Source organism: Mycobacterium sp. shizuoka-1, from assembly GCF_002723835.1.
GTDB lineage: Bacteria > Actinomycetota > Actinomycetes > Mycobacteriales > Mycobacteriaceae > Mycobacterium.
The window spans coordinates 57219-112015 of record NZ_BEWG01000082.1 but is presented as its reverse complement, the minus strand read 5'-3'; the positions used below and the strand labels follow the sequence as shown (position 1 = coordinate 112015).

Here is a 54797-nt window from a genome sequence, read left to right as displayed (position 1 = left end):
GGGCCGGCGACTAGTTGCATACCGCCACCTCTTTCGTCCTGACGCTGTTGGTTCTGGGCTATGCCGTGGTGTCGGGTCTGGTCAACCGGTGGTATGTCGCGCCGGCGCTGATCTTCGTCGGGCTGGGAATGGCTCTGGGGCCGTTCGGGTTCAACCTGCTCGACGCCGGGCCCGGCACGCAGGGCTACACGGTGCTCGCACAGTTGGCGTTGACGGTCATCCTGTTCAATCAGGCGGCCAAGCTGGATCCCGGCAGGGTGTTGCGGCGCGGACATGTCACGTTCCGGCTTCTGGTGGTCGGTATCCCGCTGACCCTGATCCTGGGGAGTCTGACCGCTGCGCTGCTGCTGCCGGTGCTGCCCTGGTGGGAGGCAGTGTGCCTGGCCGCGATCGTGGCACCCACCGAGGCAGCACTGATCGATGCGCTACTGGAGGATCACCGGATCCCCGAGCGGGTGCGCAACGCCCTGTCGGTGGAGAGCGGCTTCTACGACGGGTTCGCGCTGGCCGTGCTGCTGGCGGCGATGGCGCTGGCGTCGGCGCACACGGATTCGCGGCCCCGGAACTGGATGTGGTTCGTCGTGCGCACCGAGTTGCTGTCGCTGGCGATCGGCGCGGCGATCGGCCTGCTCGGCGCCGGAGTCATCGCGTGGTCGCGACGTCGCGACTGGATGAGCGACACCTGGGCGCAGCTGGCCACCGTCGCCGTCGCGCTGATCTGCTTCGAATTGGGTGAACGCGTGCATGCCAGCGGATTCGTCGCAGCGTTCACCGGCGGACTGGCGTTCGCGGTGGTGGCACGCCGGACGAACACCCAAGTGTCGGGACAGGTTTCGGATGCCACCGGGCAGCTGCTGGAGTTGACGGTGTTCGCGATGTTCGGTGCGTTCGCGGTGATCGACGCCTGGCAGCATGTCACGTGGCAGATCGTGGTGTTCTGTGTCGCGGCCCTGTTCGGGGTGCGTCTGGTCGCGGTGCTGATCGCTTTGATCCGTACCGATTTGCCGGGCTACAGCCGGGTGTTCATCGGCTGGTTCGGGCCGCGCGGTATCGGCACGGTGGTACTGGGTCTGTTGGTGATCGACCGCGGCGATATGCAGCATGCCGGCCTGTTGGCACAGGCCGGCATCATCGCGGTGACGTTGAGCCTGGTGCTGCACAGCCTCACCGCGCCGCTGGGCATCCGCCGCTACGAAGCGGACGCCCAGCGCGCGTGAGAACTAGTCGCCGTCTTTGACCTTCGCCATCGCCAGCACGTCGAGGCGCTTGTCGAGCTCGGCTTCAGAGAGCTTGTCGCCGATCAGCCCGCGGTCGATGACCGTCTGCCGGATCGTCTTCTTCTCCGCCAACGCCTGCTTGGCCACCTTGGCGGCCTCCTCGTAGCCGATCGCCGAGTTCAGCGGTGTCACGATCGACGGGGACGACTCGGCCAGCTCGCGCAGGTGGGCCTCGTGGGCCACAAGGCCGTCAATGCACTTGGTGGCAAACAACTTCGACACGTTGGCCAGCAGGGTGAAGGACTCCAGCAGGTTGCGCGCCATCATCGGGATGTACACGTTCAGCTCGAACGCGCCCGACAGCCCGCCGACGGTGATGGCGGCGTCGTTGCCGATGACCTGGGCGGCCACCTGGGTGACGGCCTCGGGCAGCACGGGGTTGACCTTGCCGGGCATGATCGAGCTACCCGGCTGCAGGTCGGGCAGCGCGATCTCGCCAAGACCGGTCAGCGGGCCCGAGCCCATCCACCGGATGTCGTTGGCGATCTTGGTCAACGACGCCGCGATGGTCTTCAATGCGCCGGAGGCCTCGACCAGCCCGTCGCGGGCGGCCTGCGCTTCGAAAGAGTCCTTGGCCGTGCTCAATTCGGCCAGGCCGGTCTGCGCGACGAGCACCTCGACAACCTTGGCGCCGAAGCCCTCGGGGGCGTTGAGTCCGGTGCCGACGGCGGTGCCGCCGATGGCCAGCTCGCCGAGGCGGGGCAGCGTGGCCTTCACTCGTTCGATACCGGCCTCGATTTGGCGGGCATAGCCGCCGAACTCCTGGCCGAGGGTCACCGGCACGGCGTCCATCAGGTGGGTGCGGCCGGACTTGACGACCGTGCGCCACTGGCGGGCCTTGCCGGCCAGCGACTCGTGCAACACCTCGAGGGCCGGGATCAGCTGGCGCACAGCGGCTTCGGTGGCCGCGATGTGGGTGGAGGTGGGGAACGTGTCGTTGGAGCTCTGCGACATGTTCACGTCGTCGTTGGGGTGCACCGTCACGCCATTGCGCGCGCAGATCGAGGCGATCACCTCGTTGGCGTTCATGTTGGAGCTGGTGCCCGAACCGGTCTGGAACACGTCGATCGGGAAGTGCTCGTCGTGCAGGCCGTCGGCGATTTCGCCGGCGGCGGCGATGATGGCGTCGGCCTTCTCGGCCGCCAGCAGCCCGAGGTCCTTGTTGACCTGTGCGCAGGCGCCCTTCAGCAGTGCCATGGCGCGGATCTGGTTGCGGTCCAGACCGCGGAACGAGATCGGGAAGTTCTCCACGGCCCGCTGGGTCTGGGCCCGCCACAGGGCCTTGGCCGGCACCCGGACCTCGCCCATGGTGTCGTGCTCGATGCGGTATTCGCCTTCGCCGGCTTTCTTTTCGACGGCACTGTCGGTCATCAATTGCCTTTCTTAGGGAAGCGGGTAGGCCGCGGACTTGTCCCCGGTGAAGTCCACCGCGGAGTATTCGTTGAGCTTGGACAGCCGGTGGTAGGCGTCGATCATCCGGACGGTGCCGGACTTGGATCGCATGACGATCGACTGGGTGGTGCAGCCGCCGCCGAAGTAGCGCACTCCCTTGAGCAGGTCGCCGTCGGTGACGCCGGTGGCGCAGAAGAACACGTTCTCGCCGGCGACGAGATCCTTGGTGGTCAGCACCCGGTCCAGGTCGTGGCCGCGGTCGATGGCCTTCTGGCGCTCGGCGTCGTCGGTGGGCGCCAGTTGCGCCTGGATCTCGCCGCCCATACAGCGGATGGCTGCCGCGGTGATGATGCCCTCGGGGGTGCCGCCGATTCCGGCCAGCAGATCGGTCCCGGATTCGGGCCGGCAGGCCGAGATGGCGCCGGCGACGTCGCCGTCGGAGATCAGCCGGATGCGAGCGCCGGCGTCGCGCACCTCGGCCATCAGCTTCGCGTGCCGCGGCCGGTCCAGGATGCAGACGGTGATGTCCGAGACCGAGGCCTTACGTACCTTGGCGATGCGCTGGATGTTGGCCGCGATCGGCGAGGTGATGTCGATGAAGTCGGCGACGTCGGGGCCGCCGGCGATCTTGTTCATGTAGAACACCGCCGACGGGTCGAACATCGCGCCGCGCTCGGCCACGGCCAGCACCGAGATGGCGTTGGGCATGCCCTTGCTCATCAGCGTGGTGCCGTCCACCGGGTCGACGGCGAAGTCGCAGTCCGGGCCGTCGCCGTTGCCGACCTCTTCGCCGTTGTAGAGCATCGGGGCGTTGTCCTTCTCGCCCTCGCCGATCACCACGACTCCACGCATGGACACCGAGTTGACCAGCTCGCGCATGGCGTCGACGGCCGCGCCGTCGCCGCCCTCCTTGTCGCCGCGGCCGACCCAGCGGCCGGCGGCCATGGCCCCCGCTTCGGTGACTCGAACCAGTTCGAGGGCGAGGTTGCGATCGGGCGCTTCACGGCGGCGGGCGTCTGGCATGGCTGAGATTGTCCCAGAAGCAGGTGAGCCGTCTAGACCTGGGATACTGGCCGACGTGACACTCCCCGCGCCCAAGGAGCCCAAGCCCCGGTTGCTCCAGGACGGTCGCGACATGTTCTGGTCGCTGGCCCCGCTGGTGGTGGCCTGCATCGTGCTGGCCGGGCTGGTCGGGATGTGCTCGGTTCGGCCCAGTTCGCCGCGTGACGGCACGCCGCCGCCGTATGACGCGCCCGCCGCGTTGAAGGCCGACGCCGAGACGCTGGGCATCCCGATTCGGCTGCCGCAGCTGCCGGCCGGCTGGCGGGCCAACTCCGGTGCTCGCGGCGGGATCGATGGCGGCCGGGTCGGGCCGGACGGACAGCGTCAGCGCGCCGTCACCTCGACCGTCGGCTATCTCGCCGCCTCCAAGATGTATGTCAGCCTCACCCAGAGCAATGCCGACGAGCAGGCCCTGGTCGGCTCCATCCATTCCTCGATGTATCCCACCGGTACGCAGGACGTCGACGGTGTCAGGTGGATCGTCTACGAGGGTGGCGAGGGCACCGAGCCGGTGTGGACCACCCGGCTGGACAGTGCCGCCGGACCGGCCCAGGTAGCCATCACCGGCGCGGGCAGCAATTCGGACTTCCGTACCCTTGCCGTTGGCACTCAGACCCAGAAACCCCTGCCGCCAGGCTGAACAGGAGACGTCGATGCCCGGACCCGAATCCCGTGCCGCCGGCCAGGCGGCTCCGGCCGCCGACCTCACCGGGTGGACCTGCGAGCCGTTTTCCGCGGCCGGTTTCACCCACGACGTGTATCGCAAGGGCGAGGGGCCCGGCGTGGTGCTGATCCCGGAGATGCCGGGCGTGCATCCCGGTGTGCTGGCGCTGGGAAACTACTTGGTGGACAACGGGTTCAGTGTGGTGATCCCGTCGCTGTACGGTACGCCCGGTGCCGCGGCGCAGCGGCCGGGGATGGTGCTGGATCTCGCGCGCGGGTGTGTGGCCAAGGAGTTCGCGGCGTTTGCGACCAACAAGGAGCGCCCGGTGTCGCATTACCTGCGGGCGCTGGCCCGTGACCTGAAGGCGAAGACCGGCGGCAAGGGCGTCGGGGTGATCGGGCAGTGCTTCTCCGGTGGGTTCGCGCTGGCGGCCGCCGTCGACGACAGCGTCTTGGCTCCGGTGCTCAGTCAGCCGTCGGTACCGATCGGGTTGACCGCCAAGCACAAGCGCGACCCCGGTTTGTCCGAGGGGGAGCTGAAGGTCATCGAGAAGCGGGCCGCCGAAGACGGATTGTGCGCGCTGGCATTGCGATTCAGCGGCGACCCGTTGGCGCCGGCCGAGCGGTTCAAGACGCTCAAGGACCGGCTGGGCGACGCGTTCGAAGTGATCGAGCTGGATTCGTCGAAGGGCAACAAGGACGGCTTCGGCCGGATGGCGCATTCGGTGCTCACCCTGGAGGTGCGCGAGGTCGAGAACCAGCCGGCCTATGAGGCCCGCAAGCGGGTGGTGCAGTTCCTCAAGGAACGCCTCACCTAGTCATTCGCGGCCACTCCCGGTCATTCGCGCTCCGCCGTCCGCAGCCCGTGCGCGGGTGTCCACCACTCGATGACGAGCAGTGTGGCCGCATCGTTGAGATGAGTGAGCACGACTTCGGTGATGTCGGCGCGGAACAGATCGCCGTCGGGTCCTTCGGTGATCTGCCCGGCCCGGATCGCCCGCCCGGCGATCTTGGCCTCACCCGGCCACTGCGCCTCGGCGCCCTCGACCGGGTCGACCGTCGCGCTGTGCAGCGCGAAGCGGGGATCGCGCAGCAGGTCGGCGCCCTTGCGGGCGTGCGGCATCGAGCCGAAGGTGAGCTCGCCGTCGGCGAAGGTGGCCTCGATGCCGGAGATCCGTGGTGCACCGTCGGCGCGCAGCGTGGCGATGGTCTTGTGTGTGTGGGCGTCGAACAGCGTCTGCACCCGCTGCGCGAATTCGGGCGCAGCCGACTGCACATCTCGCCAGCTTGTCACCCCCCGAGCGTAGTATCGAACGTATGTTCGGAACAAGTCGGCTGCACGACTATTTCGAGCCGTCCGACACGGCGGAGTCGCGGGCCCTGCTGACCAGCATCGGTGTGTCCGCCAGGGCGGAGAATCAGGCCGCCGCGCGGCGGCTGGCGGCGATCGCCGAGCTATTCGAACTGCGGCGTCGTGAACGTGGTGAACGCGCCGACTGGGCGGTCGACACGTGGGCCGCAGTAGGTGCGGAAGTATCTGCCGCGCTGCGGATCAGCCTCGCGAAGGCGGGCAGCTACCTGAACTATGGGTTGGCCATGACGTCGCTTCCCGCGGTGGCCGCGATCTTCGTCGCAGGCGAGATCGATGCGGAGATGTTCCAGACGGTCGTCTACCGCACCGGTCTCATCACCGACGACGTCGTGATGGCCGAGGTCGACCACCGACTGGCCGAGTTGGCGTCCCGGTGGCCGTCGATGACGCGCGGTCGACTGGCGGCCGAGATCGACCGCGTCGTGGCCAAGCATGACCCGGATGCGGTGCGCCGGGTCCGGGAGCGCGCCGCGGATCGCGAGATCGTCTTCGGGGACGACGATCGCGGCTGCACCGATGTGCTCGGCCGGCTGTTCTCCACCGACGCCGAGGCGTTGGACCGGCGACTCGATGCGATGGCCAAGACGGTGTGCGATGCCGATCCGCGCACCGTGGCGCAGCGGCGGGCCGACGCTCTCGGCGCACTCGCCGTCAACGCCGACCGGTTGGTCTGCCGCTGCGGTCAATCGGGTTGCGCCGCAACTCAGGCGCCGGCTCCCGGCGCGGTCGTCATCCACGTCGTCGCCGACGAAGCCACGGTTGCCGGGCGCGGTGACACCCCGGCATACCTGTTGGGCGCCAACACACTGATCCCCGCCGAGTTGCTCACCGAACTGGCCGCGCGCGCTCGCCTCAGCCCGCTGATTCATCCGGCCGATCTCCCGCCGGAAGTCGGCTACCGACCCTCGCGCGCGCTGTCCGATTTCGTCCGTTCACGGGATTTGACCTGCCGGGCGCCCGGCTGTGACCGGCCGGCCACCGAGTGCGATCTGGACCATACGATTCCGTACCCGACGGGTCTCACTCATGCCGGCAACCTCAAGTGCCTGTGCCGTCGCTGTCATTTGCTCAAGACGTTCTGGGGTTGGCGCGACAGGCAATTGGCCGACGGCACCGTGATCTGGTCCCTGCCTGGCGGTCAGATCTACGTCACCACGCCGGGCAGCGCCCGTTTGTTCCCGAGCTTGATGGTTCCGACCCCGGCGCCGAGCGGACGGCCGGCAGTCGAGCGGTCCGGCGATCGCACCGTCCTGATGCCTCGGCGCAAGACGACGCGGGCGCAGAACCGGGCGCGATCCGTCGCCACCGAGCGAGGGCGTAATCGCGCGACCCGAAGAGCCCGCCATGGCGCCCTGTTCGGCCCCGCGCCGCCGGCGGAGGGCGACGACGATCCGCCGCCGTTTTAGGTTAGGAAAACCTGTCCATATCGCACGCGTCAATATACGATGCCGCGTGTGACCTCCACCACACCCGTAGAGCCGGAGAGTCCTCCGCCCCCGGTCGATGCGGGAAAGGGCAGCATGCCGGCGTCGCGGCGCAGGCTCGCCATCCTCGCCGGCGGCGCGATTATGGCGCTCGTCTACGTCGTGACTTTGTTCGGCTACTGGTGGCTGTCCGGTTCCGCCAAGGAGCTCGAAGCGTCCAACGAGGGCAATGGATCCGAGACGGTCGTGCTGATCACGCTGCAGTCGCTGCGCACGGTCGACTACAAGGTGGACGCGAAAGTGCTTGTCGTCCCGGCTGATTCGCTGGTCGATGACAATCTGGACGTGCTCAAGGAGGATATCGCGGTGCGCCTGCACCCGTGGAACTCCCTGGGCGATCTGAAGTTTCCCGCCGGGGCGGCACCGGCTGAGGTGACCACCACCATCGACGTCAACGGCGACGTGAACACCTGGCCGTTCGACACCTACCAGACCGAGGGGATCAGCGCCGACCTGCTGATCGGTGAGGGTGACGACCGCAAGATCGTTCCGGCCAAGGTCGAGATCGCCGGCGCGCTGCAGGGCTGGGACCTGTCCAGCGAGCAGGTTGCCCCGGCACCGGCCGCCAAGGGCGACGGTGACGCCACCCAGGTGACGTTCAGCCGTGCACTCGGCCCGCTGGCTTTCGACCTCGGCATCGTCGTCGTTCTGATCACGCTCCCGACCATCGCGATCTTCACCTCCGTGCTGGTGATCACCCGGCGCAAGCAGTTCCAGATGCCGTTCGCGACCTGGTATGCCGCGATGCTGTTCGCGATCGTGCCGCTGCGCAACATCTTGCCCGGGGCGCCGCCGCCGGGTGCGTGGATCGACGTGGCACTGGTGTTGTGGGTGATCGTCGCGCTGGTGACCGCGATGGTGATGGTGGTCATCTCCTGGTATCGCCAGGTCGACTAGTCCGGATCAATCCTGGGCCGGTTCGCCGTCCTTGCCGCGGCGCGCAAACATCCGGCGGCGTTTCTCGGGCGGTTCGTGCGAGGTCATCTCCACGCCCTTGTAGACGGCCAGGTACACCGAGATCGTGGTGACGATGATGATCATCAGCACCGGCCCGAGCACGATGCCCCAGAAGCCGAACATCGCGATGCCGGAGAACACCGCCAGCAGCATCAGCGCCGGGTCCAGTCGCGCCTCGCGCGGTACCAGGATGGGCCGCAAGAAGTTGTCGACATTGGTGACGCCGATGATGTGGAACAGCACCACGAACAGGCCGCCGCCGATGTTGCCGAAGAACATCATCCCGATGCCGAACGGAATGGTGACGATGCCGCTGCCCAGCGGGATGACCGACAGCGCGGTCAGGAAGATCGCGAAGATGAAGAACCCTTGGTGGAAGCCGCCGATGTAGATCGACGCTGCACCCAGCAGACCCTGAACCAGCGCGATGATGAACTGGCCCTTGACGGTTCCCTTCACCATGGCGCCCATTTTCGCCAGGTAGAGGTCGGTGACGTCCTCACCCAGCGGATTGAGCCTGCGGATCAGCAGCAGCAACTTTTCGGAGTTGGTCAGCAGCGAAACCAGCACGTACAGAAAGATGATCGCCGACGTGACCACCCCGATCACGCCGCCGGCGGCGCCCTGCAGCGTGTGCAGCAGCCAGCGCCCGAGGTTTTGCGACACGCTGATCATCGTCTCCCGCAGCGATTCCGCGCTGACGGAGAAGTGACCGAACGGCAGCTTGTCCAGCGCCCGGTTGGTATACGACAGCGCCTGGTCGCCGACGGTGGACATGTCGGCGGTCTGCACCCAGTCCGCCACATGCACCACCATGTGCGAAATCTGAAGCACCGCAAGCGTCACCAGCGCACCGACCGGGATGATGACGGTGGCCAGCGCGGCCAGCACGGTCAGTGTCGCCGACAGCCCCGAGCCGAACCGGCGCCGGCATCTTTCGTACAGCGGGGTGAACAGGTAGGCGACGATCGCGGCGATCACCACCAGGATGAAGTAGTGCCGCAGGAAGTACGCCCCCAACACCAGCGCGAGCACGGTGACGACAGCCAGTGCCCGCTTCTGGGTGAGGGTGAATTCGGTGTTCACCGACGCTACTGATTCATCAGCCGGGTCAGGTGCTCGTGGATGTTGGGGTAGCGCTTCAGGTGTGCGCCGCCGTTGAGATCGAGGATCTCGCCGGTGAGCCACGACGACTGCGGTGAACACAGGAAGGCCACCGCGTCCGCGATGTCCTGCGGGGTTCCCGGCCGGCCCAGCGCGGTGTTCTCGACGTATTCATCGACGACACCGGGAACCGCCGCAGCGCCCTCGGTCAACGGCGTGTGCACGAAGCCCGGCGCGACCGCGTTGACCCGGATACCGCGGGGGCCCAACTCCAGTGCGGCCACCTGCGTCAGCATCGACAGGCCCGCCTTGGCCGCGCAGTAGGCGCTCATCCCGACCGCGGGCTGGCGGGCGTTCAGCGAGGTCAGCGACACCAGGGCGCCGCCGTCGCCGAGATGACGGCCGGCATGTTTCATCACCAGGAATGCGCCGTTGAGGCACACGTCGACCACCGAGCGGAACTGTTCGGCGTCCAGGTCGGTGATCAGGCCGAAACCACTGAACCCGGCGCAGTTCACCACCACGTGCAGGCCGCCCTCGCGGGCGACCACACCGTCGAAAAGTGCCGCCACCGTGTCCTCGTCGGTGACCTCCACCGCGGCCCAGGTGTGCGGTGCGCCCAACTCGGCGGCCCGCTGTCGGGCCAGATCGGTGTTGCGGTCGGCGATCGTCACCCGGGCGCCTTGGGCCGCCAGGGTTTGGGCGCTCGCCCAACCGATTCCGGAGGCACCCCCGATGATGACTGCGATCCGTTGGCTCATGACACCTTCCCGTCGTCTTCCGGAGCACCCCACTTGCGTCGCACCGCCTCCCACGGGTTGCCGTACCCGGGCGGCTGCCCGTAGTACGGCGACTGCCGTTTGAGGAACTCCCGGGCCACCGGTGCGATCAAGCGGAAGGCGTAGCGCTTCCAGCCCACCTTGTCGGCGGTCTCGGCCAGCATCTCCGGCCAGGAGTGGTGCTGGTGTTTGAGCAGCTGCTGGGCGGTGGCCGAATCCATCCAGTCGGTGGCGAACCAGCCCCCGTCATCGTTCGGGTCGCCCTTGCGTCCGGTGGGCAGCGCCCCGACCAGTCCCATCGCCGCCGCCGTCGACTGGCCGATGTCGCCTTGGCGGAGCCGGTGGCTGTCGTCGCCGCCGATGAGCAGGGTCTGGCCCAGCACGTCGGCGGTGGTGGCGGCGGCGAACGCGAACCCCACATCGCGGACGTCGACGGTCTGCAGGCGCCCGTCGGTGGGCAGCACGCCTTCGAAGAAGATCAGGTTGGGATCCATGCCCAGGTTCGGTTCGGTGCTCAGCACGCCGCCCAGGCGCAGGATCACCCAGTCCAGCGACGACCCTCGGACGATCGCCTCGGCCTCGACTTTGTGCTTGCCGTAGTTGTCGTAGGGATTGACCGGGGTCTGTGCGGTCAGGACCTCGCTGATGCGGTGCGGGTTGCGCGGCCCGTACACCGCGATGCTGGACGCCAGCACCAGCCGCGGTGGTTTGTCCTGGGCCTCAGCGGCTTTCACCAGGTTGGCGGTCGCGCCCACATTGACCTGGTAGGCCAGCCGGGGCTTGGCGTAGCACAGCGGCGGGATCACCGCGGCGAGGTGGATGACGGCGGCGGGGGAGACCTCGGCCAGTAGCGTGGCCACCTCGGCCGCGTCGGTGAGATCCGCCCAGTGGACAGCCACTCCGGCGGGCAGGTTGGCGGCGGCCTTGCGGGTCGCCTCGGTGCCGAGGTCGGTGGCGACCACGTGGCGGCCGGCAGCCGCCAACTGCTTGACCGTCGCGCTTCCCACCAACCCGAACGCGCCGGTCACCAGCACAGCATCGGACATCGAGCTCCCTTCCCCAGACGCGTTCTAGTGAAGCATGGGAGCGCGCGCCATTGGCCGCTGACGCCGTCGTTACCCTCGAACCATGCGAAGCCGAAGCGGGCCGGTCGTCGTGTTCCTGGCCGCGGCGCTCGCGGGCTGCGCAGGCCACCACGCCGCTGCGCCCGCCCCGAGTGCCCCGCAGGGCGCGGTGATGCTCAACAACGTGTCCGTCGACGCCGTCATGGACGGCATCGCCAAGGCGAACCTGCCCGCGCTCAACGCCCACGACGTCACGGCGGCGACCTGTCCGGAGGCGGGCTGTCTGCAGGCGACCGCCACCGATACGGTGACGATCCTGAAATTCCCGAGTACCGGACGGGCCGAGCTCTACGCGGCCGCGGTGCCGGACATGTTGCAGGTCGAGGACTTCGTGATGGTGTTCGCCCCGACGCTGACCATTGAGCAGAAGGCCGCCTACGGTCAGGTGGTCACGAACGCGATGCGCTAGCTAGCCCTTCATCTCGGCGTAGAGCTCGGTGTAGTAGCCCAGGCAGTGCTCCAGCGCCTCGTCGGTGGTGTACAGCGGCTGATAGCCCAGATCGCGGCGAGCCTTGTCGATCGAGAAGTAGTTGTCGATCGACACCCGTTCCACCGCAAGGGGTTCCAGCGGCGGCTGGGGCAGTCCGAACTTGAAGTGCAGCCACTGCCAGCCGGTCAGCACGGCGTGGACCAAGCCGCCCGGTATCCAGAACGTCGGCCATTTCTCTCCGCAGGCCTCGACCACCGGTCGGGAGAAGTCGAACATGTTGATCGGCTCGCCGTCGTTGATGAAGTACGCCTGGCCCGGTGCGGTGCCGCCGGGCACCAAATGCTCTGCGGCCAGGATGAATCCGTGCACCAGGTTGTGCACGTAGGAGTTGTCGAGCTTGGCGTCCTTGTTGCCGACGAGCACCTTGACGTGGCCGGCGATCACCCGCTCGAACAGCTTGCGGAACATGGTCTGGTCGCCGCGGCCCCAGATGCCGCTGGGCCGGATCGAGCAGGTCAGCAATCCGTCGGTGCCGTTCTGGCTGAGCACGAACTTCTCGGCGACCACTTTGGTCTCGGTGTAAAGATCGTTGAAACGCGCTGTGTAGGGCATGGTTTCGTCGCCGTTGACGATCCGCTGGCCGCCCATCACCACGCTGTTGGACGCGGTGTAGACGAAGCGTTTGACCCCGGCGGCCTGCGCGGCGCGCACCAGGTTCTGGGTGCCGCCGACGTTGACGTCGAAGCTGCGTTTGCGGTACTCGTCGGTGACCGAGGCCCCGCCCATCAGGTCGATGATGGCCGCGGTGTGGAAGACGGTGTCGATGCCCTCGACCGCCGCGGCGACGGTGGCGGTGTCGCAGATGTCGCCCTGGAGCACCTCGAGTCGCTCGTGCGGGGGCAGCGACGACGCCGCCCGGTCGAAGGCGCGGACGAAGTGTCCGCGGGTCAGCAGTTCGCTCACCAGGTTGGCGCCGACGAACCCGGCGCCGCCGGTCACCAGGACGCGGCCCAGTTCGGTCGTCAGTGTGGCATCACCCATGGCCGGGAGGATAACTGAAACACGTTCCAGTTTTCTAATATCGCTGGTGAGCGGGCCGGTTCGGATCAGTCCTCGTCGTCCGCGCGCGCGGCCAGTGCATCCTCGATGCGCTTACGGGCCCCGGCTAAGTGCTCCTCGCACCGTCGTGCCAGTTCCTCGCCTCGTTCCCACAGCTTCAGCGACGAATCAAGATCGAGCCCGCCCTGCTCGAGGACCCGAACGACGTCGATCAGCTCGTCGCGGCACTCCTCGTAGCCGAGCTGACTAATGGGCTTCATCTCGTTTGGGTTTCTATCGCTTCCGCTCATGCGGCTCCATCCGTCGGCCCGGTACTGGTGGCACCGATCGCCCCGTCGCCCACCCGGATCCGCAGCCGGGTGCCCGACGGTGCGTCGGCGGTGGTGCGCAGAATGTCTCCGCTCGCCGTCTGCACCACGGCGTAGCCGCGGGCCAGCGTGGCCGCCGGGCCCAGGGTGGCCAGCCGGGCCGCCAGATGCCCGATCCGGTCGGTTTCGGCGGCGACCAGCCGGGTGACGTCGCGACGGACCGCGGCGCGGGCCCGTTCGATCTCTTCGGTGCGCTGGGTCAGCCCGCGCATCGGGTCGGCCAGCACCGGGCGGCTGCGCAGATGGGTCAGGGTGCGCTGCTCGCGGCCCACCCAGTTGCGCAGGGCCTGGGCGCTGCGGTGTCGCAGCTCGGCGACCAGGGCTCCTTCGGCGACGGCGTCGGGGACGACCTTCTTCGCCGCGTCGGTGGGGGTGGCCGCGCGCAGGTCGGCGACCAGATCGCACAGCGGGTTGTCCGGTTCGTGGCCGACCGCGCTGACCACCGGCGTGGTGCAGGCGGCGATCGCGCGGCACAGTGTCTCGTCGGAGAACGGCAGCAGATCCTCGACGCTGCCGCCGCCGCGCGCGATCACGATCACGTCGACCTCAGGGTCGGCGTCCAGCGCCGCCAGGGCTTCCACGATCTGGGCCACCGCGTTCACGCCCTGCACAGCGGTGTTGCGGATCGCGAAGCGCACTGCCGGCCAGCGGGCCGCGGCCACCGTCGTCACGTCGTGCTCGGCGGCGCTGGCCCGCCCGGTGATCAACCCGATCGTCGACGGCAGGAACGGCAGCGGGCGTTTGAGTCGCGGGTCGAACAGGCCCTCGGCCTCCAGCAGTTTGCGCAGGCGTTCGATGCGGGCCAGCAGCTCGCCGACCCCGACGGCGCGAATGTCGCTGACACGCAACGAAAACGAGCCTCGCACCGTGTAGAAGGTGGGCTTGCCGCACACCACCACCTGGGTGCCCTCGGTGAGTTTCACCGGTGCGGCGAGCACCAGATCACGCGGGCAGCTGATGTCCAGCGACATGTTGGCGGCGGGATCGCGCAGCACCATGAAGGCCGTCGAGCTGCGTACGGTGATCTGGGTCAGCTGACCCTCGACCCACACCGTGCCCAGCTTCTCGATCCAGCCGGCCACCCGGATGGCCACCGCGCGGACCGGATACGGGTTCTCCGCGGAGCTGCCCTGGGCGCTGGTCACTTGGCGGACGCGCGGGTGATCCTGTTGGCCAGCAGAGTCTGGAACGGGGCACGGGCCTTGGAGGCTTCCTCGTAGGCCAGCAGCGCCTCGAGATCGGCGACGCTCAGCGACTGCAGCCGGGCGCGCAGCTGGGCCAGCGTCAGCGACTCGTAGTCGAGCTCCTCGACGATCTCCGGCGCGCTCGACGGGGCCGGCGGCGCGGTCTTGGTCTCCGACTTCGTCTCGACCCCGTCGGTCACCGTGTAGAGCGCGAAGCGGCCCTCGGTGCGGCGCTCGCCGTCCGGTGCCGGGGCGTCGGCGTCCTCCCCGGGGAAGTCCTCGTCGAAGGTCGCCCACTCAGGCTGCTCGTCCTTGGGCGGGAAGATGTTCTCCAGCGCGGTGTCGCCCTTGATCACCAGGTCAGCCAGGTCCTGCTGCACCTTCATCACGATGTGCGCGACGGTGCTGGCCATCGTCATCGGGTACATCAGGATGGTCTGGGGCAGCTTCCGGGTTTCCTCGATGGCCGTCACGGCAGCGCCGACCAGCAGACGAACCCCATATGGTGCAGTTGCCATGGCCCACAGCCTACGGCTGGCCCGGTCAGGTTGCGGGAACGTACCCTGGAAAGCATGCCGCCTTCCGTCAACATGGGGATCCCCGGTGCGTCGAGCTCGGCGGCCGATCGGGTGACCGGCAAGCGGGTGTTGCTGGCCGAGCCGCGCGGCTACTGCGCCGGCGTGGACCGCGCGGTCGAGACCGTCGAACGGGCGCTGGAGAAGCACGGTGCGCCGGTGTACGTGCGCCACGAGATCGTGCACAACCGCTACGTGGTGGAAACCCTGGCCAAGGCCGGGGCGGTGTTCGTCGAGCAGACCGACGAGGTGCCCGAGGGCGCCATCGTGGTGTTCTCCGCGCACGGGGTCGCGCCGACCGTCCACGAGGAGGCGGCCGCGCGCAATCTGAAGACCATCGACGCCACCTGCCCGCTGGTCACCAAGGTGCACAACGAGGCCAAACGATTCGCCCGCGACGACTACGACATCCTGCTGGTCGGCCACGAAGGCCACGAGGAGGTCGTCGGCACCGCCGGGGAAGCGCCCGATCACGTCCAGGTCGTCGACAACCCCGACGCCGTCGACAAGGTCACCGTGCGCGACCCCGACAAGGTGATCTGGCTGTCGCAGACCACGCTGAGCGTCGACGAAACCATGGAGACGGTGCGGCGGCTGCGGGAGAAGTTCCCGACGCTGCAGGACCCGCCCAGCGATGACATCTGCTACGCCACCCAGAACCGCCAGGTCGCGGTCAAGGCGATGGCGCCCGAATGCGAGCTGGTGATCGTCGTCGGCTCACGGAACTCGTCGAACTCGGTACGGCTGGTCGAGGTGGCGCTGGGTGCCGGCGCGAACGCGGCCAAGCTGGTGGATTACGCCGAGGACATCGATCCGGCCTGGCTCGACGGCGTCACCACCGTCGGCGTGACGTCGGGGGCGTCGGTTCCCGAGGTGCTGGTGCGCGGCGTGCTGGATCGGCTGGCCGAACACGGCTACGGCACCGTGCAGACGGTGACCACCGCCAACGAGACGTTGGTGTTCGCGCTTCCGCGCGAGATCCGGCCGGCCCGCGCCTAGCGCGGCTCAGCGCTCGGGGCGCCAGGATTCGGCGTCGAGATCACGGGACCGGCGCGGCCGGGGCGCCGAGCCCTGACCTTCCTCGCCCTCACCGCGGTACCGCACCCGCGACACCGGGTGGTGGGTGCTGCTATCCCCGTTGGCACGCCCGGGCGGCCGCTGCCGGGGTGGCGGCTCGTAGGGCGGATACGGCTCGTAGGACGGGTAGGGCTCGTAGGGCTCGAAGCGGCTGCTGCGTTGCGGCGGCGGCGCGTAGGGGTCGCGCCGGTCACGTGGCACCCGAGGTTCGCGGGGGTCCCGCGGTTCGCGGGGTTCGCGCCGGGACGACGACGGCGTGCGGGCGCTGGGGTCGCGCGGTTGGCGCCGGCGGCGCGGGATCTCGCCCGAGTCGGCGCCGGGGGCATCGGCGTCCGGTGCGGGACGCCGCCTGGACGACTGGCGGCGGGGACGGTCGGGCGCCTCGGTGATGTCCTCCAACGGTGGCCGGGCATGCCGGGAGCGCGTCGGCGCGGGCCGCTTGGCGGGCCGACCCGACCGGGGCCGGCGCTCCGCGCTGGCGGGGCGATCGATGCCGTGCCTGTTGCGGGGTGCGGCGTCGTCGTCCTCGACGTCGCCGCGCTGCAGGACCGAGGTGAGTTTGGCGGCCAGCCCGGCGAACAGGCTGGGGGCCGCGGTCCCGTCGTCGTCGGTGGGGGCGGCGACGACGGTGGATCGACTCGACATCGCGAAGTACCAGCGCACCAATCCGATGAGCAGCACACCGGCCGAGGTGAACAGCATCAGCGGGAAGCGCTCGATCAGCGGGTAGCCGAAGTTGATCAGGGTGTCCTTGATGCCGGTGAACGCGGCGCCGTGGAACAGGAAGTAGGCGCTGGGCACCGCGACGAACAGGATCAGCGGGGGCTGGATGACGGCAGTGAAGATGCTGGATTGCCGAACCGCGAGGACTGCGGCGACACATCCGACGGCATACAGCGCGGCGAAGACGTTGCCGAGCTCCTTGCTGCCCGAGCCGGCGTCGAATGCGAACCCAATTGTGGTGGCGATCACAGCAATCAGGACGGCAGCCCACCACGGCACGCCGGGGAGGTTCGGATGCGCCGAGCGATTCGGGGCCGCCACCGACGACCTGGCTCGCTGTGCTGACACACGTAGACCGTACCGGTTTCGGATGAATGTGGGCTGTCGGCCGCACCGGGGTGCGTCGCACCTCTCGTAGACTGTCTTCTCTGTGAGCCTGAGCCTGGGAATCGTCGGTCTGCCCAACGTGGGGAAATCGACTCTGTTCAACGCGCTGACCCGCAACAACGTGCTGGCAGCCAACTATCCGTTCGCCACGATCGAACCGAACGAGGGTGTCGTTCCGCTGCCCGATCCACGGCTGGCCAAGCTCGCCGAGATCTTCGGTTCCGAGCGGATCCTGCCTGCGCCGGTCACATTCGTCGACATCGCCGGCATCGTGAAGGGGGCCTCCGAGGGGGCGGGCCTGGGCAACAAGTTCCTGGCGAACATCCGCGAGTGCGACGCGATCTGTCAGGTGGTCCGGGTGTTCGCCGACGACGACGTGGTCCACGTCGACGGCAAGGTCGATCCGAAGTCTGACATCGAGGTCATCGACACCGAGCTGATCCTGGCCGATCTGCAGACGCTGGAGAAGGCGGTGCCGCGGCTGGAGAAGGAAGCCCGCAACAACAAGGACCGCAAGCCGGTGTACGAGGCGGCGGTCGCGGCGCAAGAGGTGCTCAACGGCGGCACGACGCTGTTCGCCGCGGGCAAGAAGGTGGACTCCGAGCTGCTGCGCGAGCTGAACCTGTTGACCACCAAGCCGTTTCTGTATGTGTTCAACTGCGACGAGACGATCCTCACCGATGCGGGGCGGATCGCGGAGTTGCGGGCGATGGTCTCGCCGGCCGATGCGGTGTTCCTCGACGCCAAGATCGAAGAGGAGCTCCAAGAGCTCGACGACGAGTCGGCGGCCGAGCTGCTGGAGTCGATCGGACAGAGCGAGCGCGGACTGGATGCGCTGGCGCGGGCGGGTTTTCACACCTTGAAGCTGCAGACGTACCTGACGGCCGGGCCGAAAGAGGCGCGGGCGTGGGTGATTCATCAGGGCGATACCGCGCCCAAGGCGGCCGGCGTGATCCACACCGACTTCGAGAAGGGCTTCATCAAGGCCGAGGTGGTGTCCTTCGACGACCTGGTCGAGGCCGGGACGATGGCCGCGGCCAAGGCCGCAGGCAAGGTGCGGATGGAAGGCAAGGACTACGTCATGGCTGATGGTGACGTGGTCGAGTTCCGGTTCAACGTGTAAGGCAACCGTATGGCTCAGGCCGACCTGTTGACCATCTACCGCGACTACCTCCGGTGCTTGAACGCCCGGCGATGGGACGAACTCTCACGATTCGTCTCAGATGAGGTCGTCCACAACGGAGTACGTCTGCGACTCAGCGGCTACCGGGCGATGCTGGAAAGCGACACCGACGCGACACCGGACCTTCAGTTCGTGCCAGAGATCCTGATCGCCGACGATCGAGTGGTGTCGTGCAGGCTTTTCTTCCGGTGCACTCCACAGCGGGCGTTCCTGGGCTTCGAACCGACGGGTGGGCAGGTGTCGTTCGCGGAGCACGCCTTCTACAGATTCGAAGATGGGCGGATAGCCGAAGTGTGGTCGGTGATCGACAAGGAAGCCGTTCGCGAGCAAATTTCTGATCAGCGGTAGCGCCGACGGCCAGGTGCCGAGTGTGGGGGATATGCACGCAATCGGCCCAGATTTCGTGCACAGGGCCCACAGTCGCGCGGCGGATCTGTCGGGGTGAGCCTCTAGCATCGCGGCGACCGCAGCCCTATGCCAGCCATCCGAGGAGACCGCTGATGAAGTTCGTGTCGACCCGCATCATCACCGCAGACGTGCACCGTCTGGTGGCCTTCTACGAGCTGGTCACGGGCACCGCCGCGGTGTGGGGTAACGAACTGTTCGCCGAGATCCCGACACCGGTGGGCACGCTGGCCATCGGTAGCGACAAGACGGTCGCGTTGTTCGGACCGGGATCCGCCGAGCCCGCCGCGAACCGAAGCGCCATCGTCGAGTTCATCGTCGACGATGTGGATGCCGACTACGCGCGGCTGTGTGAGCACCTCGGCGAGGTTGTCACCGCGCCGACGACGATGCCGTGGGGCAACCGCGCGCTGCTGTTCCGCGACCCGGACGGCAACCTGGTCAACTTGTTCACCCCGGTGACCGACGAGGCGCGGGCCAAATTCGGGTTGTGACCGCGATGAGTTCGGCCGAACCTGCGAGTCTGAACACCCATGGGAACCTTGAGCTACACCGCGACGATCTCGCTGGACGGCTACGCCGCCGACGCCGACGGCGACTTCCAGTGGTCGGCGCCGGACGGCGCGGTGTTCGACGAGCATGTCGAACGCATGGCGCAGATCTCCACCGAAGTGCTGGGGCGTAAGACCTTCGCGTTGATGCAGTACTGGGAGACCGACCCGGTCGACGAGGTGTGGTCCGCGGCGGAGCGGGAGTTCGCGCGGCGCTGGCGAGCGATCGAAAAGGTGGTCGTGTCGTCGACGTTGACCCAGGACGACGTCAAAGCCGGCCGGGACCGTCTGGTGGCCGACCTGAGCGTGGCCGAGCTGCAGCGGATCGTCGACGAGGCCCCGGGCGTCGTCGAGATCTTCGGGCCGACGGTCGCCGCTGAGGCGATCCGGGCCGGGATGGTCGCCGAATTCCAGTTCTTCGTGGTGCCCAGGGTGGTCGGCGGCGGCCTGCGGGCGTTGCCAGACGATGCGCACCTCGATCTGGTGCTCGCCGGGCACCGGGTCTTCGACAACGGGACGGTGCAGCTGCGCTACCTGCCGCGTCAGGCGTAGCCGACCCAGCCCCGAAACGCGAAGGCCGAGAAGAACTCGGTGACGTCGGTGAAGCCGGCGTCGCGAAGGATCGCGACGTCCTGCTCGGGCGACAGGATCGGAACATTCATCTCGATGGCGGCGCGGGCCTTGTCTGCATCGGCCGGGTCGATACCCGCTTCGACGAGGTTCGTCAGATGCCGGGTCAGCCACCGCTGCCGCTCGGCCTCGTCGTCTTGCGGAAAGCTCAGGTGCACAACGACGAACGGTGCGCCCGGGACGAGCCGCCGGTGCACCTGGGCCGCGGTGCGGCGGCGTTCGTCGGAGGGCAGGAAATGCAGGGTCAGCAGACTGGTCGCCGCGGCGAACGGACCCGGCGGCGCGTCGTCGATGTATCCGTGGTGCATGCGCACCCGGGACCCGTCGGCGCCGAGGTGGTGCGCGGCGAGATCCAGCATGGGCTGCGACGGGTCCACGGCGTCGAAGTGCCAGCCCGGCCGGGCCTGGGCGAAGGACTTGGTCTCCAGCCCGCCGCCGGCTCCGAGCACCAGAATCCGGGCGTCGTCGGGCGCGCGCTCGCCGATGAGCACCGTGGCCATCCGATGGAGGTCCCGGTACGCCGGCACCATCTGTGCGGCCCGTTCGGCGTAGAACGCGATGTGGTCGGCGTCGTCAAAGGGATTGCGGACAGTGGTCATCCCGCGATCGTGCCGACGGCGGCGAGCAGCTGGCAAGGCTGTTTGCCGAATAGGCAACGACTAGAGGATGTGCCGCCGGCGCGCCTCGGCGATCGAATCGCCGCGCTTGCCCACGCCGAGCTTGATGTAGATGCTCTTGAGGTACCACTTGATCGTGTTGATCGTCACGCCGAGGTTGCGGGCGATCTGCTTGTTGGACAGCCCCCGCTCCAGGAGTCGCAGGATGTCGACCTCCCGGGCGTTGAGCGGCTCCTCGGGCAACGGCGATCGCTCGGCGACACGGGTGATCACCGGGATCGCCGCGTTGCGGGCATCGGCGTGCGCGGTCGCCAGCACCCGCGACAGATAGTGGGCCGACACATCGGGAAATCCGTTGGGCCCGCGGCTGATCCGATTGGCCTCGCGAAGCTGAGCGACGATCTTGAGGATCTCCGGGCCGGTGTCGACGACAGTGCGGACCAGGCCCGCCCGCGCCCCCGCGACCAGCGCCGGCACCAGGATCTCGGTCGCGGCCGCGGGATCCCCGCCGAGATAGCGCACTTTGGCCAGCTTGATGGTGGTGGCCGTCTCTGCGTACCGCCAGCCGACCGCCCGGCATTCGTCTCTCATCGCCTCGAGTAGACGGAACGCGCCGTCGAAATCGTTGTCGGCGCGCATGATACGAGCGCGCATCCCGCTCTGATAGTGGCGCACCGCAAAGGCGATCCCGTCGTCTCGCGTGGTGACGTCCTCGGTGCTGCGGGCGAGCGCATCCTTGGCCAGGCCGATGTCGCCGACGGCGAGGTGAAGGCGCACGCAGTCGCTGAGCAACGCCGCCGACAGGCGCGGCATCGACAGAGCCCGGGCGGTGTGAATCCCTTCCTCGAGCAGCGCCATCGCATCGTCGATGTCGCCACGCAGGACCTTGATCCGGGCAAGGGTGCTGTAGGTCGCGATCATGAAATCCGCGACGCCGGATTCGGCCCCCAGTTCATGGCATTGCTCTAAAAGGGTTTCCGCCGAGTCGATGTCACCGTGCTCGTAGTGCACGCGGCCCAGCAGCGCGCCGGCCAGCCGGGCGGCGTGGGAGTGCTGCCCGGCCAAGCGCTCGGCCACTGCCAGGGCTTCGGAGTAGCGACTCTCGGCGCTGGCGAGGTCGAGCCGGGCGAACGCGGCCAGCCCCGCGAAGCAGCGGCCGTACACACCGGCGAACGGACCGACGGCGGTTTCGTGAAAGGGGTTGGCCCAGCGCTGGCGCGCCTCGGCCGAGTCGTAGGCGAAGCTGTGGATGTCGACGAAGGTGCTGATGTTGGCCGACACCGCGACCAGGAAGGGCCGGTAGCGGACATTGGCCGCCAGGTACGGCGCGACGAGATCGGCGGCCCGGTCGATCCGGTCGCCGTAGACGTCGATGCACGCCTGCACCACATTCGCTTCGGCCAGCACACTCGCGGTCGCGCTGGCCGGTGCCAGCCCCAGTCCCAGTGCGGCGCGGGCGAGGTCGAGCGACACCTGCGCCTGCTCGCCCCGTTGCAGTAGACAATTGGCCCAGGCGATCGCCAGATGCAGGTGCGGCCGGTCGCTGAGCAGCTCCTTGGGCAGCTTGCTCACCAGGGCGAGCAGGGTGGCCATCCGGCTGTGCTCGACCAGCGACATCGCGTGGCGCTCCACCAGGTCGACCGCCTGGGTGCCGTCCCCGGCGGCCAGTGCGTGCGTGACGGCCTCGCTGTACAGCCCGTTCTCGGCGAACCAGGCCGCGGCGGTCCGGTGCAAGCCGACGATCTTCTCGCCGTGGTCGCGCTCGAGCCGCTGGCGTAGGTAACCGGCGAAGAGGTGGTGATAGCGAAACCACTCCCGGTTGTCGTCGAGTGGCCGCAGGAACAGCTCGCGCCGTTCGAGGTCTTCGAGGATGGACTGCCCGCGCGGGCGGCCACTGACGGCGGCGGCGAGCCCGCCGCAGAGGCGTTCGCAGATCGAGGTCGTCAGCAGGAAATCGAGGAGATCGGGCGGCAGCGCGTCGAGCACGTTCTCGGCCAGGTAGTCGCCGATCGAATGGTGGCGCCCGGAGAAGCCGCGAATCAGGGCCGACGGGTCCGCGCTGTTGCGCAGCGACAGGGTGGCCAACTGGAGTGCCGCCACCCATCCCTCGGTGCTGGACCACAGCGAACGCACGTCTTCGCCGTCGAGGTTCAGCGCATTGAGCTCGAGCAGAAATGCCGCCGATTCCTTGTGGTCGAACCGAAGCTGGGTGGCATCGATCTCGTGCACCTGCCGGCCGACGCGGAGCCGGCCGATCGCCGGCGCGCGGGTCCGGCTCGTCACGATCAGGTGCAGATTGTCCGGGCCGAAGTCGAGAAGAAACTCCAATACCGCTGTGGCGCCGTCACCTTCGACGAGGTGCCAGTCATCCAGGACGATCGCCAGCGGTCGGCGGTAGTCGGCACAGTGATTGACCAACTCGGCCAGCACGTAGCGCTGGGCCTCGACGGACTCCTGCTCGAGCAGCCCGCCCAGATCCGCGCCGACGCCGGGTTCCACCCGGCGTACCGCCTCGACGAGATGACCGAGAAACGACGCGGTGTCGCGGTCGTCGTGGCCGAGCGTGATCCAGGCGACCGGCACCCCTTCGGCGCTCAACACCCGCTGCCATTGCGCGGCCAGCGTGGTCTTGCCGAAGCCGGCCGGGCCATGAATCACCGCCAGACGTTTGGTACGTCCGGCCCGCAGCGCGTCGATGAGCCGGTCGCGGGCGATCAGTCCGCCGTCCAAGGCCGGGGCCCGCAGCCTCGTCGTGACCACCGGCGCGGGCTGCCTCCTCGGCTGCATCCGGTGGGCCTCCCCTTCAGGCTCTTCGATCCGGCCGCCGTCGCGCGTGCCGGTCGTCTTGATCATGTCAGAAAACTCCGCTCAGCGAAGCCTCACCTAATAGTCGCGACGCTTTGCTCGCTGTGCTGGCGCGTTGGGTAGTAGGCGTAGGCAAAACGGGTGGTGGAACAGTCAAACAACAGCGCCGCAGCTAACTTGACCTCATCGATTTCGGTCGTGACCGCCCGGCGGCCGTCACCCATCCCGAGGACGTCATGACGGACTTGATCGACGAGGCACTTGCGGGTCATGGCCTGGTGGCGGCGTTTCAGCAGGTGGTGGAATTACCCAGCGAAGTGGTCGTCGGCTATGAGGCGCTGGCCCGGTGGCCCGGGCTGAACAATCCGGCGCCCACCGACATCTTCGACCGCGCGGCGAAGGCGGGCCGGCTGGCTTTTCTCGACGAGCAGTGCATCCGCGCGGCGGCCAGGGGCGCGATGCAGCGTGATTTCACCCGGGGGACCCTGTTGCTGGTCAACTCCGAACCGACCACGCCGGCGATCGACCCGAGCGCCGACGCCGATGTGCTGCGCGCCGCCGCCGCATTTCGTCTCACGTTCGAGATCACCGAACGCGGGCTGCTGACCGATCCGCGTGCACTGCTGCGCAAGGTGGCCGCCTTACGGTCCCTGGGTTTCGCCATCGCCTTGGACGACATCGGCTCCCACCCCGATTCGCTGGCACTGCTCGATGTCGTCGCGCCCGACATCATCAAGCTCGACATGGGCCTGGTCCAACGTCAACCGGATCGGATGCAGGCCCGCACCGTGGCTGCGGTCATCGCCCACCACGAGCGGACCGGGGCCGTCATCTGTGCCGAGGGTATCGAGACGGCCGAGCATCTGGATCAGGCCCTGGCCTACGGTGCGACGCTCGGCCAGGGCAACTGGTTCGGTTCCCCGGGAGAGTCGACCAGCCGCTCAAGGCCTTTCGCGTGGCCGGCCAGAAGCACTCCCCGCGCACCCGCCGACACCACGCCGACGCTGGCGGCAGCCATTGCCGGATTACCCACCCGCACCGTACGCAAGCCCACCCTGACCGCGTTGTGCGAGCACATCGGCGGGATTGCCGCCAGCGCGCAGGACGCGCCGATCGTCCTGTCGACGGTGGCGGTCGATGAGTCCTTGGATCCGCAGACCTGGCAGAGGTATTCGGCGATCGCCGAAAGATCGCCCCTGGTGGCCGTGTTCGCTCAGCACCCGCCGGACGATCTCGGCCCCCGAGTCAGAGGCGTGCGGATCGATCGCAGCGACCCGTTGCTTCGAGACTCGACGATCCTGGTGCTCGGGCCGGAGACCGCCTGCGCGCTGGTGGCACGTGAAAGGACTTGTCGAGCAGGGCAATCTCCCGATGCCGAGAAGCGGCGGTTCGACATGGTGATCACCTACAACCATGAGCGGGTCACCGCGGCGGCGCGGCCGCTGCTGGACCGGTTGGTCTGAGAACGAGACGTCCGGCGGCCCGAAAGCCGATGCGCGCTACCATGTCGCGAATGCGCGGAACACGGGTGTCCAGGGTGCTTCTCGGCTCGATCGTCGTGGCACTGATCGCGTCGGGATGCGGGGGAGCGGGCTCCGATCACCCTTCCGCGAGCAGCGCACCGGCCACTTCGACAACGCCGCCGGCCAAGCAGGCGGTCACCTTCGGGACCGCGGTCGACGTCGCCGCCGCGGACGGGTCGACGGCGACCTACACCGTCGACAACCTGCGGCCGGTGCCGGCCGACGCGCAGATCGTGCCGGCCAAGGGGACGATGTTCGCCGTCGACGTGACCATCGTCGCCAAGACCGGGACGACGACGTACAACGGCTTCTGGTTCGTCGCTCGCGCCGCCGACGGCTCGAACATCGCTCCCGCCGTCGGCGCGGTCGCGCCCGGTATCACCTCGGGACAGCTTGCGCAGGGCCAGCAGGTCGCGGCCCACGTCGCCTACGATGTGCCACCGGGGCAGACCATCACCGCCGTCATGCTGCGGGATCCGCACGGCAAGCTGCTGGCGGTGTGGGCCACCGGGTAGTCCACACGCGCCAATCAGTCTGCGACGACCCGGATTTCATCGCCGAGCGAGTAGCCGGCGACCAGCGGCAGGGCGTCCCCGCTCCAGAATCGCCCGGGATCGAACCAGTTCTCGTTCTTCTCGGTGGTCAACAGGCCCATCTCCTCGTAGGTGATGGCAACCGTCTCGGCGCAGTAGGCCGTCTGCAGTCCGACCTCCCGCTCGGCGGCCTTACGCCGTTCGGCGGATTCACGGACTTTCTTGTGTACGAACGGTATTCCACGGGTCCAGTCGCTGACGGTCGGGATCCGGCCGCGGAGCCAGCGACCCGTCAGCCGGGCGGTGGACGGAAACGGGGTGCCGTCCATCCGGGCGATCACCGTCAGCAGCCGGTCCTCGGCGTCGCGGCTGACGTGCGGGGTGAGCTGGCGCAGCCAGCACCGCTGGCCGTACTGGTGCAGCCATTGCTCGGCGGCTTCGCGGGCGTCGTTGAGTTGCACCCCGCGATGATGAGTGCCTGTCCACAGGTCGATGAGTTTGTGCCCGAGTTCGGCATGCCACATCAACGGCGGCAGGTCGTCGATCGCGACCGTCATGCCGACGTGGTTGACCGGCGCATTGGTCAGGGTCTGGATCGCCCGGTCCGGGCCCGAGCCGCCGCGGAACAGCCAGACGTCACCGGTGCGGGTCTCGTTCAGCGCCTGTGTCAACGACACGGTGTGCTCACTCACCAGCGCAGCATAGTGTGGTCTGCCATGCGCAGTATCTGGAAGTGGATCGGGCTCGCCGGTGCCGCGGGCGTGGTCGCCGGCGGCGTACTGGTCGCGCGGGATCAGCGTCGCCGTGAGGCGTACACGCCCGACGAGATCCGCGCCCGGCTGCACCAGCGGCACGCCGAGGCCGACGCCGCTGCCAAGGATCAGCCGACCGCATAGAGCCGGTGGGTGCCGCCGAACCCCTTGAGTTCGGCGTCGCGGCCGTCGTCGAAGTCGTGGCGATCGCCCACCGCGGTGCGGACGGTTTCGCTGACCAGGATCTCGCCGCCGTCGGCCTGACCGGCCACCCGGGCGGCCATCGCCACGTTGCGGCCGAACAGATCGTCGCCGCGGCGAACGGACTTGCCCATGTGGATCCCGATGCGCACCCGAATGCTGTTGTGCCGCGGCTTTTTCGCATCGCGTTGTAGAGCGCGCTGGATCGCCACGGCACAGCTCACCGCGGCGACGGGATCGGCGAAGGCCACCATGAAGCCGTCCCCCTGACTCTTCACGACGTGGCCGTCGTGCGCTGTGACCAGCCGTCGAACCAGCCGGTCGTGGCTGCCGATGAGCTTGACCCACGCCCGGTCGCCGATGCGTTCGTTGAGTGCGGTGGATTCCTCGATGTCGGAGAACATCACCACCACCTTGCCGTCGGGGATCAGCCGGGCCAGGTCCGGGCGTTCGACGTCGGCCCAGTCGGCGAGCTCCTCGATCGAGGACCGCACCGCGCCGCCGAGGCCCTGGGTGCGCACCAGGTTGGCCGTCTGCCAGACCTGCTTGACCGCCTCCCGCCCGCCGGTCCACAGCAGGTTGCGGGTGTCCAGCCGGGCCCGTAGCTCCTCGGTGTCGCGGCGACTGGCGTGCAGCCGCGCGCGCAGCACCACCAGCGCCACCGCCTCGGCCACGGCCAGTACCGCCAGTACCGAGACCCCGATTGTCCAACCCACTGCCGCGCTGCCCTCCCGTCGGGAATCCTGAACTGATGATGCCTCCCTACTACGAGAGCAGATTCATCCGCGCCAATCACCCGGATCGGGCGCAGGCGATCTGGCTGCGCTGGACGTTGCTGTTGCCCGCACCCGGCGAGCCGGTGGCCGACGTGTGGGTGATGCTCTTCGATCCCGACGGCTCGGGTAACCGGGCCCTCAAGGTGCCGCATCCGCTGAGCGCGGCCGACTACCGGTCCGATCCCTGGTCGGCGACCATCGCCGACACCGCGCTCGACGATGCGCACGCACGGGGCACGATGGACGGCGCGAGCTGGGATCTGGCCATCGCGCCCGGCGGGCAACCGCCGGTCAAGCTGCTCACCGACCGTGCCTACACCGCCAGGTTCCCGACCGCCAAGACCCAGGTCCGCCACCCGCTCGCGCATTTCGACGGCACCCTGAGCCATGGCGACACCCGGGTGGCGGTCCAGTCGTGGCCGGGCAGCGTCAACCACAACTGGGGCACCAAGCACACCCCGGCCTACGCCTTCGGCCAGGTGTGCGGGTTCGACGGCCGGCCCGACACCAGTCTGGAGGTGGTCACCGCCCGGGCCGCGGTTGGACCGCTGCGGCTGCCCGCGGCCACCCTGTTCGTGCTGCGGCACGCCGGGCGGGAGGTCGCGGTGCGCTCGGTGCTCGCGGCCCGGCACACGCGCGGGTCCTATGCGCCGTTTCACTGGACCTTCGGCGGGCGCGCCGACGGCGTCGAGATGCGTGGTGAGATGCATGCCGAACCCGGCGACGTGATCGGGCTGACCTACACCGACACCAACGGCGCAACCAAGTACTGCTACAACTCTGCGCTGGCGACCTGCCGAATCACTCTGTCCGGCAACGGTATCGACACCGAGCTCACCGCGACCCGGCGAGCGATGTTGGAGATCCTCACCGACGACCGGCACGCCACCGTGCCGGTACTGGTGTGATTGCGGCCGGGGCAGGTAGCCGGTGGCGGTGCACAACGAGTAGCCCACCACTCTAGGGCGAGTGCCGCACCGGCGCGATCCTCGGTGGCATGGTCGCAACCCAGGAATCCGCCGACATCCGCGCGCTGCCCCTGGCGCCCAAGAACCCGATGTCCTTGCGCGCCAAGATGCGCGCCCTGCGCAACTACCACACCGGCTTCGAGCAATTACGCGACGCCGGCGGCCCGGTCACCCGGGTGGAATTCGGGCCTCGCTGGCTGACCCCACCACTGGTGGTGGTGACCTCACCGCGTGGCGGACGCGACATGATCGGGCGCACCGATGCGTTCGTCGACAAGGCCAGCGTGCACCTCGAGGTCCGAAAGCTGATGGGCGGCAACCTGTTCAGCCTCCCGCACAAGGAATGGCTGCCACGCCGGCGCAGCCTGCAGCACGTGTTCACCAAGAAGCACGTCCTGGAGTTCGGCGGCCACATGGCGCAGGCCGCCCAGACGATCTGCGACAGCTGGTCCGACGGCGCCCAGATCGACCTGGACAGCCAGTGCCGGTTGCTCACGCTGCGGGCGCTGGGTCGCTCGATACTGGGGCTCGACCTCGACGCCCGCAGCGAGCAGATCGGCCAGCCTCTGCAGGTCGCGCTGAGCTATGTCGCCGACCGGGCCATGCGGCCGGTGCGCGCGCCGAGTTGGCTGCCCACCCCGGCGCGGCGGCGAGCTCGGCGCGCCAGCAAGACCCTGCACGAGCTGGCGCGCGACATCCTGGCCGAGTGCCGCCGTGACCCCGATCGCGACGCCCCGCTGGTGCGGGCACTGATGAACGCGGTCGACCCGGAGAGCGGACGGTCGTTGTCGGATGCCGAGATCTGCGACGAGCTGCTGGTGTTCATGCTGGCCGGGCATGACACCACCGCTACGACACTGACCTATGCGCTGTGGCAGCTGGGCCGGCATCGACATCTCCAGGACCGGCTGCGCGCCGAGGTCCACGCGCTGGGGCCGACGGGGCCGACACCGCAGGATGTGGCCCGGCTGACCTACACCGCCCAGGTACTGCATGAAGCGTTGCGGCTGTGCCCGCCCGGTGCGGTGCTGTCCCGAACGGCCATGCGCGACATCGACGTCGACGGCTACCGGGTCGAGGCCGGATCCATTCTCGGCTTCGGGATCTGGGCGGTGCAGCGCGACCCGGCGTTGTGGCCCGAGCCGCTGACGTTCGACCCCGACCGTTTCAGCCCGCAGCGCGCCAAGGAGATCGAGCGCTACCAGTACCTGCCGTTCGGTGCGGGCCCGCGGTCCTGCATCGGTGACCACTTCGCCATGCTGGAAGCCACGCTGGCCCTGGCCACCATCATCGGGCGGTGCGAGATCGACTCCCTGGACGACGACTTCCCGGTGGCCGTTCCGTTCACCGTGGTGGCCGCCGAACCGGTGCGGGCCGTCGTCGTCAAACGTTGAGTGATTCCGCCGATGCGAGGCGCTCACCTGCGTAAACTGCGGTGGTGGGGGAGAGCCGGGCGTGGCCGGTGATGCGGCGGGCCGACGAGCTCGCGGCGATCGCGGCGACGCTGCACGGCCGGCCCGGCACCTGCGGCACGCTGCTGCTCGGTGAGCCGGGCGTCGGCAAGACCACGCTGGCCCGGCAAGCCACCCAGGCAGCGCGGACCGCGGCGGTGTGGCTGGCCGGCACCGCCTCGGCCCGCGACGTGCCGCTCGGAGTGTTCGCCCACCTGATCGGCAGCCCGATGCCCACCGACCCGGTCGCCATGCTGGGCGCGGCTTTTCGCGCCGTGCGCGACGAGAAGATCGCCGTGATCGGGATCGACGACGTCCACCTCGTCGACCACCTGTCGGCAACGCTGCTGCATCAGCTTGCCGTCGAAGGTGCGGTGCGCATCGTGGCCACCGCCAGGACCGGTGAGGCGATGCCCGACACCATCACCGCGCTGTGGAAGGACGGGTATCTGAGCCGGCTGGACGTCGCCGCGTTCACCAAGGGCGAGGCGGTCGAATTGGTCGAGAAGGCACTCGGTGGCCGGCTGGAACAACTGTCGGCCGATCTGATCTGGGAGGCCTCCAGCGGCAACGCGTTGTACGTCCGGCACCTGGTCGAGGGTGCCCTGGAAGCCGGGACGCTGCGACAGGTCGACGGTGTCTGGCAGTTGCGCGGCGACGCCCCGGTGGCCGCCAAACTGGCGCCGCTGCTGAGCAGCCGGCTCGACCGGCTGCCCGACGACGAGCAGCGCGCCCTGCACCTGCTGGCGGTCTCCGAGCCGGCGACGCTGGCGGTGATGTCCGACCTGGTCGGTACCGCCACCCTCGAACGCGCCGAGCGGCGCGGCATGATCCGCATCGTCGATGACACCGGCACGACCGAGGTGCATTTCACCCATTCGGTGATCGGCGAGGTCATCCGCCGTGACCTGGGCCAGGTCGCGGGCCGGCGGCTGCGCACCGAACTGCTGACCGCACTGAATCGGCACCCGCCCACGACCGCGGTCCAGCGGGTGCGTCGCGCCGAACTCGCGCTGCACGCCGACACCCAGGTCGACGCCGAATTCCTCTCGCGGGCAGCCGAAGACGCGATCGCCTTGATGAACATCACCCTGGCCGAACGGCTGGCCCGGGTGGCCGTCGGCGCGGGCGGTGGGCTGGTGGCCAGCGAACTGCTGGCCCGCACGTTGCTGTGGCAGGGCAGGGCGCCGGAGTCCGAGGAGATCCTGGCCTCGTTCGATCCGGACACCCTCAACGAGTTCGAGCTGGTGCGCTGGGGCATGGCCCGGATCGCCAACCTGCAGTGGTCGATCGGTGACAGCCAGGCGGCGGCCGAGGTGCTGGAGATGCTGCAGCAGCGCGTCGGTCATCCGCGGCTGCGACTGGTGGTCGACGGCCTCGCGGCGGCGCTACTGGTTCTCGACAACCGTCTCGAGGACGCCGCCGAACTCGCCGAACAGGTGCTCGCCGACCCCGGCGCGCCGCCGATCGCGGTCGGCTGGGCGGTCTTCGGCGGCGCCATGGCCGCCGCGCTGAAGGGCTGCACCGCCGACGCGGCGCGGCTGGCCGCCCGCGGCCACCAGGTGTACGACAAGATCGACGCGCTGCTGCGGTTCCTGCTCACCTTGGGCGAAGTGCGCGCCCTGACCCTGGCCGGCGATTTCGATGCGGCACAGGCCCGTTCGGGTGACATCGTGCGGATCACCTCGCCCGGCCAGTACCGGGCCCGGGCGATGGCGAATGTGCTCGCCGGTACCGTCGAATTGGGTCGCGGCCAGTTGCGGCCCGCGATGGCGCGGCTGCAGGAGACGTTGGCCGCACTGAGCGGAGAAGCCGCCGCCTCCTGGAATCTGCCGGCCAGATTGCTTCTGGTGCAGTGCTATTGCGGGCTCGGGTATGACGATCTCGCCGCCCCGCTGGTGGCCGAACTGCGCGAACTCGTCAGCCGCGGGGCGACGATGTTCTCCCCGGCCGTGCGGATCGCCGAATCCTGGCTGGCGGCCGCGATGGGCCACCTCAGTGGTGCCGTCACCGCGGCCCTGCATGCCGCGGATCTGGCCGCCGGGTCGGGACAGCGCGCGATCGAGCTGATGGCGCTGCATGCCGCGGCGCGATTCGGCGACAAGAGCTGCCTGCCGAGGATGATCGAGGTCGCCGCGGTGATCGGCGGTCCGCTCGCCGCGGTCGACGCGGCACATGCCACCGGGCTGATGAACAGCGATGGGGCAGCGGTCTTTTCGGCGTCGCAGGAGTTCGAGCGCATCGGTGCCCTGTTGTCGGCGGCCGATGCGGCGGCGCAGGCGTCCGCCTTGTTCGAGGCGGCGGGCCAACACCGGCAGTCCCTGGAGGCGGCAGCGGTCGCCCAGCGGTTGGCGAATGCCTGCGGTGGACTGAGAACTCCGGCGCTGTGCGCAACGTCGCACCCGTTGCCGTTGAGCGCGCGCGAGCGAGAGATCGCCAACCTGGTCGCTCGCGGACTGTCCAACCGGGAGATCGCGCAGCGGCTGGTGGTGAGTGTCCGCACGGTGGAGGGCCACCTGTACCGGATGTACCTCAAGCTCAACCTGTCCGATCGTGACGACCTGGGCAAGATCATCCGTCGCGAGGACGACGACGAGCCTGATTGACTGGTCGCATGGCCATCCTCGTCGTCGGCAGGCTCGAACCGTCGCTTCAGACGCAACTGAGCGCCGCCCACGTCCCGCTGCGGATGCCCGTCGATCCGGGGTGGGCCGCCACCGTCACGGTCGTCGTCTGCGGTGGCCGCCCCGGGGTGGACGCCGCTCTGATGGACGAGCTGCCGCAGCTGCGGGCGATCGTGAACTTCGGCGCCGGAGTCGACGCGATCGACCTCGCCGCGGCCCGCGCGCGGGGGATCGGGGTGAGCAACACCCCCGACGTGCTGAGCGACACCGTCGCCGACACCGCGCTGGGCCTGATCCTCGACACGCTGCGCGGATTCTGTGCCGCCGACCGCTACGTGCGGGCCGGGCGCTGGGCCACCGAGGGACCGTTTCCCTACACCCGCGACCTCACCGGTAGCCGGGTCGGCATCTTGGGGCTGGGCCGCATCGGCTCGGCGATCGCGCGGCGACTGCGCGGATTCGACTGTGCCATCTCCTATCACAACCGCCACGAGATACCGGACAGCCCATACCAGTACGCCGCATCGCCGCAGGCGCTGGCCGCCGCGGTGGACGTCCTGGTGATCGCCACCGCCGGCGGGCCCGGCACCGCAGCGCTGGTGGATCGCGAGGTGCTGCGCGCCCTGGGCCCCGAGGGCTATCTGGTCAACATCGCCCGCGGCAGCGTCGTCGACCAGGATGCCCTGATCGACCTGCTGGCGACCGGCGGGCTGGCCGGCGCCGGGCTCGACGTCTACGCCGACGAGCCTGAAGTTCCCGCCGCGTTGATGGCACTCGACAACGTCGTCCTGCTGCCGCACGTCGGCAGCGCGACCGCCCGTACCCGCACGGCGATGGCCACCCTGGCGATGCGCAACCTGGAGGAGTTCTTGGCCGGCGGCCGGCTGGTCACCCCGGTCTAACGGGTGACGAACGAGACGACGGCCTCGCTGAACGCGTCGTTGTCGTCACCGGCGGCGGTGTGGCCGGCATCGGAGAGCTCGACGAACTCCGCGGCGGGCACCTTGGCCAGGAAGTCCTGCACCCCTTCTTCGCTGACCACATCGGAGAGCTTGCCCCGGATCAACAGGATCGGGATGGTCAGGTCGATCGCCGCCTGCTCGAGGCGCTCCACCCGGCCGAACGGATCGTCCTTCGGGGCGGTGAGAAACGCCGGATCCCAATGCCAGAACCACCGGCCGTCGCGATGCCGCAGGTTCTTCTTCAACCCGTCCAGATTGGTCGGGCGCTTGCGGTGCGGCAGGTAGGCGGCGATCGCGTCGGCCGCCTGCTCGAGGGTGTCGAAGCCGTGGACGTGGCTGAACATGAAGTCACGGATCCGGGCGCTGCCGTCCTTCTCGAACCGCGGCACCACGTCGACCAGCACCAGCTTGGTCACCGTCTGCGGGCCGGCCTGCTCGGCCACCAGGATGCTGGTCAGCCCGCCCATGCTGGCCCCGATCAGCACCACCGGCCGGCCGATCTGCTCGAGCACCAGCAGCACATCGGCCGCCAGCGCGTCGACGGTGTACTCGGCGTCGGGAGCCCGGTCGCTGTCACCGTGCCCGCGGGCGTCCAGAGCGATCACGTGGAAGCCGTGATCGGCGAGCACCTGGCCGGTGTTCTTCCAGGAGAACCGGTTCTGGCCGCCGCCGTGCAGCATCAGGATGGTCGGCCGGTCCAGAGCATGGGGCGCGCCGCGATTCCATTCGTCGGCCACCAGGGTGAGGTCTTTGGCGCCGCGGAACTCGACTGTCTGGGAATCACTGTTCGTGCTGCTCACCGGCATCCTCTCGACCGAACCTGGTCAGCACGTTACCCAGCGGCCCGCGCGATGACTTTGGCCACCCCGGCGGGTCAACCCCACCGACACTTACGACAGGAGAGCGCCCGTGCCCACCATCACCCCGTCCCTGTGGTTCGACGACGACCTCGAAGAGGCGATGCGGTTCTACACCGGCATCTTCGGCGACTCGTGCGTCGACTACGTCAACCGCTACACCGAGGCCGGCCCCGGCACTCCCGGTGAGGTCGTGTCGGCCGGCTTCACCCTGGCCGGCGCCCGATTCGTCGGGATCAACGGCGGGCCGGTGTTCTCGTTCACCGAGGCCATCTCGTTCCTCGTCGAGTGCGCCGACCAGGCCGAAGTCGACTATTACTGGGACGCGCTCGTCGCCGGCGGTCAGGAGTCCCAGTGTGGCTGGCTCAAGGACCGTTTCGGCCTGTCCTGGCAGGTGGTGCCGACGCGACTGCACGAGCTGCTGGGCGATCCCGACCCGGCCCGCGCGGCCGCCGCGACCCGAGCCATGCTCGGCATGCGCAAAATCGTCATCGCCGATCTGGAGGTCGCCGCGGCGAACCCGTGACGCCGCTCACAGGCGGCTACCGGTAGCCTTGCGCCCCAGTGCGGGTGAACCAGCCCGTGGTGCCGCAGAGGGAGAACTATGGCCGACGAGCCTGCCGCGCTCGAGGACGAGTCAGCCACGTCGGACGACGCCGAGGCGACCACCGACGCCGAGACCCAGATCGACGACGAACCCAAGGTCGCCCCACGCGCCGGTTCGCACGTGCGCCAGGCGCTGATCGTCGGGACCGTCGTCGTGCTCGCCCTCGCCGGGCTGGTCGGCTGGCTCGGCTACCGCGCCTACGAGGCCCGGGAGACCGCACAGCTGCGCGAACTCCTGGTCGCCGTCGGTCGTCAGGGCGCGGTCAACCTGACCACCATCCACTTCGACGAGGCCGACAAGGATGTGCAGCGCATCCTCGACTCGGCCACCGATCAGTTCTACGACGACTTCGCCAAGCGGGCCCAACCGTTCATCGAGGTGGTCAAGCAGGCACAGTCCAAATCCGACGGGACCGTCACCGAGGCCGGACTGGAGTCGGTGACCGGGACTGAGGGGCAGGTGCTGGTGGCCGTCACCGTCACGACGTCCAATGCCGGTGCGGCCAATCAGCCCCCGCGCTCCTGGCGGATGCGGCTGACGGTCAAGAAGACCGGCGATGATGAAGCGAAGGTCTCGAAAGTGGAGTTCGTACCGTGACGACTGACGACACATCCGACACATCCGACGCGTCCGAGCAGCCCGACCCCGAGGTGGTCGAGGCAGAGACGACCGCGGTCGAACTCACCGACACCGACGAGGCGCCTCCCGCGCCCGCCGCCGCCCCCCAGGGTTCGCGCCTGGCCCGGGTGGTGGCCTTCGGGCTGCTGCCGGTCCTGGCGTTGCTGCTCGGCGGGGCGGCCGGTTATCTCAAGTGGGAGGACTCGTCGCGGCGCGACGCGCAGCGCGCCGCCGACGAATCGGTCCAGGCGGCCAAGGATTCGACCGTCGCCCTGCTGAGCTACAAGCCGGACACCGTCGAGAAGGATCTGGGCGCCGCGCGCGACCGGCTGACCGGAAGCTTCCTGGACGCCTACACCCAGTTGATCAACGCGGTCGTCATCCCCGGCGCCAAGGAGAAGAAGATCTCGGCCGTGGCCGCGGTTCCGGCAGCGGCGTCGGTGTCGGCCAAGGGCGACCATGCGGTGGCGCTGCTGTTCGTGAACCAGACCGTCGTCGTCGGATCCGACGCACCCACCAACACCGCTTCCAGTGTCCGGGTGACCCTGGACAAGGTCGGTGGCCGCTGGCTCATCTCGGGGTTCGATCCGATCTAGCGAACAGGGGGGTTCGATGACAGCGACAACCGAGCCGCGCTGGATTGACGTCTCGGCACCGGCGGTCCAGCTGCGGGCACTGAGCTGGGGCCCGGCCGACGGGCCGATCGCCTTGTGCCTGCACGGTTTTCCCGACACCGCGTACGGGTTCCGGAAACTGGCGCCGCATCTGGTGGCGGCCGGTTACCGCGTCATCGCCCCATTCATGCGCGGATACGTGCCCTCGTCGATCCCGACCGACGGCAGCTACCACATCGGCGCGGTGATGGACGACGCGCTGCAGGTGCGCGCCGCCTGCGAGCCCACCGACGCCGACGTGATCATCGGACACGACTGGGGGGCGATCGCCGCCACCGGTCTGGCCGCGATGCCGGACAGTCCGTTCGTCAAGGCCGTCGTGATGTCGGTGCCGCCGTCGGCGGCGCTGCGGCCCAGAGCCGGCGCGCAGCTGGCCAACCGGGGCCGGCTGCTGCGGCTGCTGCCCGCGCAGGTTCTGCGCAGCTGGTACATCAGCTACTTTCAGCTGCCGTACCTGCCGGAGCGGTCGCCGTCCTGGGTCGTGCCGCTGCTCTGGCGGCGCTGGTCGCCCGGGTACAACGCGGCCGAGGACCTGCGCCACGTCGACGCCGCGATCGGCTCACCGGAGCGCTGGCGCGCCGCGCTGGGCACCTACCGGGCGACCATCCGCAACACCAAACCGCCGGCCCGCTACGCCGAACTGCACCGGTGGTGGACCGAACCGCCGAAACTGCCGACGCTGTACCTGCACGGCAACGACGACGGCTGCATGACACCGGAATTCACCCCCTGGGTGTGTGACGTCCTGCCGCCGGGCAGCGATGTGGCGATCGTCGAGCACGCCGGGCACTTCCTGCAGCTCGAGCAGCCCGACACGGTAGGCAGGCGGATCGTCGACTTCCTGTCGGCTACCTCTTCTTGAGCCCGGGGTGACTGCGCGCCAGCAGCGGTAGCAGCAGCCGTCGCGGCGTCAGGTGATAGACCGCGGTGGCCGCCCGGTTCAGCCGACCGGGAACCACGACCGGCCGGCCCGCCGCCAGGCCGTCGACGGCGGCCTCGGCGACCTCGCGCGGCGACACCCACAGCGGCTTGGGCAGCGCGGCCTCGGCCTCCTCGGTGGTGAATCCCGCCGCCTCGCCGAACCCGGTGTGCACCGGGCCCGGGCACAGGGCGGTGGCGGTGACGCCACTGGCCTTGAGCTCCTCGCCCACCGCCCGGGTATAGGACAGCACGAAGGCCTTCGCCGCGCCGTACACCGCCTGCCCCGGCAGCGGACCGAACGCGGCCACCGATGCCACGTTGAGTACCGCACCGCGCCGCCGGCTCACCATGCCCGCCACGAAGCGGGTGCACAGGTCCACCACCGCGGTCACGTCGACCTCGACGACGGTGCACTCCGCACCCGGGTCGGCGGCAGCCACCGGACCCATCGTGGTCAGACCCGCGTTGTTGACCAGGATGTCGATCTCCAGGCCGAGGGCGGCCACCCGGTCGGGCAATGCAGACCGCTCGGAGGGCTGCGAAAGATCAGCGCCGAGAACCGAACTGGGCCCGGGGAGGTCGTCGGCCAATGCGCTCAGCTGGTCGGTGCGCCGGGCCACCAGCACGACGTGGTGGCCGCGGCCGGACAGCGAGCGGGCGATCTCGGCGCCGATCCCCGAGGAGGCTCCGGTGATCAGCGCGGCCCGATGGGGACCGGGAGGCGGCAACACGGGCTCAGCCTAGGACAATGACGGGTATGGCTGCCAGCAGGGCGATGACCGCGGTTGACGCGCAGATGTTCTGGCAGTCGGCCGTGATCCCCAGTGATCTGCTGGCGCTGTACGCCTTCGACGGCTCACCCGAGGACCTGGACGCGGCCCTCGACGAGTTGCGGGTGCGCGCACAGGCGTGTGACGAGTTGCGCCTGCGGGTGGCCGAGGCGGGCCGGTGGCGATACCCGCGATGGCGCACCGGTGCGATCGGTGCGGATCAATTTGTCGTGCACCATCCTGGGGGAGTCGACTGGCAGGGTTGTCTGGATACCGCCGCCAGGCTGCGCGACGACCAGCTCGATCTGCACCGAATGGGCTGGCGGACACACGTTTTCCCGCGCGTGACCGGGATGCCGAGCGCCCATGGGGTGGGCTGCGCGGTGGTGGTGCAGATGGGGCATGCGTACGCCGACGGCGCCCGCTTGACGGCGCTGGGCGGTGCGCTGCTGGGCCGCCGGCAGCCCGTGCCGGTGCCGGTCGCCGCGCGGCGCGGATTCCTGCCCGCCCGCGGCGTCGCCGCGGCACGGGCGCACCGGCAGCTGGAGCGTGACACCGCGGCCGGGTTGGTGGCTCCGCCCGCGCCGGGCTGCCCGGTGCTCAGCATCAATCAGCGGCCCGGCGCGACGCCCGTGGTGCGCACGCTGGTACTGCCACGCGACCGGCTCGGCGGTCCCACCGTCACCGTCGCCGCACTCGTGGCGATCGCCGACGCGCTGGCGGGCTACCTGGCCGCCCGCGGTGAGGACACCTCCACCCTAGGCGCCGAGGTCACGATGGCCGGGCGTCAGAATCCAGGCGCGCACAACAACTTTCGCAACGCCGGTATCGGCCTGCACCCGGACGTCGACCCGGCCCGGCGGGCCGAGATGATCGGCGCCGAACTGGCCGCGGCGCGCCGCCGCGGCGGCCACCCGGCGATGCTCGCCTCGGCCGCTGCGTCCGCGGCCATCCCCGCCGCGTTGTTGCGTTGGGGTGTGCGGCAGTTCGATCCCGATCTGCGGTCGGCCACCGTCACCGGCAACACCGTGGTGTCCAGTGTCAACCGCGGGCCCGCCGATCTGTCCTTCGGTGGTCGGCCGGTTCGGTTCGCCGCCGGGTTCCCGGGCCTGTCGCCGATGATGAGCCTCACCCATGGGGTGCACGGGCTGGGCGACACCATCACGATCAGCGTGCACGCCGATCCACACGTCGTCGAGGTCGACGATTACCTGCGTCGGCTGCGGAGCGCGTTGCCAGGCTGAACAGTGGCCGTCGGTCCGGGTGGTCCAGTCTCAACAGCAAAGGACCATTTGTCGAAACCCGCGCTGGGCACTGTCTGTGGGTGGTACTTACTTCAGAGGCGATGCGCTGTCGGGGCGCTGACCTGATCCGGGGGAGTGCACATGGCTGTATCCGAAATGCGCGGCGGCGGCAAAGGTCCGGGGCAGAGGCGGAATCTTCCGGTTGTGCGCTGGTTTCAGGCAGGCGCGGTGGCAGCCGGTGTCGGTGCGGCGCTGATCGCCGCACCGGCTATCGCCGCCGCGGACGACGGGGGCGCGTCGCCCGCACCGACCTCACACTCGTCGACGTCTGGCAAGCATTCCGCCGGTGTCGGGGGGCACCGCCCCAGCGTGCAGGCGGCGGCCAAGGGGGCTTCGGCCAAGCGTGCTGCCAAGCCGGCGTCGGCGAGTGCGGTGCGGCCGTCGGCGGCAACGGGCCACAGTGCCCGCGTCGTCGCCGGCGTCGACCGGACACCCGCGGCCGGCGTTGACTCGACGTCGCCGGTGACCCAGGCATCGGCCGCCGTGACGACGAGCTCAACCAGCTCCAGCGAAGTGGTGACCGGTTTGTTCCGTGAGATCCTGCGGACTGATCCCACCGCCGAGCAGCTGCAGCGCTACTCGAACCTGTACAACCTGCTCGGTACCCGGGCGGTGGTGTTCAGCCTCTACAACTCGCAACCGTTCCGGCAGCAGCAGGTCAACAACTACTTCCGCGAATTGCTGGGTCGCGCCCCGACGCAGGCCGAAATGGCACTGGGCACAGTCGAACTCGCGATCGGCGTGCCCGAGCCGCTGGTGGTGGCTCAGATCGCCAGCGGTGCAGAGTTCTACCGGGCAAGCGGCGGTACCGCCACCACCTACGTGTCGCTCCTGTATCGCAGCATGCTCGGTGAGCCCGCCGACGCCGGCCAGTCCGCGGTCTATGTCCAGCAGCTGCGGGCCGGCCTTCCGACCCAGGTGGTCGCTTTGCAATTCGTCACCGCAGACGCCTTCCGTGCGGTCAAGGTCAACGAGATCTATCAGGTCGTGCTCGGCCGGGACGTCACCGATACCGAGATCCAGCAGTACGTCGATCGCTGGTACTGGAACCGCGGGCTGGCCGGGATCGCGATGGGCCTGTTGTCGAGCTCCGCGAACGTCGCCCGGATGACGGCCGGGGACGTGCCATTGCCGGACATGGTCGCCGTGAGCCAGCTCCAGCAGATCCTGCTGGCGGCCTACGACGAGGACCCGACCGGCTTCGTCAATCTGTTCAACACCTACCTCAAGACCGATCCGGTCACCGGGGCGCTGTGCGTAAGCACCTGCAACACACCGTTGTTGGAACTGATCAGGACCGGTGGAGCCACTCGGGGCATCCCGAACGAGGCCATCCAGATCACCCCGATCAACGCGGATGTGACCAGTTTGATCCCGACGCAGAACGAGGTCGACGTGGACAAGTCGATCAAGTACCCGCTGCAGAACGCCGACCAACTCGAGGCGTACCTGCAGGGCGGCGCATTGGTACCCGGCGGGTCGATCGTCACCGCAGACGGTGGCACGTACATCGTCGACGGCCACCACCGCTGGTCGGGGATCTATGTGATCAATCCGTACGCGCAGATCAGCGCCATCGACCTCGGCTACGTTCCGAATGCGCAGGAAGCGCTGAAGGAGATGCAGGTCTCCATCGCCGCCGAGCAGGGCTATCTCAACGTGCAGACCGTGCAGGGTCAAAACCTGTTCACGATCAGCAAGGATGACTTCGACACCCAAGTGGCGCTGTTGATCGCCGGGGGCGACGATCCCGCGGCCGTGATGAAGGTGTTCGCCGACGAGCGGAACCTGACCACGATGACCCAAGTCCAGAATTACCTGTGGGAGAACGTGCTGCGGATGCGGCAGTTCAACCAGCCGATCACCGGCGCGACCAGTCGCGGCTACATGCCGCAGCCGCCGGACGAGGGGTTGTCGCCGCTGCTGCACTGGATGGAAAGTGGGGACCTGAGCTACACCCTGCCGGTCATCTCCTACCTCGGCTGAGCATCCGCACAGCAGGCGCGCCGATGCTCTAGGTTTACACCCATGACTGCCTACAGTGACGCGGCGAACGTCGGACTGCTCATCCTTCGTGTGGTGCTCGGCGTGACCATGGCCACCCACGGCTACAACAAGTTCTTCGGCGGCGGCCGGATCAAGGGCACCGCCGGCTGGTTCGAGAGCATCGGGATGAAGCCCGGCACCTTCCACGCCCGGGTGGCCGCGAGCACCGAGATGGCCGCCGGACTGGGGCTGGCGGTCGGGCTGCTGACACCGGTGCCCGCCGCGGGGTTCGTGGCGCTGATGCTGGTCGCCGCATGGACGGTGCACCGCCACAACGGTTTCTTCATCGTCAAGGAGGGCTGGGAGTACAACCTGGTGCTGGCGACGGCGGCGGTGGCCATCGCCGCGACCGGGGCCGGCCGGTTCAGCCTCGACTACGCACTCTTCGGCGGGACCGATTTCTACGGACTGCTGCACGGCTGGTGCGGACTGCTCATCGCGGTGGCGCTCGGCCTGGCCGGCGGTATCGGCCAGCTGGCCATTTTCTACCGGCCGCCGGCCAAGGCGTGATCGCCGTCCCGGCGCACGGGAAATCCGACCCGTCGCACTAGAACACGTTCTAATCTTTGGCGCATGGGATTTCTGAAGCAGGAAGTGCCCGTCATCGACTTCGAGACGTGGAGCACGGGCACGCGCGCGGAGAAGATCAAGCCGATGGCCCGGCACTGGGCCGAGGTGGGGTTCGGCACCCCGGTGGCCCTGCACCTGTTCTACGTCGTCAAGATCCTGCTCTACGTCTTCGTCGGCGCACTGTTCGGTCTGGCCACCAAGGGCATCGGCGGCCTCGGCGACATCGGGACGTGGTGGTCGGAGCCGATCGTCTACGAAAAGGCCGTGCTCTACACGATGCTGTTCGAGGTCGTCGGTCTCGGCTGTGGGTTCGGCCCGCTGAACAACCGGTTCTGGCCGCCGATGGGCTCGATCATCTATTGGTTGCGTCCCAACACGATCCGGCTGCCACCGTGGCCCAAGCTGGTGCCGCTCACCAAGGGTGACAACCGCGGCCCGGTCGACATCGCGCTCTACGCGGCGCTGATCGTGATGCTGCTCGTCGCGCTGTTCTCCGACGGCACCGGGCCGATCCCCAAGCTGGGCACCGACGTCGGTCTGCTGCCCACGTGGCAGATCGCGACGATCGTCGCGCTGCTGGCCCTGGCCGGCCTGCGCGACAAGGTGATCTTCCTGGCAGCCCGCGGCGAGGTGTACGGCGCGTTCGCGGTGGCGTTCCTGTTCTCCGGCGTCGACATCATCATCGCCGCCAAGCTGGTGTGCATGGCGATCTGGATCGGCGCCGCGACCTCCAAGCTGACCCGGCACTTCCCGTTCGTCATCTCCACGATGATGTCCAACAGCCCGGTGGTGCGGCCACGGTTCCTCAAGCGGATGTTCTTCAAGAACTTCCCCGAGGATCTTCGGCCCGGGCGGATGTCGCACATCCTGGCGCACATCAGCACGGCGATCGAGGCGCTGATTCCGTTGGCGCTCTTCTTCTCCCACGGCGGCTGGCCGACGACGATCGCGGCGATCGTGATGATCTGCTTCCACTTCGGCATCCTCTCGGCGATCCCGATGGGGGTTCCGCTGGAGTGGAACGTGTTCATGATCTTCTCGGTGCTGTCGCTGTTCGTCGCGCACGCCCAGATCGGGATCACCGACCTCACCACGCCGTGGCCGATCGTGTTGTTCCTGGTGCTGGCCACGACCGTCTTCCTCGGAAACACGGTGCCGCGCAAGGTGTCCTTCCTGCCCGGCATGCGCTACTACGCCGGCAACTGGGACACCACGCTGTGGTGTGTGAAGCCCTCGGCCGAGGCCAAGATCGAGCAGAACCTGGTGACGATCGCCAATATGCCCGCCGCCCAGCTCGAGAAGTTCTACGGCAGCAAGGAAGCCGCGCAGATCCCGATCTTCATGGGGTATGCGTTCCGCGCGTTCAACACCCACGGCAAGGCGCTGTTCACGCTGGCCCACCGGGCGATGGCGGGACAGAACGAGGATGACTACTCCATCACCGACGGTGAACGCATCTGCAGCATGGCGATCGGCTGGAACTTCGGCGACGGGCACATGCACAACGAGCAGCTGATCGCGGCCATGCAGAAGCGCTGCGGATTCGAGCCCGGCGAGGTCCGCGTGGTGCTGCTCGACGGTCAGCCCATCCACCGGCAGCGCCAGGAGTACCGGCTGGTGGACGCCGCCACCGGGGAGTTCGAGACCGGCTACGTCAAAGTCGCCGACATGGTCGACCGGCAACCCTGGGACGACACCCTGCCGGTCCACGTCACGTCGGGCAAAGGCGTCTGATCAGGGGCGGAACCGACTGACCGAACGGTTGGTTGGCCCCGCCTGCCGGGCCTCGGCCTGCGCGTGTTATTAATCGATGACCAACCCTGATCGAAGGAGAAATCGATGGCTGAAGCGGTCATTGTCGAGGCAGTACGTTCACCAGTCGGCAAGCGCAACGGCGGACTGTCCGGTGTGCATCCCGCCGAGCTGTCGGCCCAGGTGCTCAACGGACTCGCCCAACGCGCCGGCATCGATCCCGAGATCGTCGACGACGTCATCTGGGGCTGCGTCATGCAGGCCGGGGAGCAGGCCCTCGACATCGCCCGCACCGCGGTGCTGACCGCCGGCTGGCCCGAGTCGGTGCCCGGCGTGACGGTCGACCGCCAGTGCGGCTCCAGCCAGCAGTCGGTGCACTTCGCCGCCGCAGGCGTGGTGGCCGGCCACTACGACGTCGTCGTCGCCGGTGGCGTCGAGTCGATGTCGCGCACCCCGATGGGCGCGTCGCTGGCCAACGGCGGCAACCCCTACTCGGCCGGTTTCAAAGGCCGCTACGACCGCACCCCGAACCAGGGCATCGGCGCGGAGATGATGGCCGTCAAGTGGGGCCTGAGCCGCACCGACCTGGATCAGTTCTCTCTCGATTCGCATGAGAAGGCCGCTGCCGCACAGGATTCCGGCGCCTTCGACGATCAGATCGTGGGAATCAAGGATGCCGACGGTAACGTCGTCCTCAAGGACGAGGGCATTCGCCGCGGGACCACGCTGGAGAAGATGGGCCAGCTCAAGCCGGCGTTCTCCGAGGACGGCGTGATCCACGCCGGCAACTCCTCGCAGATCTCCGACGGCTCGGCGGCGCTGCTGTTCATGTCGGCCGAGAAGGCGAAATCGTTGGGGCTCAAGCCGCTCGCCCGCGTGCACACCGCGACGCTGGCCGGTTCCGACCCGGTGATGATGCTGAGCGGCCCGATCCCGGCCACTCAGAAGGCGCTGGCCAAGTCCGGCCTGAGCGTGGACGACATCGGCGCCTTCGAGGTCAACGAGGCGTTCGCGCCGGTTCCGATGGCCTGGCTCAAGGAGATCGGTGCCGACGAAAAGCGGCTCAACCCCAACGGCGGCGCGATCGCCCTGGGCCACCCGCTCGGCGGATCCGGTGCGCGGATCATGACCACGCTGCTCTACCACATGCGGGACAACGGGATTCGCTACGGTCTGCAGACCATGTGCGAAGGCGGCGGCCAGGCCAACGCCACCATCCTCGAGCTGCTGTAGTGACCGACGTGCAGACCCCCGCCGCTCTTTTCGAGCGGCGGGGCAACGTCGCGCTCATCACGATCAACCGGCCCGAAGCCCGCAACGCCGTCAACGGCGCGGTCAGCACCGCGGTGGGTGACCTGCTCGAGCAGGCCCAGAACGATGCCGAGGTCTGGGCGGTGGTGATCACCGGAGCCGGTGACAAGTCGTTCTGCGCCGGCGCCGACCTGAAGGCGATCTACCGGCGGGAGAACCTTTTTCACCCGCAGCACCCGGAGTGGGGTTTCGCCGGGTATGTCCGGCACTTCATCGACAAGCCGACGATCGCCGCGGTCAACGGCACCGCGCTGGGTGGCGGTACCGAACTGGCGCTGGCCAGCGATCTGGTGGTCGCCGAACAGAGCGCGAAGTTCGGCCTGCCGGAAGTCAAGCGCGGCTTGGTCGCCGCGGCCGGTGGGGTGTTCCGGATCGTCGATCAGCTGCCGCGCAAGGTGGCGATGCAGCTGCTGTTCACCGGCGAACCGATCACCGCTGACGAGGCGCTGCGGTGGGGCCTGATCAACGATGTCGTGCCGGATGGCACCGTCGTCGACGCGGCTTTGGCTCTGGCGCAACGCATCACCGTCAACGCGCCGCTGGCGGTTCAGGCCAGTAAGCGCGTCGCGGTCGGTGTCGACGACGGCGCGATCACCGCGGACGAGGCCGGCTGGACTCGCACCATGCGTGAGATCGGCCCGCTGATGAAGTCCGAGGACGCCAAGGAGGGGCCGCTGGCCTTCGCCGAGAAGCGCCAGCCGGTGTGGAAGGCCCGCTGAGGGGCTAAGCCGGCTTGGCCGTCGTCGTCGGCGTCGTGATCGGCGTCGACGACGGCGTCTCGGCCGGAGTCTCGCTCGACGTGGTCGGAGTGGTCGACGTGCTCGTGGTCGTCGCCGTGTTCGGCGTCGGGGCGTCCTCGGGGCTGAGCACGGTGTCGATCATGTAGATGTAGGCGCCGGCGGCGGTGTATCCGCACACCACCTTCGCGGTGTCGTTGATCTTGATGTCGCCACCCTTGCCGGTGACCGTGACCAGGCTGCCCTGCTGCGTCGGCATCTTGCCGTGCAGGTCGTCGGGGCCCAGGTAGCCGAGCACCAGGTGGTAGAACAGCGTCGAGGTCAGCAGCGCCGGGTCGCTCTTGAGCTGCGCGAGGGTCGCCTCATCGAGCTTGGCGAACGCGTCGTTGGTGGGCGCGAAGACCACGTACGGACCGCCGTCGATCACGCTGACGATGTTCACGGCCGGGTTGAGCCCGCCCGAGATCGCCGCGCTGAACGTGCTCAGGTCCGGGTTCGCGGCGATGGCGGCCGTCGCCGGCTGAACGCCCATGCTGGAGAAGGAGCCGGCGCCGGTGGGGATGCGGTTCTTGTAGGCGTCGCAGCCCGAGCCCTGCGGGTCCGGCAGCTGGCTCATGCTCGGCACCGGGATCGCCGACGTGGTCGGCGCGGCCGGGGTGGTGGTCGTCGGCGTCGGGTCGGCATAGGCCTGTACGGCGGTGGGGATCGCGACGGCGATGGCAGCCAGCGCCGCGGCGACGCCCAAGGACTTCGTACGAGTGCTCACTTCGGCTCCTTTGAGGTCTCTAGGGGAGTCGGCGAAATGCGGGTCCCCGTTACCGCTGCGCCGCGAGGAATCGTACTGGCAGCAAAGTGTCAGTCTCAAAACGGGCGGTGAACCCGCTGCTCAGAGGCCTGGGCGGCGCACGCGCCAGCACAGTGGCGCGGGCCGCCCACGAGCGGCTGCCTACGATGTCGGCCATGGCCGAACCATTGATCATGTCCGTGCGCGGACACCGTCCGGATCTGCACGCCGAGTCCTGGGTCGCGCCCAACGCGGCGGTGATCGGCCAGGTGCGGCTCGCGTCCCGGGTCAGCGTCTGGTACTCGGCGACGCTGCGGGCCGAGGCGGAGTGGATCGACGTCGGCGCGGGCAGCAACATCCAGGACGGCTCGACCGTGCACGTCGACCCGGGTTTCCCGGCGCGGATCGGTGCCGGGGTGACGGTCGGGCACAACGCCGTGCTGCACGGCTGCACGGTCGAGGACGGCTCGCTGATCGGGATGGGCGCGATCGTGCTCAACGGAGCGGTGATCGGCGCGGGCTCGATCGTGGCGGCCGGCGCGGTGGTCCCCCAGGGCATGGTGGTCCCGCCACGCTCGCTGGTGGCCGGGGTGCCTGCCAAGGTCCGCCGGGAACTGTCCGACGCCGAACTGGACGGCAATCGCGCCAACGCCGCGGTCTACGAACACCTCATCGACCTGCACCGCGACCCTGAGTAGGTTTGCGCGGCCGCCAGACTGCCGATATTGCTTGGGTGAAAGCGCTGCGGATCCTGGTCACCGGGGCCACCGGATACGTCGGGTCCCGGTTGGTGGCCCGGCTGCTCGAGGACGGGCACGAGGTAGTCGCCGCCACCCGCGACCTGGAAAAGCTCGGCCGGTTCGGCTGGTGTGATCGGGTGAGCGCGGTTCTGCTGGACGCCGGTGATCCCGGCACGGTGCAGACGGCCTTCGCCGTCGCCGACCCGATCGACGTCGTCTACTACCTGGTGCACGGCATCGGCGAGCCGGACTTCCGGGACCGGGACAACGCCGCCGCGGCCACCGTGGCGGTCGGCGCCGCAGGCGCCGGAGTGCGTCGGATCGTGTACCTCGGCGGGTTCGTGCCCGACGACGGCGAGTTGTCCGAACACCTGGCCGGGCGGGCCGAGGTGGCGGCGGCTCTGGCCGTCGAGGGCGGAGCCGAATTGGTCTGGCTCGGCGCGGCGGTGATCATCGGAGCGGGTTCGACCTCGTTCGAGATGGTCCGCTATGTCGGCGACCGGTTCTGGGTGATCCCGTTACCGCCGTGGGCCGATCACGACATCGACCCGATCTCGATCCGGGACGTGCTGCACTATCTGCTGGCCGCGGCCGACCCGGACCTGGTCCCGGCCGGCGCCTACGACATCGTCGGGCCCGCGACGATGTCGTACCGCCGGTTGCTGCAGACCTACCTGGACGCCGCCGGCTCGGTGCGCGCCGGGCTGCCGATGCGCGACGTGGTGCCCCGCGGACTGGTCGGCCGGGTGGCCGGTGCCTCGGTGCCGGTGCCGACGGGTCTGGCGGCCGATCTGATCGAATCGCTGGACCATCCGATGACGGCCTCCGACACTGTCCTACGTGACCTTGTTCCGGATCCGCCGGGTGGGCTCACCGCGATCGAGGACGCTGTCGCCGCCGCGGTGGACAGTCCGTGCCCGCGCCCGGTCGACGAGCTGGCCGATCCGCATCACCTGGCCGACAGCGATCCGGTCTGGGCCGGGGGAGACACGTTGCAGTTGCGCCGGATGGCCGAAACGGTGACGCCCGTGCTGATGCGCCCCGCATTGGGGCTGCTCGACGCGGTGCCCGGGCCGCTGGCCGGGGTGCTGCGGACCGGACTGGATCTGCTCTTGACCAAGGCGCATCTGCGATGACCATGCTCGACGAGGTGCGTGCGGTGGTGGCCAATGTGGCTGTGCCGCATCAGGAATGGCCGTCGATGATCCGGCGCCGCCGGGTCGTCGTGTGCGTGGTGCTGGTGATCGGCGCGGTGTTGGTGGGGTTGTCGCTGACCCGCAGGCCGGGAGACACGACGTTCTACTGGTTGACGTTCGCGCTGGCCGCGGTGTGGGCGTTCGGGGCGTGGCTGTCCGGACCGCTGCACCTGGGCTGCATCCGCTGGCGGGGGCGCAACCAGCGGCCGGTGTTCACCGGGATCGTGGTCGGTCTGCTGCTCGGCGGCGTGTTCGTGATCGGCGGGTTGGCCGCCCGCGAGATCGGGCCGGTCGCCGAACGCATCACCCGGGTGCTGGAGTACACCAGCCACGGCAGTCTGTGGCTGGTTGTGGTGATCACGGTGGTCAACGGTTTCGCCGAGGAGCTGTTCTTCCGCGGCGCGCTCTATCCCGCGTTGGGCGGGTTCCACCCGGTGGTGATCTCCACGCTGCTCTACACCGCGGCCACCTGCGCCAGCGGCAACCCGATGCTCGGCTTCGCCGCCGTCATCCTGGGCACGGTCTGCGCCTGGGAACGCCGAGCCACCGGCGGCGTGCTGGCACCGGTGCTGACCCACATGGTGTGGGGGCTGATCATGGTGCTGGCACTGCCGCCGATGTTCGGCGTCGGCAGTTAGCGCAACGGGTGGGCGATTTCGTCGCGGGGCATGCGCGCGGCGGTGAGCGCGACCGCGGCCAGTAGCACCGGCGCGATGCCCGTCACGGCGAAGATCAACTCCACCGAGACCACCTTCGACAGCGGCCCGGCCACGGCCATCGACACCGGCATGAACGCCAGCGAGACGAAGAAGTCCAGGCTCGACACCCGGCCCAGCATCGCCGGCGGCACCCGCCGCTGCAGCAGCGTGCCCCAGATGACCATGCCCGCACCGTCGGTGACGCCGACGACGAACAGCGCGATCGCCATGACCGGCAGCGAGGTGGTCGTGCCGACAATGGCCAGCGGCAGCGACCCCGCGCCCCACATCACCATCATCACGGTGAGGTAGCGCCGCGGCAGCTGCCGGGAGGACACCGCGAGTGCACCCAGTGCGCTCCCCAGCCCGAACGCGGCCAGCAGCACGCCGTAGACCTGCTCACCGTGGGCGAACCGGTCGCGGGCGATGAACGGCAGCAGCACCTCGATCGGGCCGAGCGCCAAGAACACCCAGCTGCAGGCGAACAGCAGCGTCCAGCGCAGCCACGGGGTGCGCACCACGAACCGCAGACCGTCGCGCAGGTCGGTGAGGACGTGCGGGGTCTGCCGCTCGACCGTCATCACGATGTGCGACCCGTCGCCGGGTCGCATCGCGACCAGCAGGATCAGCCCGGCCGCCATCAGCGCGGTCACCGTCACCGTGCCCAGGGCGGGGAAGGTGAGCCCGATCAGCACACCGGCGGTGGCGGGGCCGATGGCCTGCTGCAACGTGGGCCGGATCGCACCTTCGACGCCGTTGGCGGCCAGCAGATGCTCGGCAGGCAGGATGCGCGGCAGGTAGGCGTTGTAGGCCGGGAAGAAGAACGCCGCGCCGATGCCGAGAACCGTTGCGGCAACGGCCATGTGCCACAGCCGAAGGTGATCGGTCAAACCCAGGACGGCGACCGCGCCGGTGGCCACGACGTTCGCGGCCTCGACGGCGATGATCACGGCGCGCTGCGACGCCCGATCGGCCACGATGCCGCCGATCAGGATGAAGGCCAGCATGCCGCCGGCGAGGCAGGCCGCGACCAGGGACAGCGCCGCCGGGTCGTCGGCCAGCGCGATGACCTGCAAGGCCATCACCACGGTCCACATGCCCTCGGCGAACAGGAACAACGACATCGCCGCGATGAGGAGCCGAAACTCGCGGTAGCCGAACGGTGCGAGCACGCGCCAGCGGCCGGTGGTTCTCACCGGCTCGTCAGTGTCGCAGGGCGTACTCATGACATCGATGGTCGCCGACGGATCGAGGTCACGTCCAACGATTTTCGGCGCGGCCAAAGCGCTCAGTCGAAGAGATCGTCGATCGAGGGCGCCGGCCGGCCGGCGAGTTTGTAGCTGACCCAGCGGTTCAACGAGATCCCTTGCTCGGCGGCCTCGACCGTCAGCCGTTCATGCAGCACGGGCGAGGTACGCACCATGAATTTGCCGCTGTAGCGGCGGTCGGTCAACGACTCCGGTGGATCCATGCCGAGCTCGGCCAGTTCTTCCAGCTCTCGGCTGATCAGTTTTTCCACGCGCTCGATGGCTTCGTGGGGCGTGAGTGCTGTCGCGTACCGGCCTTTGAATTCCAGGCACAGGGCAAGGTACTGGCAGTAGTCCTCCGACCACTCCGCCCGATAGGTGTAGTTCGGCATGGCCCCATGATGGGGGCGAGGTCCGACATCTCCGGCTGCGGATCAACGGCCGCTCCACAGGGGGACGTGTGGCTTTTCCAGAACTCGATATCACCGGTGATACCGCGTTCTGGAAAAGAGCGACATCAACTCCCGGTGCACCTAGCTGTCGGTGAAGTCCGGCGTGCGGTGTTCCTGGAACGCGCGGGTGCCCTCGCGGAAATCCTTTGACGCCAACAGGACTCGCTGGCCCTCGCTTTCCCGGCCGATCGCCGCCTCGAGTTCGGTCAGCGTCGCGGCGTTGATCGCCTGCTTGGTCTTGCGCAGCGCCACCGCCGGGCCGGACTCCAGCTTCTCGACGACCGCGGCCACTCCGGCCTCCAGCTCGTCGGCGGGGTACACCGCGCTGACCAACCCGTAGTCGAACGCGTCGGTCGCCGAGATGCGTTCGGCCAGCAGCGCCATCCGCATCGCGCGGATCCGACCGACGGCCGCGGCCACCAGCGCCGAGGCGCCGCCGTCGGGCATCAAGCCGATCTTGGTGAACGCCAAGAGGAAAAACGCCTTCTCCGAGGCCAATACGACGTCGCAGGCCAGCGCCAGCGACACCCCGACCCCCGCCGCGGGGCCGTGCACGACGGCCACCACCGGCTTGGGCAGGTTCACGATCGCGCGCACCGTGCGGTTGGCTTCCACCAGCACCTCGTCCGGGGTGTCCGGCGACCGGTTCGCCTGATCGTCGGCGCTGATGCCGGCCCCCGAGCTGAAACCGCGGCCGGCCCCACCCAGTCGGACCACCCGCACCTGGTCGTCTCCGGCCGCGTGCTCGAGGACATCGGCCAGCGTGCGCAGCATCACCGCGTTCAGTGAATTGAGGCTGTCTGGCCGATTCAGCATCACGGTCAACAGTCCGCCGTCGAGCGACACGGTCAGCTCCGGGGCACCGGCGTAAGCATCGATGGTCGTCATGGCTGCACCTTAGGCGCCGATGGGGGCGCGACCCGCGCCGGGGCGGCACGGGTGTAAATAGTAAGCGGGCGATCAATCAACTGGAGGGTAGGGAGCCATGGCGGGACCACTGCACGGTTTGCGCGTCGTCGAATTGGCCGGCATCGGTCCGGGTCCGCATGCCGCGATGATCCTCGGTGACCTGGGCGCCGACGTCGTGCGCGTCGAGCGGCCGGGCAAGGGGACCGGGACGCCCAGCAACGACTACCTGCTGCGTAACCGTCGCTCGGTGGGGGCCAACCTCAAGGATCCCGCGGACCGCGACATGGTGCTGGGCCTCATTGCCAAGGCCGACGTGCTCATCGAAGGCTTCCGCCCCGGCGTCACCGAGCGTCTGGGTCTCGGGCCGCAGGATTGCGCGGCGGTCAACGACCGCCTGATCTACGGCCGGATGACGGGCTGGGGCCAAACCGGACCGCGCAGCCAGCAGGCGGGCCACGACATCAACTACATCTCGCTGAACGGCGTGCTGCACGCGGTCGGCCGGGTCAACGAGCGGCCCGTTCCGCCGCTGAACCTGGTCGGTGACTTCGGCGGCGGGTCGATGTTCCTGCTGGTCGGCATCCTGGCCGCGTTGTGGGAGCGGGAGCGTTCGGGCAAGGGGCAGGTCGTCGACGCCGCGATGGTCGACGGCTCGTCGGTGCTGTCCACCATGATGTGGGCGTTCCGCCACATGGGCATGTGGAGCGACGTGCCCGGCACGAACATGCTCGACACCGGCGCCCCGTACTACGACACCTACGAATGCAGCGACGGGCGCTATGTCGCGGTCGGGGCGATCGAACCGCAGTTCTACGCCGAGTTGCTCGACAAGCTCGGCCTGGACCCCGCCGAGTTGCCCGGCCAGAACGACATGGCCCGCTGGCCGGAACTGCGCGCGGTGCTCACCGCCGCCTTCGGCGCCCACGACCGCGACCACTGGGCCAAGGTCTTCACCGGCAGCGACGCCTGCGTCACCCCGGTGCTGTCCTTCGCCGAGGTGGAGTCCGAGTCGCACAACACCGAGCGCAACACCTTCTACACCGAGGCGGGCTCGACGTTCCCGGCGCCCGCTCCGCGGTTCTCCCGGACGGCACCGGATCTGCCCACCGCGCCCGGGGTGCCGGGAGCCGACAACGAGGCCGTGTTGCGGGACTGGGTATAGTCCCCAACCAACCAGTAGGTCGAGTTAATCGAAAGGAAACCCATTCGTGGAGATCAAGGACGCCGTAGCCGTCGTCACCGGCGGTGCCTCCGGCCTGGGCCTGGCCACCACCAAGCGACTGCTCGATGCGGGTGCTTCGGTGGTCGTCATCGACCTCAAGGGTGAGGACGTCGTGGCCGGACTGGGCGATCGGGCCAAGTTCGTCGCCGCCAACGTCACCGACGAGGAGGCCGTGACCAAGGCTCTCGACGTCGCCGAGTCCCTCGGGCCGGTGCGCATCAACGTCAACTGCGCGGGCATCGGCAACGCGATCAAGACGCTCGGCAAGGACGGCCCGTTCCCGCTGGACGGTTTCCGCAAGGTCGTCGAGGTCAACCTGATCGGCACGTTCAACGTGCTGCGGCTGGCCGCGGAGCGCATCGCCAAGACCGACCCGGTCGGCGAGGAGCGCGGCGTCATCATCAACACCGCCTCGGTCGCCGCGTTCGACGGCCAGATCGGCCAGGCCGCCTACTCGGCCTCCAAGGGCGGCGTGGTCGGGATGACCCTGCCGATCGCCCGCGACCTGTCGCGCAGCCTGATCCGCGTCGTGACGATCGCGCCTGGCCTGTTCAAGACCCCGCTGCTGGGTTCGCTGCCCGAAGAGGCGCAGAAATCGCTCGGTGCGCAGGTCCCGCACCCGGCCCGCCTCGGCGATCCCGACGAGTACGGCGCGCTGGCCGTGCACATCGTGGAGAACCCGATGCTCAACGGTGAAGTGATCCGCCTCGACGGCGCGATCCGGATGGCTCCGCGGTAGGGACCGACATGACTCTGGTTACCAAGTTCACCGAGGTCTTCGGTGTGGAGCACCCGATCGCCCAGGGCGGCATGCAGTGGGTGGGACGCGCGGAACTCGTTGCGGCCGTTGCCAATGCGGGTGGTTTGGGCTTCATCACGGCGTTGACCCAGCCGACCCCGGCGGACCTGGCCAATGAGATCGCCCGCACCCGTGACATGACCGACAAGCCGTTCGGCGTGAACCTGACGATCCTGCCGGCGATCAACCCGCCGCCCTACGACGAGTACCGGCAGGTGATCGTCGACGCGGGCATCAAGATCGTCGAGACCGCTGGGTCCAACCCGGCGCCGCATCTGCCGATGTTCCACGACAACGGCATCAAGGTGTTGCACAAGTGCACCTCGGTGCGGCACGCGGTCAAGGCACAGACCCTGGGGGTGGACGGCATCAGCATCGACGGATTCGAATGCGCCGGGCATCCCGGCGAGGACGACGTCCCCGGTCTGGTGTTGATCCCGGCGGCGGCCCGTGAGATCGAGATCCCGATGATCGCCTCCGGCGGCTTCGGCGACGCCCGCGGTCTGGTGGCGGCGCTGGCGCTGGGTGCCGACGGCATCAACATGGGCACCCGGTTCATGTGCACGGTCGAGTCCTGCATCCACCAGAACGTCAAAGAAGCGATCGTCGCCGGCGACGAACGCGGGACCGAGCTGATCTTCCGCAGCCTGCACAACACCGCGCGGGTGGCCTCCAACGCGGTCTCCCGCGAGGTCGTGCAGATCCTCAAGGACGGCGGACAGTTCGAGGACGTCAAGGACCTGGTCGCCGGCGTGCGCGGGCGGCGGGTGTTCGACGAGGGCGATGTCGACGCCGGTATCTGGACCGTCGGCACGGTGATGGGCCTGATCCACGACATCCCGACCGTGGCGGAGTTGATCGGCCGGATCGTCGGCGAAGCCGAGGACATCATCACCGGCCGGCTGGCCGGCATGGTCAAGGTCGGTACAGACGCGAAAGTGCCCGCCTGAACGCAGGCGGGCACTGTCCGTATCGAAGCCCCGAATGGCGCCTCACCGCAGGTCAGCGGTGACGGCGCCGTTTGGCGCTTGGCTCAGCTGGCGTTAGCGAGCGGGGGGAGATCCTCGAACTGCTCCGAGGTATCGCCCTCCACGAGAAAATCGCCGTGGTAGAGCTCATCGAAATCGATCTTGATGACATCGGCATTGGTGTCGTCGATCCACATGCACAGGACTCTATGGGTCTCCATTAAGGAATCTTTGAGCCACGATTCGGAAAACCATGGCAATTGTTACTCCCGAGTCAGGTAGCTGGTTACTGGCGAGTCAGGTTGGTCACACCCGAGGCCAGAAATCCCCCGCGACTAGGGTGGGGCCCAGCAGGAAGGACACCTTCAGACATGGCGCCACAGACTTTCGACCACCCGTTCTTCGCTCGTCTCTGGACGGTGATGTCCGCCCACGAGTCCGGCCCGATGCGCGAGCTTCGGCGCGACAATCTCGCCGGCCTCACCGGGCGCGTCCTCGAGGTCGGGGCGGGCACCGGGACCAACTTCGCCTTCTACCCCGATTCGGTGACCGAGGTCGTCGCCCTGGAGCCGGAGACTCGGCTGGCGCCGCTGGCCGAGCAGGCCGCGGCGGCGGCG

The 54797-nt window shown here is 68.7% G+C and carries 58 protein-coding genes (2 of these 58 cut by a window edge); 36 read left to right on the top strand and 22 right to left on the bottom strand.

Going from position 1 to position 54797, the window contains the following annotated elements; all coding sequences use genetic code 11:
* Together MSZK_RS22820 and MSZK_RS22815 are read left to right on the top strand one after the other, a co-directional pair.
* Nucleotide 1: a 1-nt sliver of a polysaccharide deacetylase family protein gene (locus tag MSZK_RS22820; protein ID WP_099250816.1), read on the top strand. The gene continues 881 nt to the left of window position 1, outside the view; just 1 of its 882 coding nucleotides falls inside the window; the start codon falls outside the window, past its left edge; only part of the stop codon is in view: it crosses the left edge, with 1 base visible at nt 1.
* Between the two features lie 13 nt (nt 2–14).
* Nucleotides 15–1217, top strand: coding sequence for a sodium:proton antiporter (locus tag MSZK_RS22815; RefSeq protein WP_099250815.1), 1203 nt, complete (start codon nt 15–17; stop codon nt 1215–1217).
* Nucleotides 1218–1220: 3 nt separating this feature from the next.
* Here MSZK_RS22815 and MSZK_RS22810 read toward each other — a convergent pair whose 3' ends face one another.
* Nucleotides 1221–2648, bottom strand: coding sequence for a class II fumarate hydratase (locus MSZK_RS22810; RefSeq protein WP_099250814.1), 1428 nt, complete (start codon nt 2646–2648; stop codon nt 1221–1223).
* Nucleotides 2649–2660: 12 nt separating this feature from the next.
* Nucleotides 2661–3692: a class II fructose-bisphosphatase gene (glpX, locus tag MSZK_RS22805; RefSeq protein WP_099250813.1), complete on the bottom strand. Its 1032-nt coding sequence runs from the start codon at nt 3690–3692 to the stop codon at nt 2661–2663.
* Here glpX and MSZK_RS22800 point away from each other — a divergent pair.
* Nucleotides 3691–4371 (top strand): DUF4245 domain-containing protein, encoded by a 681-nt coding sequence (locus MSZK_RS22800; RefSeq protein WP_099250812.1) that lies wholly within the window; start codon nt 3691–3693, stop codon nt 4369–4371. The genes glpX and MSZK_RS22800 overlap by 2 nt on opposite strands.
* Nucleotides 4372–4384: 13 nt before the next feature.
* The gene (locus tag MSZK_RS22795) at nt 4385–5212 is read left to right on the top strand and encodes a dienelactone hydrolase family protein (protein WP_099250811.1); all 828 of its coding nucleotides are present in this window, start codon (nt 4385–4387) and stop codon (nt 5210–5212) included.
* Between the two features lie 20 nt (nt 5213–5232).
* Here the strand turns inward: MSZK_RS22795 and MSZK_RS22790 are convergent, their stop codons facing one another.
* Nucleotides 5233–5688: a pyridoxamine 5'-phosphate oxidase family protein gene (locus MSZK_RS22790; RefSeq protein ID WP_099250810.1), complete on the bottom strand. Its 456-nt coding sequence runs from the start codon at nt 5686–5688 to the stop codon at nt 5233–5235.
* 23 nt (nt 5689–5711) lie between these two features.
* On the opposite strand from MSZK_RS22790, the gene MSZK_RS22785 reads away from it, so the two are divergent.
* A complete protein-coding gene (locus MSZK_RS22785; protein ID WP_099250809.1) occupies nt 5712–7172 on the top strand; it encodes an HNH endonuclease signature motif containing protein in 1461 nt (486 codons plus the stop codon).
* Between the two features lie 39 nt (nt 7173–7211).
* Nucleotides 7212–8147: a DUF4436 domain-containing protein gene (locus MSZK_RS22780; RefSeq protein WP_371411377.1), complete on the top strand. Its 936-nt coding sequence runs from the start codon at nt 7212–7214 to the stop codon at nt 8145–8147.
* Between the two features lie 6 nt (nt 8148–8153).
* Here MSZK_RS22780 and MSZK_RS22775 read toward each other — a convergent pair whose 3' ends face one another.
* The 3 genes from MSZK_RS22775 to MSZK_RS22765 are packed head-to-tail and all read right to left on the bottom strand — an operon-like array spanning nt 8154 to nt 11136.
* Nucleotides 8154–9293, bottom strand: a complete 1140-nt coding sequence (locus MSZK_RS22775; RefSeq protein ID WP_099250808.1) for an AI-2E family transporter — start codon at nt 9291–9293, stop codon at nt 8154–8156.
* Nucleotides 9294–9298: 5 nt separating this feature from the next.
* Nucleotides 9299–10072, bottom strand: coding sequence for an SDR family NAD(P)-dependent oxidoreductase (locus tag MSZK_RS22770; protein WP_099250807.1), 774 nt, complete (start codon nt 10070–10072; stop codon nt 9299–9301).
* Nucleotides 10069–11136, bottom strand: coding sequence for an NAD(P)-dependent oxidoreductase (locus tag MSZK_RS22765; RefSeq protein WP_099250806.1), 1068 nt, complete (start codon nt 11134–11136; stop codon nt 10069–10071). Before MSZK_RS22765 ends, MSZK_RS22770 begins: the two co-directional genes overlap by 4 nt.
* A gap of 82 nt (nt 11137–11218) precedes the next feature.
* Between MSZK_RS22765 and MSZK_RS22760 the strand changes: the two genes are divergently transcribed.
* Complete coding sequence (locus tag MSZK_RS22760) at nt 11219–11623, top strand: hypothetical protein (protein ID WP_099250805.1); 405 nt, start codon at nt 11219–11221, stop codon at nt 11621–11623.
* On the opposite strand, the gene MSZK_RS22755 is transcribed toward MSZK_RS22760, so the two are convergent.
* From MSZK_RS22755 to MSZK_RS22740, 4 genes are read right to left on the bottom strand one after another with little or no spacing between them, the layout of a single operon-like run.
* Nucleotides 11624–12697, bottom strand: a complete 1074-nt coding sequence (locus MSZK_RS22755; RefSeq protein WP_199203442.1) for an NAD-dependent epimerase/dehydratase family protein — start codon at nt 12695–12697, stop codon at nt 11624–11626.
* A gap of 53 nt (nt 12698–12750) precedes the next feature.
* Nucleotides 12751–12993, bottom strand: a complete 243-nt coding sequence (locus MSZK_RS22750; RefSeq protein ID WP_199203439.1) for an exodeoxyribonuclease VII small subunit — start codon at nt 12991–12993, stop codon at nt 12751–12753.
* Nucleotides 12990–14216 (bottom strand): exodeoxyribonuclease VII large subunit, encoded by a 1227-nt coding sequence (gene xseA, locus MSZK_RS22745; protein WP_099250802.1) that lies wholly within the window; start codon nt 14214–14216, stop codon nt 12990–12992. Before xseA ends, MSZK_RS22750 begins: the two co-directional genes overlap by 4 nt.
* Nucleotides 14213–14773, bottom strand: coding sequence for a lipid droplet-associated protein (locus MSZK_RS22740; protein WP_099250801.1), 561 nt, complete (start codon nt 14771–14773; stop codon nt 14213–14215). The genes xseA and MSZK_RS22740 overlap by 4 nt, the downstream gene beginning before the upstream one ends.
* Before the next feature lie 54 nt (nt 14774–14827).
* Between MSZK_RS22740 and MSZK_RS22735 the strand changes: the two genes are divergently transcribed.
* Nucleotides 14828–15829: a 4-hydroxy-3-methylbut-2-enyl diphosphate reductase gene (locus tag MSZK_RS22735; RefSeq protein WP_099250800.1), complete on the top strand. Its 1002-nt coding sequence runs from the start codon at nt 14828–14830 to the stop codon at nt 15827–15829.
* A gap of 6 nt (nt 15830–15835) precedes the next feature.
* Here the strand turns inward: MSZK_RS22735 and MSZK_RS22730 are convergent, their stop codons facing one another.
* Complete coding sequence (locus MSZK_RS22730; RefSeq protein ID WP_099250799.1) at nt 15836–16978, bottom strand: DMT family transporter; 1143 nt, start codon at nt 16976–16978, stop codon at nt 15836–15838.
* 82 nt (nt 16979–17060) lie between these two features.
* Here MSZK_RS22730 and ychF point away from each other — a divergent pair, with 82 nt between their 5' ends.
* From ychF to MSZK_RS22710, 4 genes are all read left to right on the top strand, one after another.
* Complete coding sequence (gene ychF / locus MSZK_RS22725) at nt 17061–18140, top strand: redox-regulated ATPase YchF (RefSeq protein ID WP_099250798.1); 1080 nt, start codon at nt 17061–17063, stop codon at nt 18138–18140.
* Nucleotides 18141–18149: 9 nt separating this feature from the next.
* Nucleotides 18150–18548: an ester cyclase gene (locus tag MSZK_RS22720; RefSeq protein WP_099250797.1), complete on the top strand. Its 399-nt coding sequence runs from the start codon at nt 18150–18152 to the stop codon at nt 18546–18548.
* A 152-nt stretch (nt 18549–18700) separates the two neighbouring features.
* Nucleotides 18701–19099 (top strand): VOC family protein, encoded by a 399-nt coding sequence (locus tag MSZK_RS22715; RefSeq protein ID WP_099250796.1) that lies wholly within the window; start codon nt 18701–18703, stop codon nt 19097–19099.
* A 39-nt stretch (nt 19100–19138) separates the two neighbouring features.
* On the top strand, nt 19139–19708 hold the full coding sequence (locus tag MSZK_RS22710; protein WP_099250795.1) for a dihydrofolate reductase family protein: 570 nt from the start codon (nt 19139–19141) through the stop codon (nt 19706–19708).
* Here MSZK_RS22710 and MSZK_RS22705 read toward each other — a convergent pair.
* Together MSZK_RS22705 and MSZK_RS22700 are read right to left on the bottom strand one after the other, a co-directional pair.
* On the bottom strand, nt 19699–20385 hold the full coding sequence (locus MSZK_RS22705) for a class I SAM-dependent methyltransferase (RefSeq protein WP_099250794.1): 687 nt from the start codon (nt 20383–20385) through the stop codon (nt 19699–19701). The two genes, MSZK_RS22710 and MSZK_RS22705, sit on opposite strands and share 10 nt — an antisense overlap.
* Before the next feature lie 60 nt (nt 20386–20445).
* Nucleotides 20446–23256: a LuxR C-terminal-related transcriptional regulator gene (locus MSZK_RS22700; RefSeq protein ID WP_233211458.1), complete on the bottom strand. Its 2811-nt coding sequence runs from the start codon at nt 23254–23256 to the stop codon at nt 20446–20448.
* Between the two features lie 188 nt (nt 23257–23444).
* Between MSZK_RS22700 and MSZK_RS22695 the strand changes: the two genes are divergently transcribed.
* Nucleotides 23445–24671 carry an EAL domain-containing protein gene (locus tag MSZK_RS22695; RefSeq protein WP_099250793.1) on the top strand — a complete coding sequence of 409 codons (1227 nt, stop codon included), beginning with the start codon at nt 23445–23447 and terminating at the stop codon, nt 24669–24671.
* 50 nt (nt 24672–24721) lie between these two features.
* Nucleotides 24722–25246 carry a DUF1942 domain-containing protein gene (locus MSZK_RS22690; protein ID WP_158230635.1) on the top strand — a complete coding sequence of 175 codons (525 nt, stop codon included), beginning with the start codon at nt 24722–24724 and terminating at the stop codon, nt 25244–25246.
* A 14-nt stretch (nt 25247–25260) separates the two neighbouring features.
* Here the strand turns inward: MSZK_RS22690 and MSZK_RS22685 are convergent, their stop codons facing one another.
* Entirely contained in the window at nt 25261–25956 is a 696-nt protein-coding gene (locus MSZK_RS22685; RefSeq protein WP_233211457.1) for a guanylate cyclase, read from the bottom strand.
* Between the two features lie 24 nt (nt 25957–25980).
* Between MSZK_RS22685 and MSZK_RS22680 the strand changes: the two genes are divergently transcribed.
* Nucleotides 25981–26160 carry a hypothetical protein gene (locus tag MSZK_RS22680; RefSeq protein WP_099250840.1) on the top strand — a complete coding sequence of 60 codons (180 nt, stop codon included), beginning with the start codon at nt 25981–25983 and terminating at the stop codon, nt 26158–26160.
* Here MSZK_RS22680 and MSZK_RS22675 read toward each other — a convergent pair.
* Nucleotides 26145–26933 (bottom strand): adenylate/guanylate cyclase domain-containing protein, encoded by a 789-nt coding sequence (locus MSZK_RS22675; RefSeq protein WP_099250791.1) that lies wholly within the window; start codon nt 26931–26933, stop codon nt 26145–26147. The two genes, MSZK_RS22680 and MSZK_RS22675, sit on opposite strands and share 16 nt — an antisense overlap.
* A 35-nt stretch (nt 26934–26968) precedes the next feature.
* Here MSZK_RS22675 and MSZK_RS22670 point away from each other — a divergent pair, with 35 nt between their 5' ends.
* From MSZK_RS22670 to MSZK_RS22655, 4 genes are all read left to right on the top strand, one after another.
* Entirely contained in the window at nt 26969–27901 is a 933-nt protein-coding gene (locus tag MSZK_RS22670) for a hypothetical protein (RefSeq protein WP_099250790.1), read from the top strand.
* 89 nt (nt 27902–27990) lie between these two features.
* Nucleotides 27991–29355, top strand: a complete 1365-nt coding sequence (locus tag MSZK_RS22665; protein ID WP_099250789.1) for a cytochrome P450 — start codon at nt 27991–27993, stop codon at nt 29353–29355.
* A 44-nt stretch (nt 29356–29399) separates the two neighbouring features.
* Entirely contained in the window at nt 29400–32018 is a 2619-nt protein-coding gene (locus MSZK_RS22660) for a LuxR family transcriptional regulator (protein WP_099250839.1), read from the top strand.
* A gap of 8 nt (nt 32019–32026) precedes the next feature.
* Complete coding sequence (locus tag MSZK_RS22655) at nt 32027–32938, top strand: 2-hydroxyacid dehydrogenase (RefSeq protein ID WP_099250788.1); 912 nt, start codon at nt 32027–32029, stop codon at nt 32936–32938.
* Here MSZK_RS22655 and MSZK_RS22650 read toward each other — a convergent pair.
* The gene (locus MSZK_RS22650) at nt 32935–33804 is read right to left on the bottom strand and encodes an alpha/beta fold hydrolase (protein WP_371411376.1); all 870 of its coding nucleotides are present in this window, start codon (nt 33802–33804) and stop codon (nt 32935–32937) included. The two genes, MSZK_RS22655 and MSZK_RS22650, sit on opposite strands and share 4 nt — an antisense overlap.
* Nucleotides 33805–33907: 103 nt before the next feature.
* Here MSZK_RS22650 and MSZK_RS22645 point away from each other — a divergent pair, with 103 nt between their 5' ends.
* The 4 genes from MSZK_RS22645 (at nt 33908) to MSZK_RS22630 (ending at nt 36616) form a co-directional block, all read left to right on the top strand.
* Nucleotides 33908–34381 carry a VOC family protein gene (locus tag MSZK_RS22645; protein ID WP_099250787.1) on the top strand — a complete coding sequence of 158 codons (474 nt, stop codon included), beginning with the start codon at nt 33908–33910 and terminating at the stop codon, nt 34379–34381.
* Nucleotides 34382–34459: 78 nt separating this feature from the next.
* Nucleotides 34460–35059 (top strand): Mce protein, encoded by a 600-nt coding sequence (locus tag MSZK_RS22640; RefSeq protein WP_099250786.1) that lies wholly within the window; start codon nt 34460–34462, stop codon nt 35057–35059.
* Nucleotides 35056–35676 carry a hypothetical protein gene (locus MSZK_RS22635; RefSeq protein WP_099250785.1) on the top strand — a complete coding sequence of 207 codons (621 nt, stop codon included), beginning with the start codon at nt 35056–35058 and terminating at the stop codon, nt 35674–35676. Before MSZK_RS22640 ends, MSZK_RS22635 begins: the two co-directional genes overlap by 4 nt.
* A 16-nt stretch (nt 35677–35692) precedes the next feature.
* A complete protein-coding gene (locus MSZK_RS22630) occupies nt 35693–36616 on the top strand; it encodes an alpha/beta fold hydrolase (RefSeq protein WP_099250784.1) in 924 nt (307 codons plus the stop codon).
* On the opposite strand, the gene MSZK_RS22625 is transcribed toward MSZK_RS22630, so the two are convergent.
* Entirely contained in the window at nt 36603–37406 is an 804-nt protein-coding gene (locus tag MSZK_RS22625) for an SDR family oxidoreductase (protein WP_099250783.1), read from the bottom strand. The genes MSZK_RS22630 and MSZK_RS22625 overlap by 14 nt on opposite strands.
* A gap of 26 nt (nt 37407–37432) precedes the next feature.
* On the opposite strand from MSZK_RS22625, the gene MSZK_RS22620 reads away from it, so the two are divergent.
* From MSZK_RS22620 to MSZK_RS22595, 6 genes are all read left to right on the top strand, one after another.
* Complete coding sequence (locus MSZK_RS22620) at nt 37433–38689, top strand: WS/DGAT domain-containing protein (protein ID WP_233211456.1); 1257 nt, start codon at nt 37433–37435, stop codon at nt 38687–38689.
* 141 nt (nt 38690–38830) lie between these two features.
* The gene (locus MSZK_RS22615) at nt 38831–40735 is read left to right on the top strand and encodes a hypothetical protein (protein ID WP_142389982.1); all 1905 of its coding nucleotides are present in this window, start codon (nt 38831–38833) and stop codon (nt 40733–40735) included.
* 42 nt (nt 40736–40777) lie between these two features.
* A complete protein-coding gene (locus MSZK_RS22610; RefSeq protein WP_099250780.1) occupies nt 40778–41305 on the top strand; it encodes a DoxX family protein in 528 nt (175 codons plus the stop codon).
* Between the two features lie 63 nt (nt 41306–41368).
* Nucleotides 41369–43099: a DUF3556 domain-containing protein gene (locus tag MSZK_RS22605; RefSeq protein WP_099250779.1), complete on the top strand. Its 1731-nt coding sequence runs from the start codon at nt 41369–41371 to the stop codon at nt 43097–43099.
* 105 nt (nt 43100–43204) lie between these two features.
* Entirely contained in the window at nt 43205–44350 is a 1146-nt protein-coding gene (locus MSZK_RS22600) for an acetyl-CoA C-acyltransferase (RefSeq protein WP_099250778.1), read from the top strand.
* Nucleotides 44350–45147 carry a crotonase/enoyl-CoA hydratase family protein gene (locus MSZK_RS22595; protein ID WP_099250777.1) on the top strand — a complete coding sequence of 266 codons (798 nt, stop codon included), beginning with the start codon at nt 44350–44352 and terminating at the stop codon, nt 45145–45147. The genes MSZK_RS22600 and MSZK_RS22595 overlap by 1 nt, the downstream gene beginning before the upstream one ends.
* A gap of 4 nt (nt 45148–45151) precedes the next feature.
* On the opposite strand, the gene MSZK_RS22590 is transcribed toward MSZK_RS22595, so the two are convergent.
* Nucleotides 45152–45931, bottom strand: coding sequence for a fasciclin domain-containing protein (locus tag MSZK_RS22590; RefSeq protein ID WP_099250776.1), 780 nt, complete (start codon nt 45929–45931; stop codon nt 45152–45154).
* Nucleotides 45932–46125: 194 nt separating this feature from the next.
* Here MSZK_RS22590 and MSZK_RS22585 point away from each other — a divergent pair, with 194 nt between their 5' ends.
* The 3 genes from MSZK_RS22585 to MSZK_RS22575 are packed head-to-tail and all read left to right on the top strand — an operon-like array spanning nt 46126 to nt 48523.
* The gene (locus MSZK_RS22585; RefSeq protein WP_099250837.1) at nt 46126–46647 is read left to right on the top strand and encodes a gamma carbonic anhydrase family protein; all 522 of its coding nucleotides are present in this window, start codon (nt 46126–46128) and stop codon (nt 46645–46647) included.
* A 44-nt stretch (nt 46648–46691) separates the two neighbouring features.
* Nucleotides 46692–47825 (top strand): NAD(P)H-binding protein, encoded by a 1134-nt coding sequence (locus MSZK_RS22580; RefSeq protein WP_099250836.1) that lies wholly within the window; start codon nt 46692–46694, stop codon nt 47823–47825.
* Nucleotides 47822–48523 carry a CPBP family intramembrane glutamic endopeptidase gene (locus MSZK_RS22575; RefSeq protein ID WP_099250775.1) on the top strand — a complete coding sequence of 234 codons (702 nt, stop codon included), beginning with the start codon at nt 47822–47824 and terminating at the stop codon, nt 48521–48523. The genes MSZK_RS22580 and MSZK_RS22575 overlap by 4 nt, the downstream gene beginning before the upstream one ends.
* On the opposite strand, the gene tet(V) is transcribed toward MSZK_RS22575, so the two are convergent.
* From tet(V) to MSZK_RS22560, 3 genes are all read right to left on the bottom strand, one after another.
* Nucleotides 48520–49809, bottom strand: coding sequence for a tetracycline efflux MFS transporter Tet(V) (gene tet(V) / locus MSZK_RS22570; RefSeq protein ID WP_099250835.1), 1290 nt, complete (start codon nt 49807–49809; stop codon nt 48520–48522). The genes MSZK_RS22575 and tet(V) overlap by 4 nt on opposite strands.
* Before the next feature lie 62 nt (nt 49810–49871).
* A complete protein-coding gene (locus MSZK_RS22565) occupies nt 49872–50222 on the bottom strand; it encodes a type II toxin-antitoxin system HicB family antitoxin (protein WP_099250774.1) in 351 nt (116 codons plus the stop codon).
* A gap of 141 nt (nt 50223–50363) precedes the next feature.
* The gene (locus MSZK_RS22560; protein ID WP_099250773.1) at nt 50364–51170 is read right to left on the bottom strand and encodes an enoyl-CoA hydratase; all 807 of its coding nucleotides are present in this window, start codon (nt 51168–51170) and stop codon (nt 50364–50366) included.
* Nucleotides 51171–51267: 97 nt separating this feature from the next.
* Here MSZK_RS22560 and MSZK_RS22555 point away from each other — a divergent pair, with 97 nt between their 5' ends.
* The 3 genes from MSZK_RS22555 to MSZK_RS22545 are packed head-to-tail and all read left to right on the top strand — an operon-like array spanning nt 51268 to nt 54162.
* Nucleotides 51268–52353 carry a CaiB/BaiF CoA-transferase family protein gene (locus tag MSZK_RS22555; protein WP_099250772.1) on the top strand — a complete coding sequence of 362 codons (1086 nt, stop codon included), beginning with the start codon at nt 51268–51270 and terminating at the stop codon, nt 52351–52353.
* A 46-nt stretch (nt 52354–52399) separates the two neighbouring features.
* On the top strand, nt 52400–53152 hold the full coding sequence (locus tag MSZK_RS22550) for a 3-hydroxyacyl-CoA dehydrogenase (RefSeq protein WP_099250771.1): 753 nt from the start codon (nt 52400–52402) through the stop codon (nt 53150–53152).
* An 8-nt stretch (nt 53153–53160) separates the two neighbouring features.
* Nucleotides 53161–54162 carry a nitronate monooxygenase family protein gene (locus MSZK_RS22545; protein ID WP_099250770.1) on the top strand — a complete coding sequence of 334 codons (1002 nt, stop codon included), beginning with the start codon at nt 53161–53163 and terminating at the stop codon, nt 54160–54162.
* An 83-nt stretch (nt 54163–54245) separates the two neighbouring features.
* Here MSZK_RS22545 and MSZK_RS33460 read toward each other — a convergent pair whose 3' ends face one another.
* Nucleotides 54246–54377, bottom strand: a complete 132-nt coding sequence (locus MSZK_RS33460; RefSeq protein ID WP_099250834.1) for a hypothetical protein — start codon at nt 54375–54377, stop codon at nt 54246–54248.
* A 174-nt stretch (nt 54378–54551) separates the two neighbouring features.
* Between MSZK_RS33460 and MSZK_RS22535 the strand changes: the two genes are divergently transcribed.
* Nucleotides 54552–54797, top strand: partial view of a class I SAM-dependent methyltransferase gene (locus tag MSZK_RS22535; protein WP_099250769.1) — the start only. The gene runs 390 nt beyond the window's last position; 246 of the gene's 636 nt are visible here — the first part of the coding sequence; its start codon is at nt 54552–54554; the stop codon falls past the right edge of the window.

What these genes read in the sequence shown, in the direction of transcription:
- MSZK_RS22810 (WP_099250814.1), bottom strand. Translation starts at nt 2,648, where the DNA reads ATGACCGACAGTGCCGTCGAAAAGAAAGCCGGCGAAGGCGAATACCGC.
- MSZK_RS22800 (WP_099250812.1), top strand. Translation starts at nt 3,691, where the DNA reads ATGGCTGAGATTGTCCCAGAAGCAGGTGAGCCGTCTAGACCTGGGATA.
- glpX (WP_099250813.1), bottom strand. Translation starts at nt 3,692, where the DNA reads ATGCCAGACGCCCGCCGCCGTGAAGCGCCCGATCGCAACCTCGCCCTC.
- MSZK_RS22795 (WP_099250811.1), top strand. Translation starts at nt 4,385, where the DNA reads ATGCCCGGACCCGAATCCCGTGCCGCCGGCCAGGCGGCTCCGGCCGCC.
- MSZK_RS22785 (WP_099250809.1), top strand. Translation starts at nt 5,712, where the DNA reads ATGTTCGGAACAAGTCGGCTGCACGACTATTTCGAGCCGTCCGACACG.
- MSZK_RS22780 (WP_371411377.1), top strand. Translation starts at nt 7,212, where the DNA reads ATGCCGCGTGTGACCTCCACCACACCCGTAGAGCCGGAGAGTCCTCCG.
- MSZK_RS22770 (WP_099250807.1), bottom strand. Translation starts at nt 10,072, where the DNA reads ATGAGCCAACGGATCGCAGTCATCATCGGGGGTGCCTCCGGAATCGGT.
- MSZK_RS22765 (WP_099250806.1), bottom strand. Translation starts at nt 11,136, where the DNA reads ATGTCCGATGCTGTGCTGGTGACCGGCGCGTTCGGGTTGGTGGGAAGC.
- MSZK_RS22760 (WP_099250805.1), top strand. Translation starts at nt 11,219, where the DNA reads ATGCGAAGCCGAAGCGGGCCGGTCGTCGTGTTCCTGGCCGCGGCGCTC.
- MSZK_RS22750 (WP_199203439.1), bottom strand. Translation starts at nt 12,993, where the DNA reads ATGAGCGGAAGCGATAGAAACCCAAACGAGATGAAGCCCATTAGTCAG.
- MSZK_RS22740 (WP_099250801.1), bottom strand. Translation starts at nt 14,773, where the DNA reads ATGGCAACTGCACCATATGGGGTTCGTCTGCTGGTCGGCGCTGCCGTG.
- MSZK_RS22735 (WP_099250800.1), top strand. Translation starts at nt 14,828, where the DNA reads ATGCCGCCTTCCGTCAACATGGGGATCCCCGGTGCGTCGAGCTCGGCG.
- MSZK_RS22720 (WP_099250797.1), top strand. Translation starts at nt 18,150, where the DNA reads ATGGCTCAGGCCGACCTGTTGACCATCTACCGCGACTACCTCCGGTGC.
- MSZK_RS22715 (WP_099250796.1), top strand. Translation starts at nt 18,701, where the DNA reads ATGAAGTTCGTGTCGACCCGCATCATCACCGCAGACGTGCACCGTCTG.
- MSZK_RS22710 (WP_099250795.1), top strand. Translation starts at nt 19,139, where the DNA reads ATGGGAACCTTGAGCTACACCGCGACGATCTCGCTGGACGGCTACGCC.
- MSZK_RS22705 (WP_099250794.1), bottom strand. Translation starts at nt 20,385, where the DNA reads ATGACCACTGTCCGCAATCCCTTTGACGACGCCGACCACATCGCGTTC.
- MSZK_RS22700 (WP_233211458.1), bottom strand. Translation starts at nt 23,256, where the DNA reads ATGATCAAGACGACCGGCACGCGCGACGGCGGCCGGATCGAAGAGCCT.
- MSZK_RS22695 (WP_099250793.1), top strand. Translation starts at nt 23,445, where the DNA reads ATGACGGACTTGATCGACGAGGCACTTGCGGGTCATGGCCTGGTGGCG.
- MSZK_RS22690 (WP_158230635.1), top strand. Translation starts at nt 24,722, where the DNA reads ATGCGCGGAACACGGGTGTCCAGGGTGCTTCTCGGCTCGATCGTCGTG.
- MSZK_RS22680 (WP_099250840.1), top strand. Translation starts at nt 25,981, where the DNA reads ATGCGCAGTATCTGGAAGTGGATCGGGCTCGCCGGTGCCGCGGGCGTG.
- MSZK_RS22670 (WP_099250790.1), top strand. Translation starts at nt 26,969, where the DNA reads ATGATGCCTCCCTACTACGAGAGCAGATTCATCCGCGCCAATCACCCG.
- MSZK_RS22665 (WP_099250789.1), top strand. Translation starts at nt 27,991, where the DNA reads ATGGTCGCAACCCAGGAATCCGCCGACATCCGCGCGCTGCCCCTGGCG.
- MSZK_RS22655 (WP_099250788.1), top strand. Translation starts at nt 32,027, where the DNA reads ATGGCCATCCTCGTCGTCGGCAGGCTCGAACCGTCGCTTCAGACGCAA.
- MSZK_RS22650 (WP_371411376.1), bottom strand. Translation starts at nt 33,804, where the DNA reads ATGCCGGTGAGCAGCACGAACAGTGATTCCCAGACAGTCGAGTTCCGC.
- MSZK_RS22640 (WP_099250786.1), top strand. Translation starts at nt 34,460, where the DNA reads ATGGCCGACGAGCCTGCCGCGCTCGAGGACGAGTCAGCCACGTCGGAC.
- MSZK_RS22630 (WP_099250784.1), top strand. Translation starts at nt 35,693, where the DNA reads ATGACAGCGACAACCGAGCCGCGCTGGATTGACGTCTCGGCACCGGCG.
- MSZK_RS22620 (WP_233211456.1), top strand. Translation starts at nt 37,433, where the DNA reads ATGGCTGCCAGCAGGGCGATGACCGCGGTTGACGCGCAGATGTTCTGG.
- MSZK_RS22615 (WP_142389982.1), top strand. Translation starts at nt 38,831, where the DNA reads ATGGCTGTATCCGAAATGCGCGGCGGCGGCAAAGGTCCGGGGCAGAGG.
- MSZK_RS22610 (WP_099250780.1), top strand. Translation starts at nt 40,778, where the DNA reads ATGACTGCCTACAGTGACGCGGCGAACGTCGGACTGCTCATCCTTCGT.
- MSZK_RS22605 (WP_099250779.1), top strand. Translation starts at nt 41,369, where the DNA reads ATGGGATTTCTGAAGCAGGAAGTGCCCGTCATCGACTTCGAGACGTGG.
- MSZK_RS22600 (WP_099250778.1), top strand. Translation starts at nt 43,205, where the DNA reads ATGGCTGAAGCGGTCATTGTCGAGGCAGTACGTTCACCAGTCGGCAAG.
- MSZK_RS22585 (WP_099250837.1), top strand. Translation starts at nt 46,126, where the DNA reads ATGGCCGAACCATTGATCATGTCCGTGCGCGGACACCGTCCGGATCTG.
- MSZK_RS22575 (WP_099250775.1), top strand. Translation starts at nt 47,822, where the DNA reads ATGACCATGCTCGACGAGGTGCGTGCGGTGGTGGCCAATGTGGCTGTG.
- MSZK_RS22565 (WP_099250774.1), bottom strand. Translation starts at nt 50,222, where the DNA reads ATGCCGAACTACACCTATCGGGCGGAGTGGTCGGAGGACTACTGCCAG.
- MSZK_RS22560 (WP_099250773.1), bottom strand. Translation starts at nt 51,170, where the DNA reads ATGACGACCATCGATGCTTACGCCGGTGCCCCGGAGCTGACCGTGTCG.
- MSZK_RS22555 (WP_099250772.1), top strand. Translation starts at nt 51,268, where the DNA reads ATGGCGGGACCACTGCACGGTTTGCGCGTCGTCGAATTGGCCGGCATC.
- MSZK_RS22545 (WP_099250770.1), top strand. Translation starts at nt 53,161, where the DNA reads ATGACTCTGGTTACCAAGTTCACCGAGGTCTTCGGTGTGGAGCACCCG.
- MSZK_RS33460 (WP_099250834.1), bottom strand. Translation starts at nt 54,377, where the DNA reads ATGTGGATCGACGACACCAATGCCGATGTCATCAAGATCGATTTCGAT.